Raw genomic sequence first — 55,203 nt, 5'->3', positions numbered from 1 at the left:
GCCGGGCGGTCCCCTCGGCGGTGATCAGCGCGGGTGGGGGGTGGCCGGCGCAGGTGATGCGGCAGTCGCCGGTGACCGGGTCGAGGTCGCTGTAGAGGAAAGTGGCGAGCATGGGGTCGGCGAGGTCGTCGAGGGCTGCCTGCAGTTGGTGGAAGAGCTCGTCGTGGTCGAGGTCGAGGCGGGCCAGGGCCCGCACGCTCGCGGAGAGGCGGCCCATGACGGCGGCGGCCTGGATCCCGTGGCCCATGACGTCGCCAATGGCGAGGGCTGCGGATCCGCCGGTCAGGGGGATCACGTCGTACCAGTCGCCGCCGACCTCGTTGACGTCGGACGCGGGGAGGTAGCGGTGGGCGACCTCGATCCCCGCGGGTGGGGTGATGTGCTGGGGCAGCATGCTGCGCTGCAGGATGACGGCGGTGTCGTGTTCGCGGTGGTAGTGGCGTGCGTTGTCGATGCAGACCGCGGCCCGGGCGACCAGTTCACCGGCCAGGTCGGTGTCGGCGTCGGTGAACGGCTCGGGTGTGGTGCAGCGGTAGAAGGTGGCAAGGCCCAGCACCGTTCCGCGGGCGAGCAGCGGCACCATCATGAACGAGTGCACGCCCTGCTTCAGCAGGCGGGCGGGGGCCTTGGAGTGGCGGGCCGCAGGGGATATGGCCTGCTCGTCGAGGCGTGGAATGACGAAGGCGCGGCGGTCGGCGAGGGCCTGGGTGTAGGGGGCGGCGAGCGGAAAGGTCAGGGTGCGGCCCAGCGGGGCGAGGGTGTCGGCCACGGCGATGCCGGCAGGGGCTTTGGCCAGACGGCGCAGCCGGGCGCCGGCGACCAGGCCGGCCCCGACCTCGTCCCCGGTGGCGAGGGCTTCGATGACGTCGACGGTGACAAGGTCGGCGAGGTCGGGGACGGTGACGTCGGCGAACTCCTGGGCGGTGCGCTCGAGATCCAGGCTGGTGCCGATGCGGGTGGTGGCCGCATTCACGAGGGCGAGGCGGCGCCGGGCGGCGTCGGCGTCCAGCTGGACCTGCTGCTGGGCGGTGATGTCGATCAGGGAGACGGCCAGCCCGACCGGGCGGCCGTCCGCGTCTTCCAGGCGGGTGTAGGAGCACGACCACACCCGGTCCTGATCCGGCGTGGCCGGAGTGCGGCCGGTGCGGCGGATGTCCAGGACGGGCCGGCCGTCTGCCAGGACGTTCCGCATGACGGTTTCCATGGCGGCGGCGTTCACCCCGGGCAGCACTTCGGCCAAGCGTCGGCCGACGTGGGCGGCCTCCGGCAGACGTTCATCGCCTCCAGGGCTGGGTTGACCCGCAGGAACCGCAGCCTGGCGTCGAACAGGGCGATGCCGACCGGGGAGCGGGCGAACAGCCCGTCCCACACCACCCAGGAGCCGCGGATGCGCTGGGCGGCGCGGGCCTCGGCGGCGAAGACCAGCACCGTGGTCCCGCCGCGCGGCCGGGCCCGCACGGGGGCCGCCCAGACCTCCACCTCCACCGGGTGCCCGCTGCGGTGCCAGGCTGTCACAGTGCCCATGACGCCACGGGCGCCCGCTGCCCGGCCGGACAGGACCGATGATCGATCGGTCGGGCGGGAGGCGGTGCATGGACCCCACCCCCTTCGATGACGTCACCGGTTCCGCTGCCCGGGACGCGGGTGTCCGGAGAGCAGGCGCCGCATCCACTCCGCGGCCACCAGACCGGCCGTCGAGCCCAGCACCGCGGGCACGAAAATAGCGCACGCCGACTTCGCCCAGCGGGCCGACGACGACATTCCCCTGCCCGTCCGGGCGCGCATCGCGCGTCCCGAAGAACCGCCGGCACCCGACGAACTCGACCTTCGGCAACGCCTGATCGCACAACGAACCGAGTTGTCCGCGACCGAGGACCGACCACGCCCTTGACCGGTGGGTACGAGGCCAAGCACTACCAGGGACAACCAAAACCGCAGGTCATCGCCACACACCCGAGTCTGACAAACCCGGAGCGGTTCATAGACGGACGGGGTATGTGCAACACACCCGAGCATTCTCGACAAATACGAGACATCCCCAGGCCAGACCACCCACCACTCCACCCGACTCCACCCGAACAACCACAGAATGTTCTCAACCAACCCGCAACACCCCAGCCCACACCACCCCCAACACGCCAACCCAGCACCCCCAGGCGTCACGAATCCACAGCGCGGGGCGGTGCGCAAGGCCTCGGCTCCTTCCATCTGCTCCTTTGGCTCGACGCCTTTGCCCACCCTGCCACCGCGCCAGTGATGCGCCCGGTTGCCTCTTTGTCGCTCAGGTCGGTGAAAGCGAAGCGGGTTTCGAACGGATACGCACGTAAGGCAGCGACGGGACTTCAGGACTCGCCGACGGCTGTCGTTGCGATGGCCATCCGCCGATTCTGCGCCCGTGCAGTGCCAACGACTGGTCATCATGCCCAGCCCGTTACCCTCCGGCTGGAACCTCGTCGGCCGCGAGTTTGCGGGCCGGGACAGCCGGTGCTCTTGGCCGAAAATGAGCCTTGACGTATTCGGCAAGTAGATGACTTAATTAATTAACTTTTGTTCACGAAAGGTATTCTTATGCGAAGATTTCCCGCTTTTTTGGCAGTTGCCGTTATCGGGTTCATCGGGTCGGCCGTCCCAGCCTCGGCCCAGACGACAGCTATCGAGACCACGAAAACGGTCGTTCTCGGTGGGGAGAAGTTCGTCGTCCCCAAGAGCGCTGATCAAATGGGTGGCGCGAGAGTCGAGATGCCCACGGAGTCAATGTCTGAACTGCGTCGGAAGGAAGCATCGATTCCTTCGATGCGAAGCGGTGGGCTCGGTCACATATGGTACAGGGCACTGAGTAGAAGCAGTTCCACCTGGGGCCCCTGGATTTATTCCAACAGCGCAGAGGGCGGCTTCGCGGGAACAACTGGACAAGCTGACCCGATTGTCGCGGTTCAGGTGCTTTGGGGAAGTCTTCCGGGACCGGAATTCTCGGGCATGAACCTGGGGATCCGGGGGCATTGGCGAGATTTCGGGTACGGATCGATATTCCCGCTGAGTTACGACGAAAACAATGCAGATAAAGCTGTGATCATGTACACTCCACTTTTGCAGCCTTTGGAGGAGCTGGCATTCTTCGACACCGGAGAGCTTGCAGAGCGCAGTAGCCAAGGGGCCGCCCATATAAGTGATGTCGGTTGGCAAGGTGGAGACCAGCGGTATTTCGATGAGGGATGGCCCGCCGGCTGGCCGTGGGAGCATGTCTACTGGATCGGTACTACCGGACAAGCGCGCTGGATCGAAGCGTTCTGGTTCGATCTCTACTAGACACTTCGCCTCGGATCGCGGTATTCGATAGTGATTCGAACTTCACCAAGGCAACGGGCGCGGCCTCGAAGGGCGCCCGAGACGCGGTGATGTACCGCCCAGTCGAGTAGGCTGCGGCGTTGCCGAGTTCCTTCCGGGAATCGTCGCCGCGGCGCCCGGCGGTCCGCTTCGGCGGGCACGCCCACAGCTACGAGGAACTGCACGAGACCGCGCTCCGCTGGGCCGGGCTGCTCACCGCCCGGACGAAGGCGCCGCCGGGCGTGATCGGCGTACTGGCGGAGAAGGGCACGACGGCGTACGCGGGCATTTTGGCCGGCCTGTACAGCGGGGCCTGCGTGGTGCCGATGGACCCGCCCTTCCCGCCGCCGCGCACCCGCTGGATGCCGGAGGGCGCCCGGGTGGAGGCGGTCGTGGTGGACGGACCGGGCCGGGCCGCGCCGGCGGCGACCGGACTCGACGTCCCGGCGCTCGACCCGACGGAGACGAAAGGGTCGGTGGATACGCCGACCGAGCCGTCCACCACGCCTCGCGAGACCGGACGACATGTTCGGCGCATGGGCGGCCGGCTCCGCCGTCCAGGTGGTGTCCGGCCCGGCCTTCGGCGCCCTGCCGGACTTCGCGGCCCGGCCCGGCCTGACGGTCTGGTTCTCCACACCGAGCGCGATCGCCCTGGTCCGCCGGATGGGCGGGCTGCGGCCGGGCGCGCTGCCGGGCCTGCGAATGAGCTATTTCGCGGGCGAGGCGCTGCTGTGCACGGACGCCGAGCAATGGCAGCGGGCCACCGGCGGTGTGGTGGAGAACCTGTACGGGCCGACCGAGTTGACCATCACGGTCAGCGGCCACCGGTACTCGCCGCATACCCGGGAGTCGGCCGTCAACGGGCTGGTGCCGATCGGCCGGGTGCACGACGGCCACGACAGCGTACTGCTCGGCCCGGACGGCCGACCGGCGTGAGACGAGGGGGAGTTATGCGTCACCGGGGGCGCAGATGTCGCCGGGCTACCTGGACGCGGAGCAGGATCGTGGGCGGTTCGTCGCGATGGACGGCCGCACCTGGTACCGCGCCGGCGACCGGGTCCGGCGGCTGCCCGACGGGGAGTTGGCCTATCTGGGCCGCTCGGACTCCCAGGTCCAGGTCCAGGTGCACGGGCTGCGGGTGGAACTCGCCGAGGTGGACGAGGCGATGCGCGAGCTGCCCGGGGTGACGGACGCGGTCACCGTGCCGGTGCGTATCGAGGGCACGACCGAACTGGCCGTCTTGCACACCGGCGAGCAGACCGCGCCGGTGGTGCCGGCGCGGCTGCTGCGCAAGAGGTTGCCCGAAGGCATGGTGCCGCGACGCATACGGCACCTGGCGGAGTTCCCACTCAACGTCAACCGGAACGTGGACCGGGGGCTGCCGGCCAAGCCGGCCGCCGAGGATTGAGCGGGCGCCGGGACAAGGCGGGAGACGGCCGCGTCGCGCGGCCGTCGTGCCCCGTTGCCGGCGCGGACGTCCCGGTCAGGCCGTACGCCCGCCCGTGCGTTCGGCGACCCGGGCGCCGATGCCGTCCAGTACGCAGCGCAGCCCGAACTCCGGGCCGGAGCCCTCCGTAGGCCCGAACGCGCCGGAGCCGAGCGCCTTGAGGCGCCGTCGCCGAGGTGCGGCAGCGCGCAGTCGAGGAACCGGGCGGTGATTGCGTCGACGGCCGCGGTGGTGCCGGAGATGACGAGGCTGTCTGCGGTGTTGACGGCGGCGATGGCGACTGTGCCGTGGTCTTCGCTCAGGTGGGGTAGTACTTCGTGTTCGGTGGCGCGGAGGGTGGTCATGGTGCCGCCGGGTGGGAGGCTTTGCATGAGTCGGGCGCGTGCTGTGACGAGGGTGCAGGCGTCGTCGAGGGTGAGGATGCCCGATGCGTGGGCGGCGGTGATCTCGCCGAGGGAGTGTCCGGCGAGGTAGTCGGGTCGTACGTCGAGGCTTTCGAGGAGTCGATACAGGGCGGTCTCGAAGACGAAGAGGGCGAGTTGGGCGTTTCCGGTCAGGTTGCGGGCGTCGGCGTCCTCTCCCCACATCACCTCGCGGACGGGCGTGTCGAAGCGTTCCAGGACCGCGTCCAGTGCTTCGGCGAACACGAGGACCGCGTCGTACAGTTCCCTCCCCATCCCCATCCCCAGCCGTTGCGCGCCCTGCCCGGTGAACAGGAACGCCAGTTTTCCGTCTGTGGTTTCTCCGGTGATGGTGGTGGGGTGTTGTTGCCCCTCGGCCAACGCGCGCAGGCCATCGCGTAGTTCGTTGCGGTCGGTGCCGATGACGACCTGGATCTTAACGTTGCTCAGATTGATGTTACGCTCGACGGACATCTGAACGCTGATTAGATTGGAGCGGGGTCATGTGCGCCATCGAACAGTCGTCGAGTGCGGCGAGCACCGAGCCGACCGCGCAGGGTGCGCCCGACGTGAGCGACGCGCCGGCGCCGATCGTGACCGGCGAGCCGGTCGAGGTCTCCGACGGCGTCTTCGTGATTCCCGACCGGCGCGTGGAACTCGTCCCGAACGTCGGCATCGTCGTGGGCGAGAAGGCCGTGCTGGTCGTCGATACCGGTATCGGCCCCCGCAACGGCGCATACGTTCTGGAGCAGGCCCGGCGCCTGGCCGGTCGGCGGCGCCTGTATCTGACCCTTACGCACTTCCACCCCGAGCACGGCTTCGGTGCGCAGGCATTCAAGGGCGCCGCGACGATCGTCTACAACCGGGGACAGCGCGACGAGTTGCACCGCAAGGGCTCCGCCTACCTCGACATGTTCAAGGGGCTGGGTCCGCACATCGCGGCCGAACTCGAGGGCGTCGACCTCGTCGACCCCGACGTCACCTACGACGGCCGGGCCGAGATCGACCTCGGTGGCCGCACGGCGGTGCTGCGCACCGTCGGCCCGGCGCACACCGCCTCCGACCAGACCGTGCTCATCGACGACCGCGTGCTGTTCGGCGGGGACCTGTTCGAGACCCGCATCTTCCCGATCACGCCGTACTTCCCGCCGTACGACGCCGACGTCGACGGCGGGCGTTGGATCACCGTGCTCGACCGGCTCGCCGCCCTCGATCCCGAGATCGTCGTGCCCGGCCACGGCGAGGTGACCGATGTGTCGGTGATCCGCGATGTCCGCGACTACTTCACCTACATCCAGGACGAGGCAGGTCGCCTGCGAGCGGCCGGCGCCTCGGCCGACGAGGCGGCGGAGGCGATCGACAAGGACGCCCGCATCCGCTGGAACACCTGGGAGCGGCCCGAGTGGATCGGCTTCGCCGCCCGGACTTTCTACGAGGCCGCGACAACAGGCTGAACCACACACGGCACCTCCGCACCGACCTCCGATCCCCGGCCCATGTCGGCGTTCCGCCCGACCGCGTCCCGGCCGGCGAGGGCCGGGGCGCGGCTCGCGCCCACGCCGAGCCCGCAGTGTGAACAGAAGGGAAAACGCATCATGAGCACACGGACCGAACCGGGTGCAGCCAGTCCCGGGACACCGGAATCCGACCGTCGGCGAGAGCGCGGTGTCTCGGCCTACGCCCGGATCTTCGACGTGCCCGAGCAGGAGGTGCCCGCGGCTTTCTCCGCGCGCGTCGGGCTGCCCTTCGCCGAGGAGGCGCTGCAGGCCGCCGGCGGAGCCGCGTGGTCGCACCCCGCTCTCGACGGCCGGGACCGCAGCATCGCCATCATCACCGCACTGGCCGCCCAGGGCGTTGCCGGAGACCGCCTGGGCACCCACCTACGACTGGCCCGCCGGCACGGGCTCGACGAAGACGCCCTCACCGCCCTCATGACGCTCCTGGCCGGCTATATCGGGTATCCCCGGGCCTCCCTCGCCATGGAGACCGTCCACGGGTCGCTCGCCTCGACCGATCGAAACGACACCGCTCCCCTGTAGGCCGACCCGATCCCAGCGACACGTCCTCCCCCCATTTCCGACACCCACACACGGTCGAACTTTCCTGGACAAAATATTACGGCCGTGGACCGGCGCGAGCGTCCCGGGGACGCGTGTGTCACGGCGGGGCGCCGCCACCTGTCGGCAACACTGGGCCCCGACGGTCGCGCCCGGCCGGTGGTGCTGATCCTTCGAAGGGCCCGCTAGCGTCGCGGGCGTGACGGTCGGACGACACTTCTACCCCGACGAGGCGCGAGATACGTGCGCCGGGGCAACGGCACGTTGAGGGTCGCGGCGCCGATCAGGTGTTCGGGGCAGGGCCGGGATCCGCGTCGATCGCGCTTCGGGCGCACGATCCGGTTGGCGAGTTGCTCGTCATCGACCTGATGCCGTTCCCGGGCAAGCCGCGTCAGCTGCTGGAACAGCAGGCCCTCGGCGTCAGTGATCTTGCCGTCCGCGTTGATGACGAGCCACGCGACCCACAGGCGCGCGAACGTCCGGGATCGGCGCGAGTGAGCCTGGCGGCGGGCCGGCGCGTTGCCCACGTGCCCCAGCATCCGGTTGAGTGCGACACCGCCCCGGTCGACCTCGGTGTCGGGGATCGGTACGGGCATCGCCACCTCTCCGCCGGCCAGGGGAAGTTCGACCACGCGGGTCGCGGTGTTCAGTACCTCGCGGGGCGGGCGCAGCGACAGACGCCCCCAAAATGCGTCGGCCACCTCGGTGATCACCAGGGCCGCCCCGAGGACCTGGAGTTCGACGGGGTGCTGGACCGAAGCAGGTGTCGTGGCCGATGGCGGCGGCGCTGAGGATCGTAAGTGCACGGCCCGGCGTCGTCGGCAGCTTCCATACCGGATCGCTCGACGCGCGCATGGGTGGCACGCACGCGGAGAATGAAGCAAGGATCCATTGCCGGGAGCACCACGCCCTCTGCCTGCGGAGCGGCGGGTGGCCCTTTCGCGAAGGTGGTGGCGATGCCGACGTGGCGATTGCGGGACTTCCGCGACGATGATCTGGACCGCGCCATACAAATTTGGGACCACAACCAGCAGGCGGACGAGGCACCTGCCGTTTTCCCCATGTCGGAGGTCGTGACCGCAGCCCGAGCCGGGGGGCCGGCCGTGGTGGCGGTGGTCGGCGACGAACTGGTCGGCGTCGCCGTGGCGCAGGCCTACGGCGAGCGGGGCTGGATCACGGTGGTGGCCCTGGCCGCGACGTGGCGCAACCGCGGCATCGGGAGCTCCTTGATCGCCGAGCTTGAGCGGCGCCTGCGGTCACAGGGAGTCCGCCGGATCGGCGCGCTCCTCACACCGGGGGCGACGGGAACCGCAGCCTTGGACAACTCCGGCTACCGCTCCCGGACCGGGCTCGTCTTCTACGAGAAGGTCGAGCACCTCGGCGCGAGCGACGCAGGACTCCTCGCGGAACTCGGGGGAAGGATGCTTCCCGGGGGTCTGTGGGACAGCCTGGCGGGAATGGAACGGGAGAAAGGAGCCATCGAGCGGCGGATCGTGCTGCCTCTGGCCCAGCCCGTGCTGGCCCAGCAGTACGGAGTGAGGCCGCCGAAAGCGGTCATCCTCTTCGGGCCGCCGGGCACCGGCAAGACCAGCTTCGCCCAAGCGGTCGCCTCACGGCTGCAGTGGCCCTTCGTGGAACTCTTCCCCTCCCGGCTTGCATCGTCCCAGGAGGGGGGACTGGCGACCTCGCTGCGGGAGGCATTCACCGAGCTGGGCGAGCTGGAGACGGTGGTTCTCTTCATCGACGAGGTCGAGGAGATCGCCTCCGTCCGATCCGGTACGGCTGCCGACCCCAGTCACGGAGTCACCAACGAACTGCTCAAGCTGATCCCCGGCTTCCGCGACCACGACGACCGCCTCCTCATCTGCGCCACGAACTCCGTCCGCTCCCTCGATCCGGCGTTCCTTCGGCCCGGCCGTTTCGACTATGTCATCCCCGTCGGCCCACCGGATCCGGAAGCCCGTTCGGCGATCTGGCGGCGCTACCTCGGGGCCGCCGCCATTCATGTCGACCTGCACCGTTTGGTGGAGGCAAGCGCAATGTTCACGCCGGCCGATATCGAGTTCGCCGCTCGCAAGGGTTCCCAAACCGCCTTCGAGCGCGAAGTCGCCCAGGGGGAAGGCATGCCGATCGGCACGGAGGACTACTTGCATGCCATCGCCCAGACCCGTCCCACACTCACCGACCAGGCATTGAAGGACTTCGCCGAGGACACCGAGGAGTACGTGCGCATGTGACATCGGGGCACACACTGCGGACCTGGAAAAATGCTTCTCCGGGAGCGCTCGAAGTCCCCGGCTGCCGCCCGTAGCCGGCGCCGCCCGGGCCGGCGTCGTGGAGACCCGCGCGGCAGCAAGAGTTGACGCACCATCAGACCGCCGCCCGGATCATCCACCACACCCGCGCCACCCCGGCTCGTACCATCACCCACACCCAGCCCACCGCCCCCAGGCGTCACCGCATCGTCGCCTCCGGCGGCAGGGCCGGCGAGGGTCCTCACGGCCGCGACACGCGGTCGCGGGTGCGGCCCACCGGCCGGCCCGTGCGTCGCGCCGCGGTCCACCACCAATTCCCGGCCGGCTGCCGCGAGGCGAGCTCGGGCAGCCGGCGTACAAGCCCCCACCAGAACCGCGCTGCCTGAGGGAACCGGACGTCAGAGGTGTCGTGGGTCATTTTCCACGCGAGCCGCGGCGGAGGCGGATCGGTGGGGAGTTCGGTCGCGCCCTGCGGCGCATCCTCCAGGGCCCCGGCCGGCACCCTGCCGTCCCGGAGATGGATCTCGAGATCGTGGTGCGCGTGACCGGTCGCGAGGGCGCGAATGGCTCCAGTCGAGCCGGAGCGCGTCCTGCGGGCCTTGTAGCACGACGACAACGGGGATCAGCCCGCTCGAGGCCGGGGCCTACAAGGTGGTGTCGTCGGGGGCGAGATCGGGACGCAGGCGGTGCCAGGAGGGGTGGCGCAGGCGTTCGGTGCGGGTGCGGGTGGCGTACTTGACCTCGCCGACCAGCCGCGGGAGCGCCCACGGCGCGCCCGGGACGGCGGGGATGGGGACAGGGTGGAAGGGGTACGCGTCGGTGGCCGCCACGCGCATGAGTTCGCCCAAGTGGGCGCGGTCGTCGAAGCCGGTGCCGACCTTGTCGAGGTAGCGCAGCTCGCCTCCCGCGTGTTCGCCGACGAGCAGGGCCCCGACGGTGCCGGCCCGGGCACGATCCGCGAGACGACGGTGCGGACCGAGCCCTGTGGGCAATGCGACCACTGCTCGGAACGCGGCGAACCGGGCCACGAGATACGGCGATCGGATCGTCCGTCGGGCAGGCCCTCGGACCGGCCCGCAAGGATTCGTGAATTCGATCGTGACGCACGGATGCCGTCGGTGATCTCGTCTGGCGTGGCCGGGTGCCGCGTGTCGTCCCGGCCCGACGCGCGGCACTCGAATCGACCCCACCCTGGAGACGGCACCAATTCGCTCCGTGGACGGTCACATGCCTGAGCCTCCGGAAATCCGGGTGCTCTGCAGCCGGCGGTCGGCCATCCTGTCCCCATGGGAGACAGAGCCAACGTCGTCGTGGTCCGCGAGAACGGCACGCACGAGCTGTACCGGACCGGCTGGGCGGTGGGGATCGACCTCGACCTGCTGGAAGGGCCGGGGGCCGTACGCGCCATGCTTCCCGAACTCCGCCGGGACGACTGGTGGTTGGACGACACCATGGCCCAGGGCGGGGTACTGCTCGACCTCGGCCGGAAGGTGCTGCTGTTCTTCGCCTGGGAGGGTCCGAGCACCGAGTTCCGGCACCGTGCTGCCACCTTCGAACTGATCCGGGCGGCATGGCAGGGCTGGAGAGTCGAATGGCTGTACGACGGCGCGGCCGAACTGCGCGGGTACGTCGGGCTGGATCCGGAGTACGTCCGCCGCCCCGAATCCGCCCTCTTTGTGGCCCCGTTCCTCGCACCCGAGGACGAGGACCTGGCCTGGCCGGACCCGGGCGATGTGGTGGTCACGGTCGGTGCCGACCACTGCCACGTCGCCTCCGGCGCCTTCGACCACCCCGTGCGCGAGGGCACCTCCCTGTTCGACCGCATGGCGGACGCCCCCGAGCACGCAGTGTGTCACCTGCACGTGAACTCCGGCATCCACCTGGACCCGGAACGCCGCCGCATGGGCTGGTGGTCCCTCGCCTTCTGCCCGCGGGCATACGAGGTACCGAAGCTGTGGCCGGACTGGACGGTGCAGTTCTGGCAGGACGACTGGGAAGCGCACGTCCGGGCCTGCGGCGGCTGCTTCTCTCCGGAACCGTTCGACGCCGGGAAGGAGGCCATGGCCAGGGTGCTCGCCGAGGCCGAGGAGCGACGGACCCGGCGGGCCCGTCACCGCGCCTGGGCGGCTCACCTCCGGACTACACCGGCCACACCCTCTCAAGCCCACCCGCACCACGCACCACCCCCGAACGGCACGCCCCACTAGGAAGTGTCTTCAATCTGCCTTGAGTTGGGGATGATGTCGGGTGTGATTCGACGTCATGAGTTGAGCGACGCGGAGGCGTGCTCGCAATGAAAGTGACACTCGCGGCCCATGATCGCCTTCCCCAATCGCCGGGCGAAAACGCCCCTCCCCTCCACTCCATCGTGGCACCCGGCGGCGGCCGCGCCGGCCCTGGATCCGCCCCCGGGATCGCCCACGTGCTCCTTGCGTGTCGGCCCGCGTCCACGCGTTCATCGAACGCCATCTGAACGACCCCGCGCCGCCCGACGCGCCCGCGAATCCACCGCGGCCGGCCGGTGATCTCCCGCGCGCCTCGGTGAGCAGGGTGGCGGTCGCGGCCGCGACCGCGTGGGCCGATGACGACCGCGACCGGCGCCGGGTGCGCCACCTCAGGACGGCGACGATCCTCGACCACTTGGAGCGGTTCCGCGGCGAGACCTGGCAGCAGCGATGGGAAGCGGCCGGACTGGATGAGTACGGCACCAACCCCGGCGACCTGGGCGGGGGGAACAAGAAACTGCGGACGCTGTTCATCGCGGGCACGCGGCAACTGTTCTGCCTGCGGGTGATCCGGCCGAGCCTGGACGCCTTCCGCGGCCATACGTATCCGAACTACGCCCTCGACTTTGGCGGCCAAGGACCCCCTGCTGGACAAGTTCCACGCCGCGGTCGAAGCGTCCGGCGCTTCTCCCTCGACCCAGCGCACCGCGTTGTTCGATGTCGCGTGGGCCCTGACCGTGTTCGGGATCTCTCTGGCCGACCTGACGCCGGAGGTGCTGCTGCACTACTCGTTAGATGGGGCACTTCCCGCCGTCGGCTCCGCACGTGCTGCGGGCCGCGCTCGTCGGCGGACAGAAGACCGTCGAGGAGCTCGTCGACCGGCAACATCTGCGCGCAACACCGACGTGCGCGACCTGCTGGTGGAATACCTGCGGCGCCGGGCCGCCGACCTGGACCACTCCTCGCTTCGCCAACTGTCGTGCGTCCTGCCCGGCACCTTCTGGAGCAACGTCGACAAGGTCAACCCCCATCAGGCCGATCTGCGGCTGAGCGAGGAGACCTACCAGCAGTGGAAGGAGACCATCTCCGTCCTGCCCGGCGGCCGGCCGCGGCTCGACATGGACGGCGTCCTGCTGAAGGTCCGCACGTTCTACCTCGACTTGCAGAGCTGGGCGGTCGCCGAGCCCGAGCCTCACCTCCGTTCCCGACATTGTCCGAAGCCGGGAAGGGAGGTGCTAGCATCACTGGCGCAGAGACGACCAGGTCACTGCGGGACCAGAATTGGGAGGTGAGTTGATGTCTGTCGCCAAGGCCACTGCCGTGTGCAGTGCCCGCCGGACCATCCTCACGTCCCGGGCCCCGGTCTGACCTGACGTCGATGCCCCCGCAAGAGCTCTGACAGCTCGCGGAAGGCAATCCACTGTGCCGATCGGGGTCCCTTTTCAAGGGTCCCTAAGTTGTCTCAATCCTCTTGGCATCATGCTCAACCGTATTCCCTGGCGGACTACGGCTGGGACGAGGCGTGTGAGCACGCCTTCGCACCCCATCGCGCCGCCGGACTGATCCCCGCCCGCATCGTGCGGGCCGAACGCGGCTCGTGCGAAGCAGTCACCGACGCCGGAATCGTCCGTGCGGAAATTCCCGGCACCCACGATCACGGTGATCCGTTGTCGGCGCCGTGCACGGGAGACTGGGCGGCACTGCGCCCCGTCACCACCGGCCGCGCGCCGGTGCTGCACGCGATGCTGGAACGTCGCACCGCCCTGGTGCGCTCTTCCTCTTCGCGTACCTCGCACGGCCAGGTCCTGGCCGCCAACGTCGACACCGTCGTGGTGACGGTGTCGCTCGCGGCGCCGCTCAAGCACGGTCGAACCGAACGCATGCTCGCCCTGGCATGGGAGAGCGGCGCCCAGCCGGTCGTGGTGCTCACCAAGGCCGACGCATGCGCGGACCTGCCCTTTGCCGAGGAGCAGGTGTCCGGGGTTGCTGCCGGTGTGGACGTACTGGTCACCAGCGCCGTGACCGGACAAGGCCTGGACACCCTGACCGCCGTCCTGAACGGCACCATCGTGTTGCTCGGCCCTTCCGGAGCGGGCAAGTCCACCCTGGGCAACCAGCTCCTGGGCAAGGACCGGCTGGCCACCGGCGCCGTCCGCGAGGTGGACGGCAAGGGCCGACACACCACTTCCTGGCGGGAACTGCTCCCGCTACCCGGCGGCGGGGTCCTGCTGGACACCCCCGGCCTGCGCGCGATCGGTCTCCACGACGCCCAGAGCGGGCTGGAACAGACCTTCGCCGAGATCGAGCACCTCGCACAGGCATGCCGGTTCACGGACTGCGCACACGTGAACGAACCCGGCTGCGCGGTGCTCGCCGCCGTCGAGGCAGGCGAGATTCCCCACCGCCGTCTGGACAGTTACCGCCGACTGCTGCGGGAGAACGCCTACTCCGCTTCCCGCACCGACTCGCGGCTGCGCGCCGAACGCGAGGCCACCAGAAAGGACATCACGCGCCACCTGCGCGCCACCTACCAGTTCCGGGAGCACCGGCAGTGAACGACAACGACACCCCCACCCCCGGCGGCGACCCGGTGACGCAGGCGTTCTTCACCCTGCATCACGACCTGCCACGGCAGGGCCCGGGCTCGGACGCCACCACACGGCACGCGCTGGAGACGGCCGGACCGCTGCCCGAGCACCCGCGGGTCCTCGACGCGGGCTGCGGCCCCGGCCGCTCCACACTGCTGCTGGCCGAAGAAGCCGGCGCGCACGTGACCGCGGTCGACCTGCACCAGCCGTACCTGGACAGCCTTGTCGCCGAAGCGGCCCGCCGGGGCCCGGGCGACCGGATCACGGTCGTCAACTGCTCGATGGACCAACTGCCCGTCCCCGATCACAGCTTCGACGTGATCTGGGCCGAGGAGTCCGTCTACACCGTCGGCTTCGACGTCGCCCTGCGCGCCTGGCGTCGCCTGCTCGCCCCGGGCGGCGTCCTCGTCGCCACCGAAATCGAATGGACCGTGCCCAGCCCCGCTGCCTCAGTGCGCGCCTACCGGGACGCGGTCTACCCGCTGCGCACCCAAGCCGCGAACACCGACGCCGCACAGGCCGCCGGCTACCGTCTCCACGCGAGCGGTCGCTGCCGGAAAGCGACTGGTGGGACGAGTACCACACGCCGCTCACCCAGCGCACGGACCGAGCTGACCCGCAGCACCCCGGCATGCCGCAGGCCCTGGCCGCACACCGGACAGAGATCGACATGCGGCGCGAACACGGCGGCGACTACAACTACGCCGTCTACATCCTCCGCCCCCACGACCACACCCCCGACACCACCGAGGACACAACCATGACCACCTGGACCGCCTGTTCCGAGACCACCGATGACATCTCCGCCATCCGCGACATTCTCCTCGCGGCCTTCCCCACCGCCCTGGAGGCCGACATCGTCGACGCCCTGCGCGCCGACCCGAAGGCGTGGATCGACGGACTGTCCATGGTCACCGCGGCCCCCGACGGCACCGCGACCGGGTACGCGCTGCTCACCCGCTGCCACGTCGACGGCGTGCCCGCTCTCGCCCTGGCACCCTGCGCGGTGCTGCCCTCGGCCCAGCGCACCGGCGCCGGCTCCGCCGCCATCCGCGCCGCACTCGACGCCGCCCGGGCCATGGGCGAAAACCTCGTCCTCGTCCTGGGACACGCCGACTACTACCCGCGGTTCGGCTTCACACCGGCCTCCCGATTCGGTATCCGCGCACCCTTCGAGGTACCGGACGAGGCCATGATGGCCATGGCCCTCGACAACGCCCGCACGGTCCCCGCCGGAACCATCCAGTACCCCGCCGCGTTCGGCGTCTGACCCCTCCTGTGGTGCCCCGGGGCTCAAACACCCGGGGTACCACAGCCCCTTGCGGCCCAGGTCGTGCAAGGCAGGGACGGGCTGGTCAGAGGCGGCGGACGGCAGCGGACCGACTCCACGCACGTACTGGCCGCCGTGCGTCGACTCAACCGGGCCGAACTGGTCGGGGAGAGCCTGCGGGCCGCGTTGGAGGCCTTGGCCGCGGCGGACGAGTGCGGGTGATCGTGGCCTTCCGGGTGCCTTTGCCGCGCGGTGCCCGCCCTCGTACGCCCGCCGGCCGGGGCGGTGCCTTGGGGGCGATCCGGTCATGTGTCGGAGAGTTCCGGTCAGCTTCGGTCGGCGCGGCTCCGCCCGGTCGGTGGCGTGTCAGGATCACGCGTTCCCGCAGGGCCGGGGTGGGCAGTCCCAAGCGGACGTGCGGTACTCCTCGGGGGCGCTGAAGGCGTGGCTGAGCGCGTACGCGCACCTGTTGATCAGTTGGAAGCCGTTTCACTTCCGGGTGGGCATCGGGATCTCGCTCGGGGCGTCGCGGGGCGGAGGTCCCGCGCCGGAGGCGTGTTCTCGCCCCGTCCCGAGGCCCAGCCGCGGCATCGCCTCGCCGGGCGGTGGCGGGGCGGGCGACAACGAACCTCACGCCGGGTCGGATTCTTGAAACCGCCCAACGGCCTCGTCCGCGCGGGCCCGACGGGGAACCGGATCCTCCGACGGACCCTCGTCGTTCGTGGTCGTGGCTATGTCCATCGCATTCCGAGCCCGGTCAGGGCCCCGATCCGTTCTGCCGCCATGTGGCCTGTCGTTGTCGGGCATTGGCAAGCGCGACCCCCAGTCTCACCGCATGCACGACACCGTCACCGTCACGTTCAAACCGGCTCAGTAGACCAACGAAACCGGTAGGCCCAGCGCGACGCAGAAGATGTAGTGAGCCGGGACGCCGGAGACCGGCGAGACATCGACCCGCAGGCTCCAGTTGGTCGCACGGGGAACCGTCGGTGTCGGACCCGTGCCGAAGGGGGTGGAGAGGTTTTGCCCGGGAGAGATCGTGCCGCCGCCGTCAGCGGTCCACGCCGCCCAGGACCGGGTCGGTGCCGGCCAGCGCCGCGACGACGTCGGTGAGCAGGCCGCCTTCGACCATCGCCGCCACCGCCTGCAGGTTGGCGAACGACGGGTCCCGCAGGTGCACGCGGTACGGCCTGGTTCCGCCCGCCGAGACCAGGTGGCAGCCCAGTTCGCCGCGCGGCGACTCCACCGCGGTGTACGACTGGCCCGCCGGTACCGCGAAGCCCTCGGTGACCAGCCGGAAATGATGGATCAGCGACTCCATCGACGTGCCCATGATGGTGGCGATGTGCTCCGGCGAAGTGCCGAGCCCGTCGGGTCCCAGCGAGAGTTGCGCGGGCCAGGCGATCTTCTTGTCCGCGACCATCACCGGGCCCGGCCGCAGCCGGTCGAGACACTGTTCGACGATCCGCAGCGACTGCCGCATCTCCGCGACCCGCACCAGGTACCGGTCGTAGGCGTCGCAGCCGTCGCGGGTCGGCACGTCGAACTCGTAGTCCTCGTAGCCGCAGTACGGCTGCGTCTTGCGCAGATCGTGCGGCAGCCCGGCGGCCCGCAGGATCGGCCCGGTGACGCCGAGCGCCATGCAGGCGGTGAGGTCCAGGTACGCCACGCCGACCGTCCGGGACCGGAAGACCGCGTTGTCGTCGAGGAGTTGCTCGTAGTCGTGCAACCGTTCGGGGAGCACCCGCAGGAGATCACGGACCTGTGCCTCGGTTTCGGGGGGCAGGTCCTGCGCGAGACCGCCGGGCCGGACGTACCCGTGGTTCATCCGCATCCCGGTGATCGCCTCGAACACGTCGAGGATCAGCTCCCGGTCGCGGAAGCCGTACGTCATCACGGTCAGCGCACCCAACTCCATGCCACCGGTCGCGATGGCGACCAGATGCGAGGAGATCCGGTTGAGTTCCATGAGCATCACCCGGATGACCCGGGCACGTTCGGGGACCTGGTCGGAGATGCCGAGCAGTCGTTCGACGCCGAGGCAGTAGACGACCTCGTTGAACACCGGCATCAGGTAGTCGGCACGCGTCACGAACATGACCGCCTGGGTCCAGTTGCGGAACTCGCAGTTCTTCTCGATCCCGGTGTGCAGGTACCCGATACCCAGACGCGCCTGCACGACCCGCTCGGCGTCGAGTTCGAGCACGAGCCGCAGAACCCCGTGCGTCGACGGATGTTGCGGCCCCAGATTGACCACGATGCGCTCGTCCGGCCCGGCGCCGATCTCGACGACCGCATCGGCGAGATCCTGCCCGGCGTCGACGTACACCTCGCGCGCGGGCACCGCGTCGTCGGAACCACCTCTGTCGTCACGGTGCGCCATATCCGGCTCCTGGATCCAATGTCGAATGTTCGCCCCCACCGCGCCCCTGTCCGCGCGCTCGAAGCCCGAGCCGACCTCGATCACCGCTACCCCCTCCGCACCGGGCCAATCGCAGCGGCAACACCCCTCGGGCCGGTACGCGTGGAAGCTCCCCGACGACCCCCCGCGTGCGCGGCGCCCGCTGCGCCGTGGAGGCGGGACCTGCGACGATCGGGCCGGCCCGCTGCTGGTATCAGGTGGTACCTTCTGTGTCATGGCGAAGACCCAGGTGAATGTGCGGATGACCGACGAGACCGCCGAGATGGCCCGACAGGCCGCCGAGACGCGGCACATGCCGCTGAACGACTACATCGAGCAACTCGTGCGCCGCGACAACGACGGCGTACGCGAGCGCTTCCTCGAAGGCGCCCGCGAGGTCATCACCGGATACGGCGACCTCATCGAAGACCTCGCGACGGCGAACCGGTGACGAATCCGAGCGTCGACCTCGCCTGGATCCTGGAGGTCGCCCGCGAGGCGGGCGAGCGCGACCCGGCCCCCGAGGACTACGGCCTACCCATCGCCGCAGTCGCCCGCCACGCGGCCGTCCTCGCGGGACGGGACGTCTACAGCGGCCCATTCGTCCGTGCCGCCGCCCTGTGCCAGACCCTGGGGCGCATCACCTGGCTGGAGCGCTCCAACATGACAGTCGCGGTCGCAGTGGCCCACGGCTACCTCACCGCATGCGGGATCGACACCAAACTCGGCCGCAACGAAATCGCCGCATTGGTCACCGAACTGCGCAAGGACACCTGCACCATCCCAGACATCGCAGCCGTCCTCAAAACCTGGACCGCCTGAACCCACTCCCCGGCGACACCCACCCACGGCTGCGTTGTTCCGCCCAACCCGCACCGGTCGCCACACCTGTGTGGCCCACCCCGGGGCGCGACCGGCCGGACACGTCGTGGCCGGCCCGCCCCCGCCGGCTACAGGCTCCGGGCCAGGCGGTCGGTGAGCAACCGGGTGAAGCGGGCCGGGTCCGGCAGGTCGCCGCCCTCGGCGAGCAGCGCGCCGCCATACGACAAGACTCCCGACAGCCACCTCGCCGGTCTCCACCTGCGCGCCTCGATGATCTGGATCAAGGACCTCACCAGGACCACCCGATGATCACGACTCGATGTGCCCCCAGGTGACGCGCTGAGGTGCCGGATGCCAAGGGCGGGCAGGAGTTGAGTCAACGGTCAACCAGCCGTGGACGCGGGGCCTCACCCGTGGATTCCGCGTCGGTGTCGTCGGTGCCGACCGAGCCGCGGGGAAGCATCGAGTCCAGCCACTTCGGCAGCCACCAGTTGGTCCGGCCGAGGAGTGTCATGGTCGCCGGTACCAGCACCATGCGTACGACCGTGGCGTCGATGAAGATCGCGGTGGCCAGGCCGAGCCCGAACATTTTCGTGGAGGGGTCCTCGGCGACGGCGAAGGACAGGAAGACCGCCACCATGATGAGGGCGGCCGAGGTGATGATCCGGGCGGTGCCCGAGACGCCCTCGACGATCGCCGTGCCGTTGTCGCCGGTGCGCAGGTACTCCTCGCGTACGCGGGAGAGGAGGAACACCTCGTAGTCCATCGACAGGCCGAACAGGATGGCGAAGAGGAACATCGGGATGAACGACACGATCGGAACCGTCGCTTCCAGCCCGATGAGTGCGCCTCCCCAGCCCCACTGGAAGACCGCGACCATGATGCCGTAGGCCGCGCCGATGCTCAGCAGATTCAGCAGGACCGCCTTGAGCGGTACGAGTATCGAGCGGAAGACCAGCATCAGCAGCAGGAACGACATCGCCAGCACGGTGGCGACGAACACCGGCAGGCGTTGGCTGGTGCGTTGGCCCACATCGGACAGGCTCGCGGTGGCGCCGCCGACGTGGGCCCTGGCCGGGCCGTGCCCGATCGCCGTGGGCAGCACGTCGGTGCGCAGCCGGGCGATGGTGTCGGCCGTGGCCTTGTCCTGAGGGCTGGTGGTCGGGAACACCACGAGGGTCGCGATGCCGGTGGCCCGATCGATGTGCGTCGGCGCGACGGATGCGATGCCCGGATCCGCCGCGACCGTTGCGACGAGTCGGTCCAGCACTCCCGGATCACCGGTGGGGTCCGCGGCGATGACGAGGGGACCGTTGGCGCCCGGGCCGAACCCCTCGGCGACGAGGTCGTAGGCCCGGCGCTCGGTACGGGTGTGGGGCAGTGAGCCGTCGTCGGGCAGGCCGACGCGCAGGCCGAGCACGGGCAGCGTCGCGGTCAGCAGCAGCCCCGCCGCGCCGACCGCGTACGGCACCGGGTGCCGGCTGACGTGCCCGATCCAGCGACGCCACCCGGCGGCGTGGGCGGCGCCTGCCGCCGGGTCCCGCCGCCGTGCGAGTCGGGCCGGCTTCCTGGTCTGCAGAGCCCGGCCGATCAGGCCGGCCCGGGCCAGGCGTGGGCCGGCGGCGCCGAGGAAGGCCGGCAGCAGCGTCACCGACGCGAGCACCATGGTCAGGACGACGATCGAGACGGCGAGCCCGCCCACCGTCATGAACGGTACGTTCGCGACCGCCATGCCGAGGATCGATACGACGACGGTGCCGCCGGCGAAGACCACGGGCCTCCCCGCCGTGGCCACCGCTCGCCCCGCCGCCTCGCGGGGATCGAGCCCGCGCGCGAGGTACTCCCGGTGCCTGGCGAGCACGAACAGCGCGTAGTCGATGCCCACTCCGAGCCCGACCATGCTGCCCAGGACAGGGGCGAAGGTCGGGACGTCCGTCACCCCCGCCAGTACCGTCATCGCGGCAACCCCGACGGTCAGCCCGAAGACCGCCATGCCGATCGGCAGCGCGGCGGCGACGAGCGAACCGAACGCCAGGAACAGGATCGCGGCCGCGGCGAGGATGCCGATCAGCTCGCTTGCGCCGCCGTCGGGGTCGGAGAAGGCGTAGAAGAGGTTCCCGCCCATCTCGATGCGCAGGGGCAGTTCGGCGCGCAGCCGGTCGCCGAGATCGACGAGGGCGTCGAGGTCTTCGGCCGACAGCCGGCTCTGGTCGGGGTACTGCACCCGGACGACCGCGATCCGCCCGTCGGCCGAGACAAGGCCGCCGCGCACGGTGGTGTCCCCGCCTGCGTCGAGTGCCCCCGCCGGGTCGCTCGTGCCGAGCACGTGCGGCAGCCGCTGCACCTCGGTCTGCAGCCGCGTGAGAGCGGTGCGCGCGCTGCCGTGGTCGAAGAACGTCGCACCGCCGTCGAGGGGGGTGACGACCACTTGGGCGGTCATCCCCTCCTGGCCGGTGCCGGCCCGCTCGATCAGTTGCGCGGCCCGTTGGGAGTCCAGTCCCGGAGCGGTCATCGAATCCGCGGTCCGCCCGCCGATGGCGATCGCGGCGAGGACGGCGAGCGTGGCGGCAATCAGCCATGCCGCGATCACCCGCCAGGGATGGCGGGCGGCGCTTGCGCCCAGGCGCAACAGGGCTTTCGAGAGCATCGGTTCCTCCAACCACCTCGGCGGCCGTCCTTGTACGGCCGCCGATGCCGAGGTTCGTCGCCACGGCGCTCTGCGGCATCGGCTCGCGGGCCGCGGATCCGTCGGCCCAAGGGCGGAGTGACGCCCCGTCCTTTCGGCCGATGCGCGGCACGGCGCGGCCCCTAGGCTGAGAACCGTGCTGCGAGACGACCTGCGAACCCTGTGGACCGAACCCCGGCCGCCCGACGCGCCCGCCCGGCTGTGGCGGGACTGGACGCTGCCCGCCGCGGGCCTGGGCGGTGTGGTGCTGGAGGCCACCCTGCGCGAGAACGTCGTGTGGCGGCCGGTGGCGGTGGTGTTCGCCGTATGGCTGTGCCTGCTGCCCCTGTGGCGCCGGACCCGCCCACTGGCGATGGTCACGCTGGCGTTCGGCTCGGTGATCCTGCTCCAGCTGGCCTCGCTGGTCGCCGCACCGCGCGAGCCCGTCGGCCTGGACACCGGCGCGGTCGTGCTCGTGCTGGTGTATGCGCTGCCCCGGTGGGGATCGGGACGGGAGATCGTGCTGGGCAGCGCGGTGATCCTCACGGCCTTCGCGCTGTGTGCCGTCACGGACGAAACCCCGGCCGCCGAACAAGTCGGGGGCTTTGTCTTCCTGTTGCTGCCCGGCTTGATCGGGGCTGCCGTGCGCTTCCGGGAGACCGGTCGCGAGCGGCAGTTGGAGCAGGTGCGCTCCCGCGAGCGTGAGCAGCTCGCCCGGGAACTGCACGACACGGTGGCCCACCACGTTTCGGCCATCGTGATCAGCGCCCAGGCGGGCCGGGTGCTCGCGGGCACCGACCCGTCCGCCGCCGTCGAGGCGCTGGAGGGAGTCGAGGAGGAAGGGGCGCGCACGCTGGAGGAAATGCGAGCCATGGTCACCGCGCTGCGCAACCGCGGAGCCGGCGCCGAGCTGGCGCCGCCTGCCGGTGTCGCGGATCTGGAGCGCCTGGTGCGCAACCCGGGTGGTCGCCTCAGGGTCGACCTGGGGCTCTGCGGCGAACTGGACACGCTGCCCCCGGCCGTGGACGCGGCCGTCTACCGCATTGTGCAGGAGTCGGTGACCAACGCCATGCGCCATGCGGTCAACGCGACCGAGGTCGTCGTCCGGGTCACCGCGGAACGGCACACGGTACGGGTGAGCGTGCGCGACAACGGCCACCGCACCGGCCGAGGCCGTGCCGGATACGGACTTGCCGGACTGCGCGAGCGCGCTGCCCTGCTCGGCGGCAAACTACAAGCCGGCCCCGGCGCCGAACAGGGATGGCATGTCGAAGCCGAGCTGCCGAGAGGGAGGACCGAGAGCGGTGCCCATCCGCGTCCTCGTCGCTGACGACCAGACCATCATCCGCACCGGGCTGCGGATCATGCTGAACGCCCAGCCCGGCATCGAGGTGGTCGGCGAGGCCGCCGACGGACAGGAAGCGGTACGTCTGGCCCGCGAACTGCGCCCCGACGTCTGCCTGTTCGACATCCGCATGCCCGTGATCGACGGGCTCGAGGCCACCCGGTCGGTCGCCGGCCCGGGCGTCGCCGACCCGCTGGCCGTGGTCGTCATCACCACTTTCGACCTCGACGAGTACGTCTACGGCGCGCTGCGTGCCGGCGCCCGCGGATTCCTCCTCAAGGACACGGGACCAGACCTTCTGGCCCAGGCCGTACGGTCGGCGTCCGGCGGTGAGGCGCTCATTGCGCCCAGCGTCACCGTCCGCCTGCTCCAGGCATTCGCGGACCTGCCCGCCGGCCGGCCCGTGGCCCAGCCGGTCTCCCCCGTCACCGCCCGCGAGGAGCAGGTGCTCCTCGCCGTCGCTCGCGGGCTGACCAACACCGAGATCGCCGATGCACTGCACATCAGCCTCAGCACGGTGAAGACCCATCTGGCCAGCCTGATGGCCAAACTCGGCGCCCGCAACCGGGTCGAGATCGCGATGTGGGCCTACGAAACGCGCCGTATCCTCCCCGGAACCTGAGCCGGGTGCCGGGCCATGTCCCATGAGTCCCCGCCCGGACATCAGTGCACCGGTCGGCTCACGTCGGCTCCACGTGCCTCACCCGCCCCAGAGCGTGATGTACCAGGAGGCCGGAACTGGGACGGTGAGACATCCGATACGACAAGACTCCCGACAGCTACCTCGCCGGGTCTCCACCTGCACGCCTCGATGATCTGGATCAAAGACCTCACCAGGACCACCCGATGATCACGACTCGATGCGCGCCCTAATCCTCGACCGACGCGGCGGCCCTCCTTTCGGGGAGGGCCGTTTTCATGCTCGTGGTGGCGGCGCGTCAGGCGACCCCTCTCTCCTCGGACGGCCCCGTCGAGGCGATCCGATAGAGGCCCTTCTGCAGTTCCACCAGGGTGCCGTTCTTCACGAGACGCTTGATCGTCACCCGCGTCGTCTCCAGATTCGGCCGCGTCGTCTCGCGCCCCAGGCTTTCGGTGACCTCACGAACGCGCATGGACCGACCGGATGTGGCCGGCACGCGAACGATGGCGTCACCCAGCTTCCCGTGCCCGGCCCGCGTCCCACCCAGGGCCGTCGTGGCCCCGATCCGCCGCTCGGGCGATTCGACCGTCCGATCCGGGGGTCCGTCGACCGGCACCTCCCCGACCACGAGCTCGGCGGACGCGACCCCGGAAGCCGAGTGGTCCTCGACGAGCTTCGTGTTCACCTCGTCCAAGACCTCCGCAAGGACCACGCGACGAGCCTCGGCCAACTCCAACTCCAACTCGGCTTCGGCAGAGGCAAGTTCACGCGCAAGGGCGCCGCACCGCCGGCGCAGGTCCGCCGCCTTGCGCGTGTAGGTCTCCACCACCGACGGCAGATCAAGCGAGGTCGCGGACTCCTCGTCCTGCCCGAATCGCGCCGACATCCCTCCCGCTGCCGAGCCCATACGGGCCTGAACGAGCAACGGCCAGCCTAAAGGTTGTCTCGTAACTCGGATGGCGTACGCGCGTTGGTCAGTGCATGCAGGTCGTCTCGTCTGCGGATCGTGAGCTGGTTCCGGTGTTCACCGGGTTGACGGTGCCGCAGTTCCGGAGGTTGGTTCGGGCTGTTCGGGTTCGGGGTGGTCACGCGTTGGACCCCTCGCGGCCGGGCCGGCCGTGGGTTCTCGCTTTGGAGGACCGGGTGTTGATGGTCGCGTTGTATCTGCGGACGAACCTGACCATGCGCCAACTCGGCCCGCTGTTCGGTGTCTCGCACGCGGCGGCCCACCGCATCGTCGACCGTCACAGTCCCTTTCTCGCGCTCGACCCGCCACGGGCGAGGCCGCGGTCGGGCGCCCGTTGCCCGGCAACCGCAACGACTGCCGGGCGTTCGCCGAGTCGGGGGTGAACACGGCGTGCGGTGACGCCACGGTCCTGGCGGACGGTGCCTACCGAGGGATTGCGCCTTGATCCCGCATCGCCGTGCGGTCGGGCAGGTCGAGCTCGTGGCCTGGAAGGAGGAGCACAACCGCGATCATCGTCGGGTCCGGGTTCGCGTCGAGCACGTCTTCTCCCGCATGAAGAACTGGAAGGTCCTGCGCGACTGCCGCCGCAAGGGAGACGGCGTTTTCTGGGCCGTCAGCGCGATCGCTCACATGCACAATCTCGCCCTGACCAGCTGAGTGGACGTCAAGAACCGCCTTCAGCGGCTCACTTCGTGAGTTACGAGACAACCTTTAGGAACCGGAGTGACATTTTGTGTTTTCTGCACGTGAACCGCATCCATCCGCGGGCGCCGCAGCGCCGGCAGTCCACAAACGGCCGGGACCGGGCAAGGCCGCGCGGACCCCCTTTGAGTGCAGCCTCGCGAGAAGAACCCGAGTTCGCGCGGCACGCCTGCGGAGGCGAGTCCAGAGCCGCCCGCGCCGCAATCGTTTCAGTCGGCCGCGGAGGAGGGGTTGAACAGTCGTTGTTCGACGTGCAGGAGTGCCGCGCGTACGGCGCCGAGGGCGGCGGCTTCCTCGCCGAGTGCCGAGGCTTCGACGCGGGGCGGGTTTATGGACAGGGTTCGGGCGCCTCGTCCAGGATGCGGCGACGTTCCTCGAGGGGGCCGGTACCGCCCGTACCACTGAGGGGCCCCAAGGACACGGTCCTGATCACACCGGGCGCGACGGTTCGGATTGCGCTCCAATTCGACAAACCCGCCGACCCCGATACGCCGTACATGTACCACTGCCATCTGCTTTACCACGAAGACTCGGGAATGATGGATCAGTTCGTCGTCGTCGATCCCGGACAGCGGGCCGGTACCCCACCCCGGTACGAACCGGCCGGGCCCGGCGCCGACGGCCACGCCCACGCCCACTCGTAGGGCCGTCCGCCTCGGCGAAGGGCAATCGGGACCGCGCAGTCGATGAGGCCGCCGGCCATCGTCGTGATGTCCCGGACGTGCCGGAAACAGGGTGGTCGGCCGGCGGTTCACCGTGACACCGGCACCCGGGCCGGCTCGACGGCTCGACGTGGGACACGGCCGTTCGCCGTGCGCGCGAACCCGGCCGGGGGCGACACGCAAGTCGCAACACCCGTAGGCCGTCTGTCGGGTTGCTTGACGACGGTCCCGTTCCGGGGCGGGCGGGGTGGGGCGCGCGTCGGCGGCGTTGGCGCGCACGTTGCAGGACAGCCTGCTCCCGCCGCGCCTGCCGGGCCCCTCCCGGAAGGCCTCTCGCGGCCGGGGATCGCCCCGAAGGTCGCCGAGACGGTCCTACTGGTCGTGTCCGAGCCGGTGACCAACGCCCTGCGCCACGGCGGCGGGACCTACACGCTTCGTTCGAGTGATCGTCCCGACGCCATCGAGGTGGCGGTCGACGACCCCAGCCCTGAGCGTCGCGATGCGTGGCACACCACCGATCGACGCGGAAGATCCTCGGCCGGATCGCCCGCTGAAGCATTCCTCGTTCTCGTGAGGGAACTCGAACGACGGATCGCCTCGTGCTCCCGGACTCGGGCGACGAGGAACACCTGGGCGTTCCGGACTGCGTTGGCGGCGGTGATCCACGAGGCCGCGGGCCGGGGGACTGCCGGGCACCTCCGCAGCCGACACGGATCGGCAGCTGGGCCGCCCGGGCCGGATCGGGGTCGGCCCGGGGCGTGCGCAGCGTGGTTCATGCGGACCCTTGTCACCCCTGACACTTCGGTCGCCGCCGAAGTGACCGGACCCTAGCGTGGCCTCCATGGACTCCGCACCCCGCAGCACCCCGCCCGCACGGACAGCAGTCGCCCACATGGAGATCGAGCCGAGCATCCTGTACTTCGGTACGCCGGTGGCACTCGTGTCGACGGAGAATGCGGACGGCTCGTTCAACCTCGCCCCGATGTCGTCCGCATGGGCACTCGGACGGACCGTCGTGCTCGGACTGGGCCGCGAAGGCCAGACCGCACTCAACCTCGCCGACCGGCCCGACGTGGTGATCAACCTGCCGGCCCCCGCCCAGTGGCCGGCAGTGGAGCGACTGGCACCACTGACCGGACGGAACCCGGTGCCCTCGACCAAGGCCCAGGGCGTCCGCTTCGAGCCGGACAAGTTCGGCGCGGCCCGTCTGACCGCCGAACCGTCCCACCTGGTCCGTCCGCCTCGCGTTGCCGAATGCCCGATCCAGCTGGAGGCCCGCGCCGAGCGGGTGCAACCGGACGCCTCCGGAGAATTCGTCATCGTCGAGGCCGCCGTACACAAGGTGCACGCCGACTCCCGCATCGTCGTTCCCGGCACCGACCACATCGACCCCGCCGCCTGGAGCCCCCTCGTCTACAACTTTCGCCACTACTTCGGACTCGGCCCGGAACTCGGCCACACCTACCGCAGTCAGACACCCCGCGGTCCGAAGGGCCCTGCCTCAGAACCGATGCGAGTGCGTTTGTAACGCGCGGGTGTGGTGCCCACATGGCGTGAGAAGTGTCGGTTCAGGTGGGCTTGGTCGTGGAATCCCACGGTTGTGGCGACTTCGGCGGGCCGGTGGCCGTCGAGGAGGAGTCGACGTGCCTGATCGATGCGCTTGCCGGTGAGGTAGCTGTGTGGCGGCAGGCCGTAGGTCTGCTTGAAGCAGCGGATCAGGTGCGTGGGGTGGGCGTGCAGGATGGCGGCGGCATCGTGCAGGGATATGCCGGCGGGTATTCGTGAGTCCAGTAGTTCGCGCAGTTCGGCGGCGAGCCGGTTTGCCTCACGTCCCGGTGTGCCGGGCTTGAGCGCGTCGAGGTGGAAATGGAGCCGTTCACGGATGAACGAGAGGCGGGACTCGGCTTCGAACCCGTCTTCGGCGTGGATGAGAGCGACGTGCAGTTGGTGGATCCGATGGCGCAGCAGCCCGTCGTGGATGACCGGGGCGCCCACCGCACGGCCGGCCAAACGCTGCGGGAGTACGGAGTCGTCGAGATAGAGGACGCGCTTGCGGAAGCCTGACGCCGTGACGGTGCGCCCGTCGTGGGAGACACCCGGAGGCAGCAGGAGGACGCTTGCGGTACCGGTCGCCCCATGGCGGCTTCGGTCGAGTGCGAAGTCGACCGAGCCGTCGTCGAGGATCATCAGGTCCCACGTGTCGTGGGTGTGGGCCGGGTACGCGTGGTCCGTGAAGTGTGCGTGGAAGACCTCGGCGATCCCCGGGACCGACGGTCTCCAGGCGGTGATGGACGTGCGGGGTCGGTCTCCGGTCATGTCAGGAACGTACAAGACCGGCGGGGTCCGGTGGCGGCAGGCTCGTGACGCCGGTCGGAGGGCTCGAAGACTCGCTCCCGGTTGACCGGCCTTGAGGAAGGATGCCGGATGTCCGCGTCTGTTGTTCCTGTCAACCTCGCCGACAAGCTGTCGCAGTTCAGCGAGCTGTGGTCGCAGAAGAAAGTGGCTGTGCTCAACGACTACGAGGTCAAACTGGCGAAACTGAAGGGGGAATTCGTCTGGCACACCCACGAGGACACCGATGAACTGTTCCTGGTCATCAGCGGACGGCTGACGATCCGGCTCAGGGATGCCGATGTTGTGCTGGAACCCGGTGAGTTGTTCGTGGTTCCCCGCGGTGTCGAGCACTGCCCCGTGGCAGATGAGGAGACCGCGATCCTCTTGTTCGAACCGGCAGGAACGATGAATACCGGTGACGCGGGAGGGCCGATGACCAAGGCGGCCGAAACCCTCGGCTGACGCTGTGACCGGTCAGGCTGCGGATGCGCCGGGGCGTCCGCCCCAGCGGATGCCGCTGTGGATGCGGGCGCGTTCGCGGCGTTCGGCGGCCAAGACGTCAGGGTGGCGGGCGTTGGGCCGGCGCAGGCAGCCGTGCAGGGCCCGGGTCTGCACGGTGTGGTTGCGATGGTTGGAGTTGCGATGGTGAGCTGCCGCAGCTGCCCGAAGTGGGCCTCGATCGGGCCCAAGAGGCCAGGTGACAGGGCCACCATGTTGTGCCCGTAGGCCGGGTGGAGCGCACGGCTCCCGCGACCGATCCGCCCGGATCCTTGACGGGACGGGTCCACACGGATGCCGGTGATAGAGGGCCAGACGAGCTTGGGGCCGGCGAGGGAGCCGGCCAGCGACGCGCCGGCTGGGACGAAGTCGACCCGGTCGGAGGCGTAGGTGATGCCGCCGTCCGCGGCGCGCACGAACGTCTCCCGCTCGTCGCCGGCCGTGACGAGGGTGGGGCCGCACAGGTCGGGGAGGGCCGGGATGGGGTGGCCGACGGAGATCATTCCCACCTGCCAGCGGTGCCGGGCCGCGTCGAGCGGGGCGGGGACCTGTATGGGCATGCGCACGGACGAGACGAGGGACCCGTCCGAAGTCTCCTCCACCGGCAGGGACAGCGGCATGTCCCAGGCGTTGAGCAGGGCCATCTGATCGCGACCGGTCAGCGGGAGCTCGCCGGGGGACAGGACCGTGATCGGCATGGTGTCCTCGCCCCGGATCCGGAAGCCCCGGGTGCCCCAACGGTCGGTGAGGTGGGCGCGGATCTCTTCTTCCGAGAGGGAGACGCTGACCACGGTGATGGGCTCCGCGTGCCGGGGGAGGGGCAGGTGATGCCAGGCCAGTGCAGGCCCTGGCAGCCATTGCGTGGCTCCGCGGGCCTGGCGGGCGAGTTGGGCCAGCGCGAAGTCCTCGGGCCGGTCGCCGAGCACGACGAGCGGACGGACTGCGCCCGGAGGACGGCGCGATCGTCGAGGCCAAGAACGTACGCAACACGAAATCGACCTGCCGTACCGAGGTCAGACTCGCCGACTCACAGATCAACGAACCCATGATCTGGGACAAGAACATCTTCGAACAGGACGACTCCGAGATACGCCGATACAACGACGCCGTCACCGAAGCAAAGGGCCGGATACGCAACGTCGAGCTGCACACCAACCACGCGCCGAGCGTGGCCTACTGGCAGATCCTCATGGCCACCCACCACACACCCGGACGCGTCGTCCTCACCCCCTGACCACATCGCACCACCCGGAGGATCGATGACCGACCCCGCCACCTACGCCACCCACTGGTTCTTCGCCCCACCCGACGGTCACCCCTGGGGACTGACCGCTGAGGACATCACCGGCAACCTCGCCCGAAACCCCGACGCCGTGTGCACAACCGAGCGGACGATCGCCGGACGCGACAGGCTCGAGTTCGCCTTCCCCATCGGAGACTGGATGTTCAGCGGCGCCTACGCACCCGACCGCGAATCCCTCACCCTCGAGATGTGCACCGCCCCCGCCGCCGCCGAGGTCCTCACCACCTGGTTCCTCGGCCTGCTTCCCACCGGTGCCGAAGTCGTGTTCAACACCCAGGACGGCGTTGAGAACGGCTACGGCGGCACCAGCTACCCCGTGCTCCACGGCGGAGGGACCATGGCCCTCGCCCGCGCGCTCGGTGACCACCTGCGACGGGTCTGGAGCACCGACTCCACGACCGACGCCTCCTGACGACGACGGGGCGTTGATCACCACTGGCCGTGCCGGCCGTTCCTTGCGAAGCTTCGGGGCGCAACGTCCACGCTGTTTGGCGGGCACCGGAGAGTTCGGTTGAGCAGTTGGTGGATGAGACTCTCGCCGCAGTGCAGTCGTGTGTGACGGCGATTCGATTCGACACCGCCCCGAGCACGCCGGCGGCCCCCAGGTCCGCCCCGACGTCCGAACACCGCGGCGGCGCGCCGCAGGGCCTCGGTCGCCCCCTCGGTGTCCGGTGAGACGACGGTGAACGCCGCGGAGCCCTGCTCGTCGTCCGCCCTCGTGGCAGCAGTCACCTCGGACCGACTCGCCCGCAGCGCCGCGGCACACCTTCGCGACGCCGGCCGTGACTGACCCACTCACACACGTCGCACACGATCTTCTCGCGCGCACCCACACACCAGCGCCGGTCGGCAGCGCGGCAGCGCACGGAACCGCCGCCGGGCCGGGGCCCGACGGCGGTTCGTGTCACGACGTGTCGCGGTTATGCCTGGTGCGTCCCGCGGCGCTTGCGGGCCAGGAGGAGCCCCCCGGCGCCGACCACCACGAGGGCGGCGGCCGCCCCGCCGATCACCATGGTGTTGTCGTTGTCGTCTGCGCCGGTCTCGGCCAGTTCGGGGCGCTTCGTCGGCGTGCTCACGTCGGGCTTGGCCGTCGTGGGCTTGCCGGTCGGCTTCACCTCGGTGGGCTTGGTGCTCGGCCCGGTCGGGTCGACACGGTTCGAGTACACCGTGCGGTCGACGTTGTTCTCCGGAGCGTTGTCGGGCAGCGGGCCGGTGATCCGGCTTTCGAGGATCTGCTCGTTGCCGGAAATCGTGCCCTTGAAGCCGGTCAACCAACTCGGCATACCGCCCTCGACGCCGGTCCTGGCGCAGGTGACCACCAACCCCGCGCCGTCCAGGCGGCAACCCTCGGGCGCCTTGGAGAACTTGAACCCCTTGACCGCGGTCACGGTGATCGTGGCATCGGCCTTCTTGTTGTGGCTGTCCCAGAATTCGATGGCGAAATCCTTGCCCAGTTCGCCGCCCGGGTTGAGGTACGAGAACGACGCGGGGTTGTGGATCTGGAGGTCGGACTCGTTGACCGGCTTTCCGTAGGTCAACTCGGCAGTCGCCTTGGCATCGCCCTTGACGGCCTTGGCAGTGAATGTGACCTTCTCGCCTTCCTTGCCCTCCTCGGTACCCACCGGGAAGACAACCTTGCCGTCCGCACCGGGAGTACAGGTCAGCCGGGAGGATACGACCTCGTCCCACTTGCAGACGTCGTGAGGCACCGACCAGCCGAAAGACCTGCTGCCGGTTCCCTTGAAACTCACGTCGAACGGCATCGTCGCCGTGATGGTGAGCTTGAGGTTCGCACCCCCCGGCACGACCGTGGCCGTGGACGGCGTGATCGTGATCCCACCCGCTGCGGAAGCCGTACCGGGCAGGCCCATCGAACCGGCCAGGACTGCTCCGCTCGCGATCCCCAACGCGGCAATCTTCTTCACGTGAAAACGTGACATGCAGTATTTCCCCACCCTGCGAGAAAACGGAAAACCCGCTCGTTCGAAGGAACGGCGGGTCATCCAATGGCAAGGAAGGTTTACACCGGCTCCAACCGCACCGTCAACCCCGATTGGCGTACGACAACCCCGAGTTGGGCGAGTGGTGCCGCCGGCGGGGATGGCGGAGGAGCCGGAGGAATCCGAGCCGAACAGCCAACGGAAGGGCCGTGAACGACCGCGGGCCGCGACGGGCACCGTCACGGGATGAAGGCGAGGGACGCACGCCTGGCGTGGCCTCGGCACGTGAGGTGGTTATGTAATGCGGGCCAGGCGTTGCCGCGCCACACGGCCTGTGGCGTCCGGGAGCACGGCCCGCGGCCGCGGTTCCGCCGATCGAGCCCGTCACCGTTCACCACCGCGTCCCGGTCTCCAGTGCTGCTTCCGCGCGGGGGTGGCGGTCGTGGGCCTGCGTGCACGCGGCGGTCACCAGGACCGCGCTTGTCGCGACGACAACGGCCACGACGCGTGCGTCACGGCATCGGCACCGATACGGCCGATGCGTCGCGCGCGGTTCAGGACGTGACTCCCTCGACGGATGAACTCGGCTTGTCTGCCGGGGAGATCATGCGGGGTACCGGCACAGGAAGCGACAGGGAATCCGCTCCCCTGTTCATCCGGCGTCGTGAGATTCCCGCTCGCCACCGCTGTCGGTGTCGATGCCTTCGTCGAAAAGCACGCCGCAAAGTCCTCGGGCTGGACCCAGGACATCGCGGCGCCGGTGCTCCGCCAACGGGCCGCTGTTCGCCATGGTCCGTCGCCGATCGGTGGTCGAGAGAAGCTTCGCCCGGCTGGGACGCCCTCGGCGGTTGTGCAAGGACTACGGTTACCGCCTTGGCAGCTCCGAGAGCGCGGCCCACCTCGCCACCATCATGCTTCTGCTCCGCCGAGCCGCAGCAAGGTCCTGAACGACCCTTCTCAGAGCGAGTCGCCGGGTTGCGGGCTTTCGGGCCCGACCGCGGGTTCACCAGAGTTTGCCCCCGTCCGCGATTAGTCTTCCGTCCCGTCCGTAGGCCAGGAGCAGGGCGTGGTTGGTGTAGGTGGCGGCTATGGCGAATCCTCGGGCGCCTGGGAGGCGACGGTCCTCGATCGGTATGGGCGCGGTCAGGCCAGGGCGTACTCGTTGGGACAGGAGGGGGCCGCTGCCGGGACCTTGGGGCAGGAGGGGGACGTCGTTGGTGCCCGCGACAGGGACGAAGACCAGGCGCGCCACCTCCGGTCCGACCTGACCCTGGAACGTCACCGGCCGGTGGCCCCGACCGCCCCCGCCACGAAAGTTGAGTTGTCGACCGTCGCAGATCCGGTATCACGAAAACCAGCGCGTAGCCGGAGATGTGAAGCGCCGCTCGGGCGTATGGGGCGGCTGATGCGGTGGTGTCAGTCCGAGATCGCGTGCCGGGTGGGGGCGCGGGGGCGGCGGCGGTAGGGGGCAGTGAGGAGTGCGGTGAGGAGTCGTACGAAGGCGAGGGCGCCGTCCGCGTCGCCGGCCTGGCGGGGGAGCTGGAACAGCGGGCCGACTGCGTCGATGCGGACTTGGTCGCGGGTGAGCACGAAGTCCAGAGCCAGCATGGCGGCTCGGCCGTTACCGTCGGGGAACGGGTGGAAGAAGACCACATCCAGGTACGCGCGAACTGCACGTGCGGACAGGGCGATTCCGGGTTGTGTCGCCTCGACGAGGCACGTGTCGAAGGCAGTGCGGGTGTCAGTGTTCAGGGCATAACGCTCCCGGCCACCCTTTGCGAAAGCCGGGCCGTCGCGGAACGGCACGGTGGGCAGGGCCAGTACGTCGCGCTGCCACGCCTCCATGAGTGCGAAGGAGAGGGGAGCGCCGCGTGCGGCGTCGGTGCGCGAGCGGTTCAGGGCCGTACCGAGGCGGGAGGCGCGTTCAGGGTCGCGGTCGCGGACTACGGTGGCTATGAAGTCGGTGACACCGTCGCGGATTTCTGCGCCTCGGGGAGGTGGTTCCGTCGACTCCGGCCAGGGGGTTTCCTGCCGGACGCAGCGCCACAGGGCCAGGTCGTCATGCACCGGACAGCTCGGTGGCGATGGTACGGGCGACTTCGGCGGCTGTGCTCTCGGAGGCCGTGACCCAGCTGGAGAATCGGCCGTTGGTGGCTGTCCAGAGCAGGTCCTCGGCGCGCTCGGGAAGTACGCCTGAGGCGGTGAGGAACCAGGACAGGATCTGTTCGCAGTAGCAGTACCAGAACTCGTCCTCGGCGATGCGTTCGACGGCCATGGCTATCAGGCGAACGACCGCCTGCTCCCATCGCTGCGCCTGAGTTTCGGCGTCGTTGAGAAGAAGGCTGAACTCGTCGAAGAACGCGCCTAGTTCTTCCAGCCACTCACGCCAACCGAGCAACGAATCGGCCGCCATGCGTCGGGCCGATTCGGGGTCGTCGGCCCAGTATTCGTGGAGAAACTTCTGCTGAGCGGTGCCATCGGGTGGGGGCATCGTCAACGAAGCCCAACCGCAGGCCCAGATGCCGTACCGGTCGACGAACGCGTGGGAGATGTCGTGCTGCCAGGCCGACTCCCGGCCGGCACGAGGATCCGGAACCATGCTCGGAACCACAGTGGGGTCGAAGGGGTGCGTAGCGGGGTCGACGTCCTCCCAGGTGAGGCCCAAGGGGTCGATGCTGAATTTCATTGGGCCATCCTCTCTTGTCGCGTCAGCTTGGTGGCGGTGGCCCGCGCTGACGGGACGATCGGGTGTGTATTCGTGTTGCCTGCGTTCGGGCCTCGGGCGTGTCTTAAGAATCATGGCTTGAGCCAAAGGAAGATCGCGGCGACGTGGAGTGCGGCCTGGTAGTTGGTGGCGAGCTTGTCGGTGCGCATGGCGACGCCGCGCCACTGTTTGAGCCTGTTGATGCAGCGTTCGACGGCGTTCCGCAGGCGGTAGGCGTCGCGGTCGAGGCGTCGCGGTCGGCCTCCGTGCCGGCCGCGCCTGTTGCGGTTGGCCTGCTGGTCGGCGGGTTCGGGGATGACTGCGCGGATGCCGCGTCGTCGCAGGTGGGCGCGGATCGCGCGGGAGGAATAGGCTCGGTCGGCGAGCACGACGTCAGGCCGGACACGCGGTCGACCGACCGCGCGCGGGACCCGGATCGCGGCCATGACGCTCGTGAACTGCGGAGCGTCGCCGTGTTGTCCGGCGGTGACGACGAACGCGAGCGGTCGGCAGCGGCCGTCGGCGGCCAGGTGGACCTTGGTGGTCAGCCCGCCGCGTGACCGGCCGAGGGCATGGTCGACCGGCTCACCTGCGAGCGCCCCCTTTTCGGGGCGCCCGCGGCGTGCTGGTGCGCGCGGACGATCGTGGAGTCGACTCCGACGAGTCAGTCCAGGTCGCCGTCGGCGTCCGCCCGGGCCTGCAGCGTCGTCAGGATCCGGTGCCAGGTCCCGTCGCGGGCCCAGCGGGTGAACCGGTGGAACACCGTCTGCCACGGCGTTCTGTGGAATCAGGATTGTCAAGAATCTCCTGCTTTCCCCTGTCGAACTTCGATGATGGGCAACAACGTTGCGGTCGCGGGAACGCCGATCCCCGAACGCGCAGGGTCCGGTGGGCCGGGTCGAGGTCGTCGGTCCGCAACGAGCACAACTCCTCGCGCCTCAGGGCCGCGTCGTAGGCGAGGGCGAGCATGAGCCGGTTGCGTACGGGCTCCTTGCGCGCGACGTCCAGCAGGTCGAGCCACTGCCGCTCGCTCGGGATCCACGGCAGCTTCTTCAACCGGGGCACCAGCCCTCGCTGGTTCCCGCCGAAGGCGCGACTCGGCGTGTAGCGTCCGCGGCCGACGGGATTGGACTCCTGCAGCCCTTCCTCCATGAGGTAGTCGTAGAACAGCCGCACCGGCACCAGACGCTGCTGCAACGTCGCGTTCGCCATGCCGTGCAGCAGGAACTGCCGCACTCCCGTGAGGATGTTTCGGATCCGAGCCGGTTCGCGTGCGGCCTTCGCCCCGGGCCCGGGGTACACCAGCCCGCCGCCCGAAGGGCGGTCAATGCCCGTGACCTGATTCGAGCCGAACTTCAGCCAGACGACGAACAGCCCGAACTCCTCGGCCGCCACCCGCCAGTCGCGGCCCGTTCGCGTGCACCAGCGCAGGTACAGCGCGACGTGCCCGGCGTACGTACGGGTCGTCAGCTCGGCCTGGTCCTTGCCGAACCGGACGTGACGCAGAAACGCGTCCGCCTCTGGTACGACGACCAGGTCCTCGTCCAGCACGGTCCAGTAGCGGACACCGGACGGGAGTTGAACAGGAAAGGCCCGCAAGGGTCTCCTCCGATCTCGTGTGCAACATGCCGCAACGATCACGACAGCCCCAGAGATGCGAGGAAGAACCCCAGCTCACCCGATGCAGTGCATCGTCACACCACACTCGGCGAAGCCCGGGAGAACGATGTACTCCAACACGGCCGGCCGCGGGTCCTGGGCGACTCTGGCGCGGACGACGTCGACGTAGGACTGGCTGCCGAAGCCGCGCACGACCAGCACCGGTACGCCGAGATCGGCCAACCAGGAACTGAACATCCGCCGCAGGGAGTCCTTTCCCGCCGCGACGTACACGGCGACCTCCCGGCCGCGGCTGCGGTCCAGCCGGAACCAGTCGGGCGCCTGCTCCAGGAACGCCGCGTTGTCGGTCCAGGCCGGCGGGACGTGGACCTCGCGCAGGGTGTCGACCAGGTCGGGGAAGCGCCCCTCGCGCCGGGCCCGGGCCAGACGGGAGGACAACCGGCGGTACATCGACGGCGTGTTCGGCACCAGGTGCTCGGAGATCGCCCGGTACCAGAGCTGTTCTCCACCGTTTCGCTGTCTCATGAGACAGCGACCCCTCGTCAATCGAGTGGTGAGGGAGGAGAGTGACAAGCGCGTGACGGCGGCGGGGCAGGGCAGGAGTCTCGTGCGGCCAGGGAAAATCCCGTGCCTGGGGCCCTGTCCAGGGCTCAGACTGCGGGGATGGATGGAGATGCCTTGCCCCCGGTGGCCGTCACACCTTCGGAGCAGTCGAGTGCTGAGCTCGGGTATCCCCCCGACGCCCGGCTGCTGATCGTCAACTGTGATGACTTCGGGATGTATCCAGCGATCAACGCCGCAGTGGTCGAAGCGATCGAGCAGGGGATCGCCGGTTCTTGCAGCCTGATGACCTTGTGTCCGGCAGCGCCGGATGCCATGCGACGTCTGCGCCGACGGCCCGGGATGGCGTTTGGGATCCACCTCACCCTGGTCTGCGAGATGCCTCAACTGCGGTGGGGGCCGATGACCGCCAAAGAGCAGATCCCCTCACTGCTGGACAAGGAAGGCCGTCTGTTCGCGCCGACGCCCGCCGGACGTGCCGCTCTGCTCGGCCAGGCCCGGTTTGACGAGATCGAGCTGGAGTTCCGAGCACAAATCGATGCCGTCGCTGACGCGGGGCTCACTCCCACCCACCTGGACTTCCACTGCCTGGCCGACGGGGGACGCGACGACATCCTCGACCTGACACTGGGGCTGGCCGCCGAGTACGGTCTCGCGGTGCGGGTCTGGCTGGAGCCCGGACGAAACGCCGTGCGGCAGCAGGGACTCGTGGTCATCGACAACGACTTCCTGGACAGCTTCTCCCTCGACATCGAAGGGAAAGAGGCCCGGTATCTTCAGTTGCTGCGCGATCTGCCCAGCGGGCTGAACGAATGGGCTGTCCATCCCAGCCTCGCCGACCAGGACTCCCAGGCCCTTGACGACGGTTGGCTCGTTCGCCGCACTGACTACGAGTTCCTGACGTCGCCCCAAGCTCATGAGGCTCTCCGCCAGGAGGGCATCGTGGTGATCGACTACAAGCAGATCCAGCGAGCCTGGACGCAGACCATCAGCCCCCGATGAACCGCGTCGCCCCCGCTCCAGCGAGCCCGTGAGCGGGAGGCGGGCTACTGCCGGCGGAAGGTGTCGATGGCAACGACACTTCCGGCCCTGGATGCGAGGTGCTCGCGGAGAGCTTCGTTGTCGTGGTGGAGTGCGGCGATGACGGTGGCTGCGGCGTCGAGGCGGTGCCGGAGGTGGGTCTGCTCGCGCTTTCTGGTCCGCAAGCCCGGTGCCTTCCCTGGCTCCACAGCCCTCGAACAGGCCCGCTCGGCAGGCAGGTTCACCCCGGTCCACGACGCCTGGTGGGACCAGGCCCGCAAGATCCATGGCGAGCGGGACGGCACCCGGGCCCTGATCGAGGTGCTCCTGCTGGGGCGTCACTTGCCCCATGAGCATGTCGTCGCCGGCCTGGCTGCGGCCCTGCGGGCCGGGGCGATGACCGCTGACGCGGTCGCCCTGGAAGCCCGCAAGGCCGCCCAGGCGGAGACCGAGCCCGCCCCCGCAGCGGACCGGCTGGTTCCCGGCGAGCCGTCGGCGACGGTGACGTCCCTGCACGAGTGGCGGCTCGCGCACCTTCCTGCGGACACCAGGCCGCTGCCCTCGGTGGCCCCCTATGACCAATTACTCCGACGCCGTCGCACCAGCGGCGGCGACCACCGTGAGGGAGAAGCACAATGACCCTGCTCCGCCAGCGAGGCTTGACCGAACAGGCCGCCGACGCCGCCATCGACAGCGCCTGTCGACTTCTGCGGCTGCCGTCGATCCGCAACGAGTTCTCCGACATCGCCGACCGGGCGATGAAGGACCAGATGACCTACCGGGGCTTCCTCGCTGAGCTGCTGATGACCGAGTGCGACGACCGGTCCCGCCGCCGCTCGGAGAGGCGGATCAAGGCAGCCGGATTCCCACGGGAGAAGTCCCTGCGGGCCTTCGACTTCGACGCGAACCCCAACATCGACGCGGCCACCATCCACACCCTCGCCAGCTGCGAGTGGATCAAGAAGAGCCAGCCGCTCTGCCTGATCGGGGACTCCGGCACCGGCAAGTCCCACATGCTTATCGCACTGGGCACCGAAGCGGCCATGAAGGGCTACCGCGTCCGCTACACCCTCGCTACGAAACTGGTGAACGAGCTGGTCGAAGCGGCCGACGAGAAGCAGCTCAACAAGACCATCGCCCGCTACGGCCGCGTCGACCTCCTCTGCATCGACGAGCTCGGCTACATGGAACTGGACCGCCGCGGCGCCGAACTCCTCTTCCAGGTCCTGACGGAACGCGAGGAGAAGAACAGCGTCGCCATCGCCTCCAACGAGTCCTTCGGCGGCTGGACCAAGACCTTCACCGATCCACGCCTCTGCGCGGCCATCGTCGACCGCCTCACCTTCAACGGCACGATTATCGAAACCGGCACCGACTCCTATCGCCTCGCCACCACCCGCGCCCGCTCCGAAGATCAGGCAAAGGCCAACTGACAGCCTCCGCCCACTTGCTCTGCGGTCCGCCATCCCTGCGGCGGTTGTGTCCGGGGCTGCGCGGCGTGCTATCGGCTCAGCTGCGAGCGCAGAGCGGTGATGAACCAACTGAAGACCGGCGCGAGAGTAGGCGGTACCGGCCAGCCATTGATGGTCGACAGAAGCTGCCAGTAGCGCTCCGCCCTGGAGTCCGCACCGGTCTCCAATCGGGTGACGAGCCATTGCCGCAGGTCGGCATCGTCGGTGCGTCCGAACGTCTCGCCATAGAGACCAGCGAGGGAATCGACGATGAGTGCCGCCTGGTCGGACTCCGGCTGGATTCCTGCCGCGAGAGCTTCGCCGACCTGCTCACGCACCGCAGTGGTCAGATCATGATGCAGGCCGGTCGTGTCGCCCTGCGCCCGCTCCGCCGCCTGGTGTTCGGCCATCCTTCGGATGGCGGCCCGGAAGTCCGTGTCCTGACAGAGTTCTCCGAGTTCGACCCATGCCTCGACCTGTTCGGGCGCCGGATCGTCGGTGAGTTGGGGCATGGCCGACCGCATCATGGCTACGAACTCCGGGTTGGCGTCAAGCCCGCCGAAGGTGTCATCGATGAAGTCGGTCACCAGCCGCTGCCGTTCGCTGTCGGAAAGCTTGGCGAGTTTGTGCATGAGATCCAGCTCCTCAGGTGTAGGACCACGCTTGGCTACCGCTCTCAGTACGGATCGACGCAGACGGAGCGTACGAATTTGCACGTCCAGGGCATCGGCGTGCGCTGAGGCCACTTCGGGGACGGAGACTTCCCGGTCGAGGACCTTCCTGATGACGGAAAGGTCCAGCCCGAGGTCGCGCAGGGTACGCACGAGATCGATACGTGTGACGGCGTCGATGTCGTAGAGCCGGTAGCCAGCCGGGCTTCGGTCAGTCGGCGGCACGATTCCCGCGTCGGAGTAGAACCGAATGGTCTTCACCGTCAGCCCGGTCCGCCGGGCAAGATCACCAATCGAGTAGAGCGCGTCGCCGTTCATGTGCTCCACCCTGCTGTCTCCCCCTACTGGAGACACAAGCGGTTAAGCCCTCCGGTTGAACGAACCGTGCCTTCAGAGTCCCGACAGGGATCGCACCAGATCTCCCGAAGTGCCGTCATTTCCCGTGAACACTCGCGGGCTCCCTGGACCCTGATCGCCGTTGAAACTCGTCGACAAACGCTGTCTTTACAAGTCAACGAAGCCACGAGCGACTCCAATCCCCGCCCGCCCTCGCGGACCGTGATCGCCCGCAGCCCGGCCGGCATCCGCGCGATCGTGAAGGTCCGCCGATCACCGGCCAGGACCCCGCTCATCCTGCCGGTCTCCTCGTCGATCCGGTCCACCACGAACAACTCGCGCCGGCGGCGACTCAGACGTGCCGCCGAGCGCTCGACGATCTCCGCCCGCTTCAGCAACAGATAGGTGTCCACCAGGTCCAGCGCGGCCGCCGGGACGTAGGCGTCGCGCGCCCGCCCGTACTTCGCGCAGGCCTGCAACCGGAACTGCACCGGATCCGGGCCCCGACGGGCGCCCACCCGGGCAACAGCACCGAGGACCACTCCCGCTTGCGCATCCCCGTCAACAACGCGAGTTCGGCCGCCGCCTGGCCCCGGTGCGGGCACCAGCCCCGAAAGCCCGCATCGACATCCCCGTCCGGATCCTGGCCACCCAATCCCACGTCCCGGAAGTACAGGTACTGATCGATCGTCAGATGGCGGACCTGCATCTCCCGCACCATCCCGCTGCCGTACCGCTTCGCCAACCGCAACGGCCGACGCGCCACCCGCCCCTGCTCGACCAGCCAGTCGTAGAGACCGTTGACGGTGGCCGCCTCGCGATCCCACGTCGACTCGCCGATCGGCACCTGTTGCAGCACCAGGCGCTGATGCCGGTAGGCCACCAGGTCCGCCTCGGTCGCGGACACCACGTCGGTGCCGCGCGCCGCCAGGAAGTCCATCAGCCGCGACACCACGTAGGCGTACGACCGCATCGTCTCCGGATCGCGGTTCCTGTGCGCCAGATGCCGAAACCACGAACAGACCGGCTCCACCGGACGCATGTCCCCGCCCAGGAACACCGGCGTCCCGTCCGGAATCACCCGGCGGTCCAGCAACTCCACCGCCCCCGCCGACCCTGCGGGCAATGCCGCCGCGTACCGCTCGACCAACGGTCGCTTCACGAAGTACAGGTCCAACTTCCCTCTCCCCTTGGGACATCACATAGGGGAGAGAAGAGCAGGCCAGATCGAACTCGATCAGCAGAACGAGATCAAATCACTCGTTGTGGTGAGACATTCCCAAACTATGCAGAGAAGAGCTGTCTCAGGTCACGCCGGCGTCGTACTCGGCGACGATTTCCCGGGCCCGGTCGACCACGACCGGCCAGTGGACGCGCTCCATGCGGTACATGTACCCATCGCCCCGGCGCCGGCCCGGACACGGGGTGGGGTGACCCGAACGTCGCAACGCCCGCATCCGCTGTTTCCTGTCCTCGTTCACCGGGCGTCGGCGTCCCGAGGTGGGCGCGGTCCGGGCCTTCCTTCCCCGAGGACCCGGAACCGCGCCCGGGGTGTACCTGCCCGCAAGCCGACGGTTTCACGGGTCACCCATCCGGGTGACCCCTCGTCCCGGGCCCGCCCGGGCCCACCCGTGATCGGAAGGCGATTCATGACGAGCACCGTCCCCGACCTCGGCGACCCGAGCGACGCGAACGCCCGAGCCCTCGCGCTCTTCGGCCGTCACGAGGACGGCACCATCGCCTGGCCGTACGGGATCGCCGACCCGCCCCGACGCAACTACCGCACCCGCGACGACCCCGACCCCGACGCCGCGTTCGAGACGGCCCTGCGCGGACGCCGCGACGCCCAACGGAGCCTCGTCGCATGGGCCCAGCGCCACGGGCTGCGCCCGGACGGCCTGGGCTGTTGCCCGCAGTGGCTGCGCCGGCGGGGCAGCGCCGGATGCCCGTACGGCGAGTGCGACCGGTGGCGCTGGACGGACCACGTCACCACCTGGTCCCTGCGTGGGCAGCCGGTCGCGTTGACGGCGGCGCCGTACGGGGTGGACGAGGACGAGCGCGCCGAACTCGAGGAATGGGTCGCGGAGTACCCGGACCTGGCGGTGGCGTACGGCACCGGCTGGTACGGCGCCGACACCACCCAGGTCCTGTTGTGGCGTCGGGATCGGATCCCGCCCTCGCACCGGCGTAGTGCCCCCGGCGGTCAGATCGGATCGGGTGCGCACAGTCGACAGTTCCGGCGTCGTCGCGGACGGCGCCGGAGTTCGTCCGCGTTGAACAGGCGCGGCATGCTCGGGAGACCGATCGCGCCGGACGTGTTGCCGAGCCCGCCGGCCCGGGCGGCTTGCACCGCCCAGCCACGCCAGGGCCGTGCACGCCGGCCCGGGCGGCCTGCACCGCCCAGCCACGCCAGGGCCGTGCGTACGGTTTCCTCCGAGGGCAGCGAGCGACAGTCCCAACGGTGCAGGACGCTTCCGGTGGAGCCGTGCGCGTAGGTGCGACCGCTGTCGAGTTCCCGCTGCCACCGGGCGAGGTCCTCCTCGGCCCCCGCCGGGTCCGCTCCCTGCCCGCGCACGTGCGGCACAGCACAGATTCCTCGTGGCAGGCGCAGTCGTCGCAGTGTGAACACCGCAGACACCCCTGGGGCTCGTCGACGGCGATCGCGTGGACGGTGAGCGTGTCGTGCGTGTCGTTGCCGTGGCGTCGCGCACGCTCGGAGGCGCGTTGCGCGCCGAGCACTTCCGCGCGCAACACACACCGAAGTTGCATGGCGCCCAGGCATTGGCACAGGTCGTCGGCGATGTGGACTTCTGTCTGTTGTTCTCGTCGAACGCCTCGTGGTTCGGCGGCCCCGGCCTGGTCGCTTATGCCGCCGCCAACGCCGCGCTGGAAGCGTTCGCGGAAAACCGGTGGCTCGTCGGCGACGAACGCTGGCTTGCCGCCACCTGGGACGGCTGGCGACTCGACGGGGAACCGGAGCACGAGGTCAGGACCGAACTCGACCGGTTCGCCTTGGCACCTGCGGAATCCCTGCACATGGTCGAGAAGATCGTGACCGCGGCTCGGTCTGCGGTGACTGTAGTGTCCAAGATGGACGTTCGCGCGCGCCACGAGCGTTGGGTCGCATCGGCCACGGTCGTCGAGACAGCGGAAGCCGGGCCGGTGACAGGGGCCGACCCCGTGTTCGCGGACGACCTCGAGGCCGAGGTTGCGGCACTGTGGCGGGATGTGCTCGGCGTGGCGGCGATCGGTCGGGATGTCACGTTCCCCCGACTCGGCGGCCACTCGCTGATGGGCCTGCGGCTGCTCAGCCGTATCAAGGACCGCTTCGGGGCCGACCTGCAGTACGCGTCACTGTTCCGGCTCGACACCGTGGCCAAGATGGCGCAATGGATCAAGCAGAACGCGCCCGGCCGCACCGTCGAGGCCGCACCGGCCGGGCGCAGCCAGACCTTGTCGCAACTCCTGAAGAAGGTGACCGATGTTCCAGCTGGCCGGTGAGCGCCTGACACTGCGGGACTTCGTCCCCGCGGACGAGGCCGCGCTGCACGAATTCTGCTCCGATCCGGTCGTCACCGAGTTCACCGACTGGGGCCCGAACACGGTCGAGGACACCCGCTCCTTCGTCGCGGACGTGCTGGCACGGCAGGACATCACGCCCCGCGAGACCTGCCCTCGCGGCGGTCCTCGCTGACGGCACGTTGATCGGCTCCGTCGCGGTGTGGGTCGACAGTGCCGCACACCGCCGCGGCGAATTCGGATACGTGTTCCACCCGAGGCACTGGGGCCGGGGATACGCCACCGAAGCGGCGGAAATGTTGCTCGACATCGGCTTCCGCACACTGGGACTACACCGGGTCACGGCCACCTGCCACCCGGACAACGTCGGGTCGTGGCGCGTGCTGGAGAAGGCGGGTATGACTCGTGAAGCGCGGATGCGGGACCACAAGCTCGCCCGCGGGACATGGCGGGACTCCCTGCTGTACTCGGCCATCGACCCCACCGCGTGAGAGCATCCGCCACCGCGATCCCCCTGCCTGAGCAGGGTCGAGGACTGGCGCGGTGGGGTGCCGGGCCGGCGATCGAACTCGCGGCGCGATCGCATGCGGCGATCCGCTCCCGGCAGTAACGCAGCAGGAGTTCCGTGGTGACCTCCGGGCCGTCGCTGCGGCCGATGGTGAGGATAGGCAACTTCTTATGCCAGCTACCGCTGCGGACGAATTTTCCCGAGCCATGGTGATGAGGGCGGGCCCAATCGAGCGAGCCCGTGGACTTGAATTCATGAAAAGAGTCACAATAGTCGACAACAATTCAAGTGCTCGCGTAATGGCTCTTACGACATCGAATCGCCTCGGCTACAATGATAAATTGATATTCGGTACCGCCGATAAATATGGCGTCCTGATATATACGGGAGATCGAGACTTCCTGAGTGCTGCCGCTCACCATGGAGTGCGGATCTTTGCAAGGAGTCACGACCCCGTTTCATTCACGGGTCAGTAATGGGAAGTAATTATTGAATCGTCACTGCGGGTCGGAGTATCGGATGCAAGAAGAATGTGAATCGAATTAGATGTGCGTTAAGGTATTTGTGCTAATGGATCACGGAAGGATCCCATCCCCATGAGCATTCCCGAGTATCTACAGGAGGCCTATGTCATGCTCACTTCTGCCTATCCTAATGGAGTCCCTGATGCCGAGTATCCGGCCCTTGTTGGTGCGTTGAAGGAAGGTATGTCGCTGAGAAATATCGGAGATGTATTGGCTGAACTGATTGGGCAGGATCCAATCGAAGGGTACTTGGATGCACTGGGCTCTGATTTGCCAAGTGCCGATCCAGATGTAGCTCGTGTTCGTGAAAAGCTAGCGGCTTTCGGGTGGGATCCAGAGATATTGTGAATGGACACGGGGTTTCATGCGGCCAGTGAAAGTGTATCGGCCTCGGTTGCGCGTTCCTCGAACGCGGCCGGGCTGAGGTAGCCGAGGGTGCTGTGGCGTCGGCGGTGGTTGTAGAACGCGATCCAACGGAACACGTCGAGCCTGGGGGTTGTCGCCGGTCACGACGAGGATCTCCGCGGCGGTGTCCACGCCGATGCCGAAGGGTTCGAGCAGCTGCGGGGCGACCCGCCGGACCAGGCCGGCGATCATCTTCGTCAGGTCCTTGGCCTCGGCGTCCAGGTACTGCCACCGCTTCGCGAGCGTCCGCAAGGTGTACCAGAGAGCGTCCTCGGGTCCTTCCGGACGCCGAGGACGCAGGGCCGCCGGCTGCCGCGCCAGCGTGATCTGGGTCTTGCCGGCAGTTTCCCGGCGCAGGGTGTGATCTTTCGGTGTGGTGTCGGTGGTTGTGGTGTCAGTGGTGGCTGGTCGGGTCCCGTGGCTGGTGTGTGGGTGTGGCGGGGGCGTCGGGGTGCGGGCTGTCGGGTTCGGTTGCTGACACGGGTGTGATCGCCGGTCTCGGTGTCGCTGTCACGGCCTGATACACCCCCACTTGGTCGGGTGGCTCGTAAACGATGGTTCCGGTGTGTCGGGGTGGTTGCTCCCGGTGGGATCACTCGTGTCGTGTGGTGTATCGCCCGCGACCCCCGTGGTGGGGGAGAGGCCGAGGGATGACCGGTGGTTCGGTGGTCGAGGACGTGTTGCCGCGACACGCGGTGCCACGGGCGGCTTTGGTGGCCCGCCTGGTGGAGTTGGACACGCGGGACGCGTTGACGGCGGCGCGCGTGCGGGCGGGCGCCCAGGTCGCGGGGGTGCATCAACGGACGGTGTGGCGGTGGCTGGGCCACGCCCGCACGCACGGCGCGGTGGATCGGCTTCCGCGCCGGCGTTTCGAGATCGACGCCCCCGGCTGGGCCGTGCTCGCGCAGGCGGGTGGGAACGTCGCCGTGTTGCACCGGCACCCGACCGACACCACCGCCGACCCGGACGCGGTCCCCTCGCCGAGCACGCTGCACCGGGTGGTGCGCAGGGACCGCGAGGCCGGGCGGGAACTTCCCTCCCGCCGCGTCCTGGCGCCTGTCCGCGAGGTCGAACGCGCCCGTGACGCCCTGGCCGACCTCGCCCTCGACCGTCCCGGAACCGACCCGCCCGCCCACACGACCCCGGCCTCGCTCGCCGACACGCCGCACGCGGCACGCAGCCCCTCCCGCCCGGGGCCCGCCGACACACCGATCGCGACCGACACGCGTCCCGCCTCTCCCACGCCGGCGCTCCCTCCCACCGCGGTCGTGGTGCCCACGACCGCGGTCGCGGCGGCGGCCGCCACGACCGAACCACCCTCGCCACCGCCGGCATCGCCTGCGTCAACACCGGCCGCGGCAAGACCGTCGCGATCCACACCGCCCTGGCCCAAACCCCTCACGCGAACGCGACATGGGTCCGCGCCCCGCTGTATCCCACCGTCGCCGAGTTCCGCCGCGCCCTGTTCGAGGCCCTCGCCGTTCCCGGCCGTTTCCCCCACCGCTCGTCGTCCATCGACGCCGCCCTGATCACCGCCCTCGCCGCCGCTCCCGTACGACGGCTGGTGGTCGTGGACAAGACACAGCGACTGCCCCGACCGTGCCTGGAGTTCCTTCACCTGGAAGTCACTGCGACCGAACGGGCTGCCGCGACGTCGCCGGTTGGGCTTCACGTTCGGAATGTAGGCCGCAGTCAGGTCGGCGATGCCGGTCGAGGTGGACTGGCCGTCCGCGTCGAGCGAGTCGACCAGGGCGGCGGTGTCGGCTGCTCCGCCCCGGCTGTTTTGAAAGGTCTTGTCGGCTGATCATGTGTTGACCGTTGGGTTTGCAGGATCTGGGATTTGGATCTTGACTGCCTGGCCTGGGTTTTGCTGTCTTGATCGGCTTTGTCTGGCGTGTGGTCTGTGGTTTTGCGGGATCCGGGACGGGTGTTGAGTTCCGTCGGGAAAACCCGTGGACGGGGGATGGGGTCGCCTCAAGGATGCTGATCTTGATGTGACGCGGCGATCACCTGCGGTCGGTCCTTCTCGCGTCGGCTGCTGGTGTGTTTGTGCTCGGGCTGCCGCTGGTGTCCACGTACTTGTCTGTGTGCACCGCCAAGTACAGGGAAATGTGCACCAGCAGCTCCCGTTCGGTGGTCCGGCTCAGTCCCGTATCGTCTGCTCTCGCAAGGATTGGAGAGCGGTGAGGAGGGATCTGTTGGAGGAGAGCGACGCACGCAGATGTGCCGAGGAGTTCGGCCGAACCCTGACCGACCGTTGGGATCGGTGGGCCTTCAAACTTGGCCTGCTGGCGACCCCGGCCATCAGGGGCGTCTATGGATTCTACTGGTATCCCACGGCGAAGGACGATCAGGGGCGTCAGATCAGAATCGGGGGAAACTGGCCCATCATCGTCGACCCGGACACCGGCGCATGTCGACTCGTTGACGGCACGAAGGAGATGGCCGTGCTCACAGGCCTTTCAGGAGCCGGCGTGGTCCGCTTCCGCGACGCCTCCGCTCGTCGGCGGCGCCGCAAGGGCAGCTAGCCATGCGAGGGAGCCGGCCGGGAGGAAGTCAGGCTGCGTCGGTGTCGCGTGCGATGGCAGCGAGTCGGTTCTTGAGCCGGTAGCTGGGGCCGTTGATGGAGATCACGTCGCAGTGGCGCAGGAGGCGGTCGAGGATGGCGGTGGCCGCGTCCGCCATTCCCGGTCCGTCGTCCAGGGCCCGGAATTCGATTCCGGCGTGTTGCCCGGTGCGCGCGATCCGCAGCATGATCGCCCGGGCGACGGCGTGCTTGACCAGGTTGGAGGCGGCCTCGGGCATGGCCGGGGCGACGTCGCCGGCCCGGTGCTCGCCCGATCCCGTCCCGATCCGGGCGGCCAGGCGGGAGGCGGCCGTCCGGGCGCCGGTGAGGTTGTCGTGGAACCACGCCACGTCCTCGCTCTCCAACGGTACGACGCTCACGGCGTGCGCCCGGCGGCGCACGCCGGGACGGCGGTCCGCTGCGTGTCGGTAGGGCTGTGGTCCACGACGACTCCCGGGGTGAAAGGGCCTGCCGGTGGATCCCACCGATCCTGCCGGCGGCAGTCTGCCCCCGAACAGGCGCGGTGATCGCCTTCGAACACGTCCGACCGAACCGCGGGGGCCGCCTCGTGGGAAGGGAGGGCGGGGCCGTCGGGAGGCCACGGTGCCGGGCAGGTTTTGTGTGCCCGGAGTCCCCAAAAATCTGTGGTGTCCGGAGTAGACATCGGGTTCTGGTGTGGTTATGGTTTCTCTCGTAGCCCAGAGAGACAGCAGGCCCTGGCAGAGACGAACTGCCGGGCGCAGTACGTGTAGTGGCAGTTCGCAGGACGGTGTGCTGGTGGAGTCCCGAAGCCAGGGTTGTCGCAGGACGGCGACGGGACTGACGGCCGCACCGGGTGAGCAGTACCGCGAGTGCGGTTCGCAGTATCCGCAGTGAAGTCGAGTGAGCAGCACCTCGGTGAAGGCGTCGGCTGTGGGCGCGCGCATCGGGAGGTTCGGCGGTGGGGTTCCAAGCCAGAGCAGTCGCAGGACGGGCGATCGGGGCTGGCCGTCGAAGGGTGGTGCCGGCACGGGCCACCGAGCGGTTCGCGGTATCCGCAGTGGAGTAGGTGAGCAGCACCTCGGTGAAGGCGTCGGCTGTGGGCGCGCGCATCGGGAGGTTCGGCGGTGGGGTTCCAAGCCAGAGCAGTCGCAGGACGGGCGATCGGGGCTGGCCGTCGAAGGGTGGTGCCGGCACGGGCCACCGAGCGGTAGGTGTCACCGGAAGTACGCACAACCGATAGAGCAACACCGCATTACGCAACCGAGGAAACAACGAAGGAGTGGAAGCGCCATCGGGATCGCCCGGGCGGAAGTCTCGAGCCCGGGTACCGCAGGACATCGTTAGCGAGGTGGTCTCCGGTCAAGCAACCGCGATCCCCGCGCTCCCGACGGTAGTTCGGTCGGGTCCGCGGAAACAGTAGGCCGGCGCAGTATCGGGGCCGGCAGGTGGTGTAGCAGTTCCTTCGGGGCCCTGGATGCCGAACGGCACCAGGGCCCCTCCACGTTCCACAGAGAGGCACGATGACAGCAGACGACTCGTACGGCCGTCTCGACGACGACGACTTCCCGGCCTACACGATGGGCCGGGCCGCCGAGATCCTCGGTACCACCCAGGGCTTCCTCCGCGCCGTCGGCGAAGCCCGCCTGATCACCCCACTGCGCTCCGAGGGCGGCCACCGCCGCTACTCCCGCTACCAACTGCGGATCGCCGCCCGCGCCCGCGAACTCGTCGACCACGGCACCTCCATCGAAGCCGCCTGCCGCATCGTCATCCTCGAAGTCCAACTCGAGGAGGCTCGCCGTATCAACGCCGAATACCGCGGCGCCGCCGCATCGGCGGACCGAACGGCCGCGGCCTGAGTACCGCCGCGCCGGCCAGGGCGGAGAAGGATCGCGTACATCTCGCCGTCCCGAATTTCACACCCCGTTGGTGCGCGCAGAGTTCTTCCGACGGGAACACCGCGCGCTGAGCCGGACGTGACTTCGGCTCTACACCCGACCCGACATCCGAACTCACGTCCACCGCATGCCGAGCGCGTCCAACGCCGCGACCCGCTCGGCCGGCAGCTTCGGCCGCCGGGACCTGGTGGTGGTCACCCACACCCCCGGGCGTACGTCCTCGCGCCACCCGTCGAACGCCGTCACGGTCTCGACGTGCCCGCGGGGGACTTCGAGGTGCCCGACCCGCTCCCGATACGCCTTCGCCGCGCTCAACGCGATCTCGAACGCCTGCTCCCGACTCCGCCTGCTCCCGACTCCGCCTGCTTCCGACTCCGCCTGCTTCCGACTCCGCCTGCTTCCGACTCCGCCTCCGCCTGCTTCCGCCTCCGCCTGCTTCCGACTCCGCCTGCTCCCGACTCCGCCTGCTCCCGACTCCGCCTGGGCCTGGACCCGTCGGGCGCCTCGGCCCCCGGCGGCGCCACGGCGGTGGCGGCCGCAGCCCCGGGCGGGGTCAGCCCCAACTCGACCAGGCGCTCGCGCTGCTCCCGGCCGACGTGTGTGGGGTGCCTGCCCCCAGTCGACCGGATGGTTCTCCGACCACACGCGGGCCAACTCCTGCTCGTCACGCCAATCCTCGAACTGCTCGGCCCAAGGCGTTACCGCGGCCATCGCCTGGGCCTCAGGACCCGCCAGGCGGCTGCGAACCTCGCGAGGGATGTCCTCGTAGTAGCCGATGTACTCCCCGCGCACCAGGTGAAGGCTGTCCTTGTCGTCCCCGGCCTGGTGACCTTGCGCAGGAGACTGCGCACCGACTTCTCGTCCATGAAATCGACCTGGTGTTCCCAGGTCGCTTCGAGCAGGACCAACGCCAAGGCTTGGGCGTGATCGGGCGAAGCTTGAAGATGCAGCCGGACGCGGATGAACTCGCGCATGGGGCCACTGTCGCCGCGTTGGTCCGCACCGGCTCCCGCCGGCATGATCACGATCTACAGCTGGAGTACTACTGAGGTTTCCGTTGTGATGTCGCTTGGTTGGATTTCATTTCCTGGGTCGGATGACAAGTCCGGTTTCGGCGAGACATCCGTCGATGAGGTGGGGGCGTCGTTGGATGTGGCGGAGGCCCCGTCTGATCGTGCGGACCAGGTGGTCGGAGTCGGTGAAGGCGACGTTGCCGGTGAAGCCGCGGCGGACCAGGGACCAGATCCCCTCCACCGGGTTCAGGTCCGGCGCGTAGCTCGGCAACTGTCGGATCGTCAACCAGTCGTGGTCGGCGGCGTACTTCCGCATCCCGGATGCGAGATGGGTGTTGAGGTTGTCCCGGATCAAAACGATCGGACCACCCAACTGCAGATGCGCGCGCACCGCCAGGTCGCGGTAGTCCGTCCAGGCGAAACTCCTGCGTTCCCCCTTGCGGCGGGTGCGCAGACGGGGTCGGTAGATCAGTCTGGGGCGTTCGCCCGGTTTGTAGCAGGCCAGGGCGGCGATCGAGACCCGTCCGCGGGAGCCGCCCCGCACCCGCACCACCGGTGTGGTCCCGCGTCGTCCCCAGGTACGCGCTCGCGGCGGCGTCATCGACATCCCGGCCTCGTCCTCGAAGACGATCCACGCGTCGAGCGCCGCCGCGGTGCTTCCACCGACGGCCACGTCTCCCGAACCCAACCCCGCACCGCGTCCTCGTCGCGCTCGACCGCCCGCCGGGCGGCCTGTTGGCACGACCACCCGGCCCGCCGCAACAGGTCCCACACCCCGTGGATCGAGTACGTCACGTCGAAACGACGCCGGATCACCGCCCGCACCCGCATCAACGTCCAGCGCTGATCCTCCCAGCCATGGGCCCTCGGGCCCAGGTCCAACTCCCGCTCCAGTGCCGCTACTTGCGACGGGTCCAGCTTGGGGACCGACGCGGGCCCGGCGGACCGCAGGCCCTCGACACCCGCCTCGCGCCAGGCACGACGCCACCGCTCCACCGACCGACGCGCCACCCGTAACTCCGACGCGATCACCGCGTTGGACTCACCCCGCCCGAACCGATCCGCGGCATCCAAACGCAACCGCTCCCGCGCTGCCCGTTCCCTGGAAGTCAACCCACCACCCTGCGCATACCGCATATCCACGGCATAGCGCAGGGATCTTCAACCGTCCACGACATCACGACGAAAACCTCAGTAAGCCATGCAGGTTGGTTCCTGTCGGTGTCAGAAGTCGCCGGATGTCATATTCGGACAGCCCATTGAGCTTCCACAACAGCCCATCACGCGCGTTCTGAAGAACATTCCGCAAGTCCTTCTTGAAGTCCATCCGCAGGTCCTTCTTGAAGTCCATAGGGTCATCCTGACGTCCAAAGAAACTCCCTTCACCCAATTTCCTACACCGAGGTTTCCGTAAACCAGCCATCGAACGCCCCTTACCGGCCAAACCCGTAAAGAACACCCCCCGCCTGGTGATCCCCGGAGAAAACTGCCAAAGGAGCGGCCACTCCCGGCCACCCGACACGTGTGCGTCCCTCACAGAGGGGAGGCCGTCATGGCCTTCATGCGTCTCAAGAACACCGGATTCACCGCCGTCCTCCCCACCCTGGACAACCCCAGGAACCTGCTGTTCTACCGCAGGGGTGCCACGGTGGCGCAGGTCAGCCAGACGGCCCTGGTCAGTGACGGGCCGCTGAGCAGCGCGTACGGCACCAAACTCGCCGGAATCCCCGAGCCCTTCGCCGGCTCCTGCGACGGTGCGCTGCACATCATCCCGGGCGACTCGAACTACGACCTGGTCCTCTTCAACGGTGACAACTGCCTGCGGTGGCGGGCCGGCGTGGGCCAGGTCTACAACGGTGCGGTGTCCGGGCTCGCGGGGTTCGGGACGAGGCTTCCGGCGGGTTACACGAGTGACGTCGACTGTCTGATCTCGCAGCCGTGGAACGACAGTTGGCAGTCGATCCTGTTCAAGGGAAACCGCTGCGCGGTGCTCAACTGGTCGTACGGCGTCAGTTACGAAGGCCCGGTCAACGGTCTGTCCGAGGCCGGGTGGAAGAAGCTGCCGGACGAGTTCCTGGGCGACTTCGACCACGCCGTCATGCTGGACATGGACGGGTCGACGCCCCGTACGCTCTTCATCAAGGGCGACCGCGGCATGATCTTCCACTGGGCCAACGGCCCGGAGAAGACCGGAAAACTCGTCGAGTCGAACGCGGGACTCGGCGCGCTTCCGGCGGCGTACAAAACGCTGTTCAAACCGGCCACCGGCCGTTACACCGGAGCCTCCGGAACGACCAGCGTCGAGCTGCGTGTCGACGTCGACGGTCCGTTCACGCAGCGGATGGTCAGCGGTGACCTGTTCACCGTCGCGGGCGGCACGACGACGTACGCGAACTCGTTCATCGTCGACACGCCGACGATCACCGCGACGAACGAGAGTGTCACCGTCACCGGAACGGCACGCAACGCGAACAACGCCACGACGCAGCCCGCAACGGTCGTCCTCAGCCGGACCCAGCCCGGCACCGCCACGCTGACCCTCGGCGCGGCCGGGGCGCAGGTGCAGTTCGCGTGCAACCTGGCCTCGCCGTACCTGCGCACGGTCGACATGGAGACCGACACGATGACGGGCACCCGGGCGTTCGGCAGCTACAACACCGCGAACGCCCCGCGGCCGTACGGAATGCGGGCGCGGGTCATGACGGTCGCCGACGCGTACGCCGACATGGGCATCGAGCTGCGCAACATCAACCAGTCCAACGAGGTCCCGGTCGCTTCGGCCGGAGCGGACCTGCGCTGGTCGTCGGCGGAGCTGCACGCGGCGATGGTCGCCAACTTCAGCGAGCAGCGCGACGTGCCGCAGTGGAAGCTGTGGACGTTCGTCGCGACGCGTTACGTGGACGACGGCATCCTCGGCATCATGTTCGACCAGCAGGGCAGCCAGCGGCAGGGAATGGCCGTGCTGTGGAAGGAACTGGAAAACTACGGTCTGCTCGGCGGCCGGGGCGAGTTCCACACGCACGTGCACGAGCTGGGGCACGCGTTCAACCTGCTGCACTCGTGGCAGAAGAACATCGCCCAGCCGCCGCAGCCGCTCGGCCCGAGCAACGGCTACGGCGACCTGTCGTGGATGAACTACGACTGGAAGTACCAGTCCCCGCAGGGCAACGGGCAGGAGCCGTTCTGGGCCGCGTTCCCGCTGCGGTTCACCGACTCCGAACTGAAGCACCTGCGGCACGGTTTCTACCGGAACGTCGTCCCGGGCGGATCCGACTTCATCATCAACTCGATGATGACGGCGCTGGAGGACTTCAGCCCACCACTCACCGACGAGTCGGGTCTGCGGCTGATCCTGACGGGCAAATCGGAATTCGTGTACGGGGAACCCGTGGTCGCCGAGTTCAAGCTGGCGCTCGACGGAACCCGCGCCTCGGTCGAGGTGGCGCCCTCGCTCGACCCGCAGGGCGAGAACCTGGCGATCGCGATCACCGACCCGTCGGGGGCGACCAGGCCGTGGCGGCCGATGATCCGCAAGTGCGAGGGCCACGACCGCCGGGTGACGCTGGACGCGGCGAACCCCGCGCTGTACGCCAGCTCCTACCTCGGCTACGGCGCCGACGGCCTGACCTTCGAACAGCCCGGAACGTACCGGATCCGCGCCGTCTACAGCTCCCCCGACGGCGCCCGGGTGGTGTCGCCGGAGCAGGTGATCCGGGTGCGCCCGCCGTTCGAGCGCGCCGACGCGGCCGTCGGCGAGCTGCTGATGGGCGATCAGCAGGGCACGCTGCTCACCGTGCTGGGTTCGGACGCGCCGCAGCTCCAGCAGGGCAACGACGCGCTGGACGAGCTGCTGGCCGTCCACGCCGACCACCCGCTGGCCGTCTACGCCCGCATGGTGAAGGGCACGAACGCCGGACGGCACTTCCTGACCCTGTCCGACGGCGAAGTGTCGGTGCGCCGGGCCGACACGAAGGAGTCCATCAACCAGCTCAACGCGGTCGTCGACGCTTCGACGGGTGTCGGCTCGGCGGCGACCGCCATCGACAACATCTCCCTGAACGAGACGATGCAGCGTCTGGCCAGGGCGCACGCCCGGGAGGGTGACTTCGTCCAGGCGGACGCGGTCCTTGAGCAGCTGGTGGAGACGTTCGAGGACAAGAACGTCCCGCCGGCGGTCCTGGAAACGATCCAGAACCAGGCGGACGCGGCGCGGGAGGCGATCCGGGAAGAGAACAGCTGAGTTCTCCCGGGTGGGCCCTGCACGGGCCCACCCGGCTACTTCAGGTGTGAGTTCTCGGGTTTCTTTGTGGGTGAGTCAGGCTCCGGGTTGTGTTCCCGGGGTTCGGTTGGACGGGTCCGTGTTTTCCCGTTGTGTCGTTTGACCTGCGGGGATCGCGGGGTGTCCGGTTCCGGTCGGGGGCCTGTGGCGTGGTGGCCTGCGGTTCCGTGGTTCGGCTGGAATGCCGGATGTATCGCGGGACTCCTTTTGGATTCCGTGTGTCCCCGCGGAGTCGGGCGTCGCCGCCGGGTCGGGGCGGGTGGCGGTGCGTGATCGCGCTCGGATCGGTGAAGGGCGCCG

Annotated in this window: 53 protein-coding genes and 13 pseudogenes (1 of these 66 only partly in view); 38 read left to right on the top strand and 28 right to left on the bottom strand. The window is 69.0% G+C overall.

Going from position 1 to position 55,203, the window contains the following annotated elements; translation table 11 throughout:
- Positions 1 to 1,219, bottom strand: the 5' portion of a protein-coding gene (locus ABZS54_RS03420) for a SpoIIE family protein phosphatase (protein ID WP_355530482.1). The gene continues 326 nt to the left of window position 1, outside the view; only the first 1,219 of its 1,545 coding nucleotides appear in the window; it begins with the start codon at positions 1,217 to 1,219; the stop codon falls past the left edge of the window.
- Positions 1,216 to 1,524 carry a hypothetical protein gene (locus ABZS54_RS03415; protein ID WP_355530479.1) on the bottom strand — a complete coding sequence of 103 codons (309 nt, stop codon included), beginning with the start codon at positions 1,522 to 1,524 and terminating at the stop codon, positions 1,216 to 1,218. The genes ABZS54_RS03420 and ABZS54_RS03415 overlap by 4 nt, the downstream gene beginning before the upstream one ends.
- Before the next feature lie 1,452 nt (positions 1,525 to 2,976).
- On the opposite strand from ABZS54_RS03415, the gene ABZS54_RS03410 reads away from it, so the two are divergent.
- From ABZS54_RS03410 to ABZS54_RS03395, 4 genes and pseudogenes are all read left to right on the top strand, one after another.
- Positions 2,977 to 3,306: a hypothetical protein gene (locus ABZS54_RS03410; RefSeq protein ID WP_355530476.1), complete on the top strand. Its 330-nt coding sequence runs from the start codon at positions 2,977 to 2,979 to the stop codon at positions 3,304 to 3,306.
- A 119-nt stretch (positions 3,307 to 3,425) separates the two neighbouring features.
- Positions 3,426 to 3,725 (top strand): annotated as a pseudogene (locus tag ABZS54_RS03405) (AMP-binding protein); the annotation flags it as partial.
- A gap of 124 nt (positions 3,726 to 3,849) precedes the next feature.
- Positions 3,850 to 4,260: an AMP-binding protein gene (locus tag ABZS54_RS03400; RefSeq protein WP_355530473.1), complete on the top strand. Its 411-nt coding sequence runs from the start codon at positions 3,850 to 3,852 to the stop codon at positions 4,258 to 4,260.
- Between the two features lie 34 nt (positions 4,261 to 4,294).
- Positions 4,295 to 4,732 carry a hypothetical protein gene (locus ABZS54_RS03395; protein ID WP_355530676.1) on the top strand — a complete coding sequence of 146 codons (438 nt, stop codon included), beginning with the start codon at positions 4,295 to 4,297 and terminating at the stop codon, positions 4,730 to 4,732.
- A gap of 299 nt (positions 4,733 to 5,031) precedes the next feature.
- Here ABZS54_RS03395 and ABZS54_RS03390 read toward each other — a convergent pair.
- Positions 5,032 to 5,448: pseudogene (locus ABZS54_RS03390) on the bottom strand (acyltransferase domain-containing protein); the annotation flags it as partial.
- 227 nt (positions 5,449 to 5,675) lie between these two features.
- Here ABZS54_RS03390 and ABZS54_RS03385 point away from each other — a divergent pair.
- The gene (locus ABZS54_RS03385) at positions 5,676 to 6,626 is read left to right on the top strand and encodes an MBL fold metallo-hydrolase (RefSeq protein ID WP_355530470.1); all 951 of its coding nucleotides are present in this window, start codon (positions 5,676 to 5,678) and stop codon (positions 6,624 to 6,626) included.
- Between the two features lie 141 nt (positions 6,627 to 6,767).
- A complete protein-coding gene (locus ABZS54_RS03380) occupies positions 6,768 to 7,211 on the top strand; it encodes a carboxymuconolactone decarboxylase family protein (RefSeq protein ID WP_355530467.1) in 444 nt (147 codons plus the stop codon).
- 515 nt (positions 7,212 to 7,726) lie between these two features.
- Here ABZS54_RS03380 and ABZS54_RS03375 read toward each other — a convergent pair.
- Positions 7,727 to 7,906, bottom strand: a pseudogene (locus ABZS54_RS03375) (two-component sensor histidine kinase); the annotation flags it as partial.
- Between the two features lie 279 nt (positions 7,907 to 8,185).
- On the opposite strand from ABZS54_RS03375, the gene ABZS54_RS03370 reads away from it, so the two are divergent.
- Complete coding sequence (locus tag ABZS54_RS03370) at positions 8,186 to 9,466, top strand: bifunctional GNAT family N-acetyltransferase/ATP-binding protein (protein WP_355530658.1); 1,281 nt, start codon at positions 8,186 to 8,188, stop codon at positions 9,464 to 9,466.
- A gap of 662 nt (positions 9,467 to 10,128) precedes the next feature.
- Here the strand turns inward: ABZS54_RS03370 and ABZS54_RS03365 are convergent.
- Positions 10,129 to 10,428: pseudogene (locus tag ABZS54_RS03365) on the bottom strand (ATP-dependent DNA ligase); the annotation flags it as partial.
- A 342-nt stretch (positions 10,429 to 10,770) separates the two neighbouring features.
- Here ABZS54_RS03365 and ABZS54_RS03360 point away from each other — a divergent pair.
- The 6 genes and pseudogenes from ABZS54_RS03360 (at position 10,771) to ABZS54_RS03335 (ending at position 16,219) form a co-directional block, all read left to right on the top strand.
- Positions 10,771 to 11,691, top strand: coding sequence for a hypothetical protein (locus ABZS54_RS03360; protein ID WP_355530465.1), 921 nt, complete (start codon positions 10,771 to 10,773; stop codon positions 11,689 to 11,691).
- Between the two features lie 644 nt (positions 11,692 to 12,335).
- The gene (locus ABZS54_RS03355; RefSeq protein ID WP_355530462.1) at positions 12,336 to 13,001 is read left to right on the top strand and encodes a hypothetical protein; all 666 of its coding nucleotides are present in this window, start codon (positions 12,336 to 12,338) and stop codon (positions 12,999 to 13,001) included.
- Between the two features lie 165 nt (positions 13,002 to 13,166).
- Positions 13,167 to 14,264, top strand: a complete 1,098-nt coding sequence (rsgA, locus tag ABZS54_RS03350) for a ribosome small subunit-dependent GTPase A (RefSeq protein ID WP_355530459.1) — start codon at positions 13,167 to 13,169, stop codon at positions 14,262 to 14,264.
- A gap of 35 nt (positions 14,265 to 14,299) precedes the next feature.
- Positions 14,300 to 15,567 (top strand): annotated as a pseudogene (locus tag ABZS54_RS03345) (bifunctional class I SAM-dependent methyltransferase/N-acetyltransferase).
- 63 nt (positions 15,568 to 15,630) lie between these two features.
- Positions 15,631 to 15,789 carry a hypothetical protein gene (locus tag ABZS54_RS03340; RefSeq protein ID WP_355530673.1) on the top strand — a complete coding sequence of 53 codons (159 nt, stop codon included), beginning with the start codon at positions 15,631 to 15,633 and terminating at the stop codon, positions 15,787 to 15,789.
- Positions 15,790 to 15,874: 85 nt separating this feature from the next.
- Positions 15,875 to 16,219 (top strand): DUF6603 domain-containing protein, encoded by a 345-nt coding sequence (locus ABZS54_RS03335; RefSeq protein WP_355530456.1) that lies wholly within the window; start codon positions 15,875 to 15,877, stop codon positions 16,217 to 16,219.
- Between the two features lie 399 nt (positions 16,220 to 16,618).
- Here ABZS54_RS03335 and ABZS54_RS03330 read toward each other — a convergent pair whose 3' ends face one another.
- Complete coding sequence (locus ABZS54_RS03330) at positions 16,619 to 17,950, bottom strand: NADH-quinone oxidoreductase subunit D (RefSeq protein WP_355530453.1); 1,332 nt, start codon at positions 17,948 to 17,950, stop codon at positions 16,619 to 16,621.
- Positions 17,951 to 18,203: 253 nt separating this feature from the next.
- Between ABZS54_RS03330 and ABZS54_RS03325 the strand changes: the two genes are divergently transcribed.
- Together ABZS54_RS03325 and ABZS54_RS03320 are read left to right on the top strand one after the other, a co-directional pair.
- The gene (locus ABZS54_RS03325; protein WP_355530450.1) at positions 18,204 to 18,419 is read left to right on the top strand and encodes a hypothetical protein; all 216 of its coding nucleotides are present in this window, start codon (positions 18,204 to 18,206) and stop codon (positions 18,417 to 18,419) included.
- Positions 18,416 to 18,790 carry a fic family toxin-antitoxin system, toxin component gene (locus ABZS54_RS03320; RefSeq protein WP_355530447.1) on the top strand — a complete coding sequence of 125 codons (375 nt, stop codon included), beginning with the start codon at positions 18,416 to 18,418 and terminating at the stop codon, positions 18,788 to 18,790. Before ABZS54_RS03325 ends, ABZS54_RS03320 begins: the two co-directional genes overlap by 4 nt.
- A 128-nt stretch (positions 18,791 to 18,918) precedes the next feature.
- Here the strand turns inward: ABZS54_RS03320 and ABZS54_RS03315 are convergent, their stop codons facing one another.
- Both ABZS54_RS03315 and ABZS54_RS03310 read right to left on the bottom strand, forming a co-directional pair.
- On the bottom strand, positions 18,919 to 19,083 hold the full coding sequence (locus tag ABZS54_RS03315; RefSeq protein WP_355530670.1) for a hypothetical protein: 165 nt from the start codon (positions 19,081 to 19,083) through the stop codon (positions 18,919 to 18,921).
- A gap of 83 nt (positions 19,084 to 19,166) precedes the next feature.
- Positions 19,167 to 21,437 carry an MMPL family transporter gene (locus tag ABZS54_RS03310; protein ID WP_355530444.1) on the bottom strand — a complete coding sequence of 757 codons (2,271 nt, stop codon included), beginning with the start codon at positions 21,435 to 21,437 and terminating at the stop codon, positions 19,167 to 19,169.
- A gap of 175 nt (positions 21,438 to 21,612) precedes the next feature.
- Here ABZS54_RS03310 and ABZS54_RS03305 point away from each other — a divergent pair, with 175 nt between their 5' ends.
- Entirely contained in the window at positions 21,613 to 22,785 is a 1,173-nt protein-coding gene (locus tag ABZS54_RS03305; protein WP_355530441.1) for a sensor histidine kinase, read from the top strand.
- Positions 22,760 to 23,422: a response regulator transcription factor gene (locus ABZS54_RS03300; RefSeq protein WP_355530438.1), complete on the top strand. Its 663-nt coding sequence runs from the start codon at positions 22,760 to 22,762 to the stop codon at positions 23,420 to 23,422. Before ABZS54_RS03305 ends, ABZS54_RS03300 begins: the two co-directional genes overlap by 26 nt.
- Positions 23,423 to 23,738: 316 nt before the next feature.
- Here the strand turns inward: ABZS54_RS03300 and ABZS54_RS03295 are convergent, their stop codons facing one another.
- Positions 23,739 to 24,326, bottom strand: a complete 588-nt coding sequence (locus ABZS54_RS03295; protein WP_355530436.1) for a hypothetical protein — start codon at positions 24,324 to 24,326, stop codon at positions 23,739 to 23,741.
- A gap of 95 nt (positions 24,327 to 24,421) precedes the next feature.
- Between ABZS54_RS03295 and ABZS54_RS03290 the strand changes: the two are divergent.
- From ABZS54_RS03290 to ABZS54_RS03275, 4 genes and pseudogenes are all read left to right on the top strand, one after another.
- Positions 24,422 to 25,064: pseudogene (locus ABZS54_RS03290) on the top strand (transposase family protein).
- A gap of 404 nt (positions 25,065 to 25,468) precedes the next feature.
- Positions 25,469 to 25,753: a multicopper oxidase domain-containing protein gene (locus ABZS54_RS03285; RefSeq protein WP_355530655.1), complete on the top strand. Its 285-nt coding sequence runs from the start codon at positions 25,469 to 25,471 to the stop codon at positions 25,751 to 25,753.
- 366 nt (positions 25,754 to 26,119) lie between these two features.
- Positions 26,120 to 26,260: pseudogene (locus ABZS54_RS03280) on the top strand (ATP-binding protein); the annotation flags it as partial.
- A 352-nt stretch (positions 26,261 to 26,612) separates the two neighbouring features.
- Entirely contained in the window at positions 26,613 to 27,299 is a 687-nt protein-coding gene (locus ABZS54_RS03275) for a flavin reductase family protein (protein ID WP_355530433.1), read from the top strand.
- Here the strand turns inward: ABZS54_RS03275 and ABZS54_RS03270 are convergent.
- Positions 27,242 to 28,087 (bottom strand): AraC family transcriptional regulator, encoded by an 846-nt coding sequence (locus tag ABZS54_RS03270; RefSeq protein ID WP_355530431.1) that lies wholly within the window; start codon positions 28,085 to 28,087, stop codon positions 27,242 to 27,244. The two genes, ABZS54_RS03275 and ABZS54_RS03270, sit on opposite strands and share 58 nt — an antisense overlap.
- Before the next feature lie 108 nt (positions 28,088 to 28,195).
- Between ABZS54_RS03270 and ABZS54_RS03265 the strand changes: the two genes are divergently transcribed.
- On the top strand, positions 28,196 to 28,567 hold the full coding sequence (locus ABZS54_RS03265) for a cupin domain-containing protein (RefSeq protein WP_355530428.1): 372 nt from the start codon (positions 28,196 to 28,198) through the stop codon (positions 28,565 to 28,567).
- A gap of 12 nt (positions 28,568 to 28,579) precedes the next feature.
- On the opposite strand, the pseudogene ABZS54_RS03260 reads toward ABZS54_RS03265, so the two are convergent.
- Positions 28,580 to 28,788 (bottom strand): annotated as a pseudogene (locus ABZS54_RS03260) (IS630 family transposase); the annotation flags it as partial.
- Between the two features lie 653 nt (positions 28,789 to 29,441).
- Between ABZS54_RS03260 and ABZS54_RS03255 the strand changes: the two are divergent.
- Positions 29,442 to 29,837: a restriction endonuclease fold toxin-2 domain-containing protein gene (locus ABZS54_RS03255; RefSeq protein WP_355530425.1), complete on the top strand. Its 396-nt coding sequence runs from the start codon at positions 29,442 to 29,444 to the stop codon at positions 29,835 to 29,837.
- A gap of 25 nt (positions 29,838 to 29,862) precedes the next feature.
- A complete protein-coding gene (locus ABZS54_RS03250; RefSeq protein WP_355530422.1) occupies positions 29,863 to 30,318 on the top strand; it encodes a hypothetical protein in 456 nt (151 codons plus the stop codon).
- A 508-nt stretch (positions 30,319 to 30,826) separates the two neighbouring features.
- Here ABZS54_RS03250 and ABZS54_RS03245 read toward each other — a convergent pair.
- The 7 genes and pseudogenes from ABZS54_RS03245 to ABZS54_RS03215 form a co-directional block, all read right to left on the bottom strand.
- On the bottom strand, positions 30,827 to 31,909 hold the full coding sequence (locus tag ABZS54_RS03245) for an LAETG motif-containing sortase-dependent surface protein (protein WP_355530419.1): 1,083 nt from the start codon (positions 31,907 to 31,909) through the stop codon (positions 30,827 to 30,829).
- A 940-nt stretch (positions 31,910 to 32,849) separates the two neighbouring features.
- Positions 32,850 to 33,128, bottom strand: a complete 279-nt coding sequence (locus ABZS54_RS03240; protein WP_355530416.1) for a hypothetical protein — start codon at positions 33,126 to 33,128, stop codon at positions 32,850 to 32,852.
- A gap of 134 nt (positions 33,129 to 33,262) precedes the next feature.
- On the bottom strand, positions 33,263 to 33,913 hold the full coding sequence (locus ABZS54_RS03235) for a Fic family protein (RefSeq protein WP_355530414.1): 651 nt from the start codon (positions 33,911 to 33,913) through the stop codon (positions 33,263 to 33,265).
- Complete coding sequence (locus ABZS54_RS03230; protein WP_355530411.1) at positions 33,906 to 34,532, bottom strand: hypothetical protein; 627 nt, start codon at positions 34,530 to 34,532, stop codon at positions 33,906 to 33,908. The genes ABZS54_RS03235 and ABZS54_RS03230 overlap by 8 nt, the downstream gene beginning before the upstream one ends.
- Before the next feature lie 110 nt (positions 34,533 to 34,642).
- A pseudogene (locus tag ABZS54_RS03225) lies at positions 34,643 to 35,325 on the bottom strand (IS5 family transposase); the annotation flags it as partial.
- Positions 35,259 to 35,702: a site-specific integrase gene (locus ABZS54_RS03220; RefSeq protein ID WP_355530652.1), complete on the bottom strand. Its 444-nt coding sequence runs from the start codon at positions 35,700 to 35,702 to the stop codon at positions 35,259 to 35,261. The pseudogene ABZS54_RS03225 and the gene ABZS54_RS03220, both read right to left, overlap by 67 nt.
- A 522-nt stretch (positions 35,703 to 36,224) precedes the next feature.
- Complete coding sequence (locus ABZS54_RS03215; RefSeq protein ID WP_355530408.1) at positions 36,225 to 36,695, bottom strand: hypothetical protein; 471 nt, start codon at positions 36,693 to 36,695, stop codon at positions 36,225 to 36,227.
- A 138-nt stretch (positions 36,696 to 36,833) separates the two neighbouring features.
- Between ABZS54_RS03215 and ABZS54_RS03210 the strand changes: the two genes are divergently transcribed.
- From ABZS54_RS03210 to istB, 3 genes are all read left to right on the top strand, one after another.
- Positions 36,834 to 37,733 carry a polysaccharide deacetylase family protein gene (locus ABZS54_RS03210; RefSeq protein ID WP_355530405.1) on the top strand — a complete coding sequence of 300 codons (900 nt, stop codon included), beginning with the start codon at positions 36,834 to 36,836 and terminating at the stop codon, positions 37,731 to 37,733.
- A 138-nt stretch (positions 37,734 to 37,871) separates the two neighbouring features.
- Positions 37,872 to 38,390, top strand: a complete 519-nt coding sequence (locus ABZS54_RS03205; protein ID WP_355530402.1) for a hypothetical protein — start codon at positions 37,872 to 37,874, stop codon at positions 38,388 to 38,390.
- Positions 38,387 to 39,184: an IS21-like element helper ATPase IstB gene (gene istB, locus ABZS54_RS03200; protein ID WP_355530399.1), complete on the top strand. Its 798-nt coding sequence runs from the start codon at positions 38,387 to 38,389 to the stop codon at positions 39,182 to 39,184. Before ABZS54_RS03205 ends, istB begins: the two co-directional genes overlap by 4 nt.
- A gap of 68 nt (positions 39,185 to 39,252) precedes the next feature.
- Here the strand turns inward: istB and ABZS54_RS03195 are convergent, their stop codons facing one another.
- From ABZS54_RS03195 to ABZS54_RS03180, 4 genes are all read right to left on the bottom strand, one after another.
- On the bottom strand, positions 39,253 to 40,191 hold the full coding sequence (locus ABZS54_RS03195) for a MerR family transcriptional regulator (RefSeq protein ID WP_355530396.1): 939 nt from the start codon (positions 40,189 to 40,191) through the stop codon (positions 39,253 to 39,255).
- A gap of 23 nt (positions 40,192 to 40,214) precedes the next feature.
- A complete protein-coding gene (locus ABZS54_RS03190) occupies positions 40,215 to 40,622 on the bottom strand; it encodes a hypothetical protein (RefSeq protein ID WP_355530393.1) in 408 nt (135 codons plus the stop codon).
- The gene (locus tag ABZS54_RS03185; protein WP_355530390.1) at positions 40,601 to 41,386 is read right to left on the bottom strand and encodes a site-specific integrase; all 786 of its coding nucleotides are present in this window, start codon (positions 41,384 to 41,386) and stop codon (positions 40,601 to 40,603) included. The genes ABZS54_RS03190 and ABZS54_RS03185 overlap by 22 nt, the downstream gene beginning before the upstream one ends.
- Positions 41,387 to 41,513: 127 nt before the next feature.
- The gene (locus tag ABZS54_RS03180; RefSeq protein WP_355530388.1) at positions 41,514 to 41,666 is read right to left on the bottom strand and encodes a hypothetical protein; all 153 of its coding nucleotides are present in this window, start codon (positions 41,664 to 41,666) and stop codon (positions 41,514 to 41,516) included.
- 192 nt (positions 41,667 to 41,858) lie between these two features.
- Between ABZS54_RS03180 and ABZS54_RS03175 the strand changes: the two genes are divergently transcribed.
- The 6 genes and pseudogenes from ABZS54_RS03175 (at position 41,859) to ABZS54_RS03150 (ending at position 45,108) form a co-directional block, all read left to right on the top strand.
- Positions 41,859 to 42,704 (top strand): hypothetical protein, encoded by an 846-nt coding sequence (locus ABZS54_RS03175; protein ID WP_355530385.1) that lies wholly within the window; start codon positions 41,859 to 41,861, stop codon positions 42,702 to 42,704.
- A gap of 169 nt (positions 42,705 to 42,873) precedes the next feature.
- Positions 42,874 to 43,710, top strand: coding sequence for a KR domain-containing protein (locus ABZS54_RS03170; RefSeq protein ID WP_355530382.1), 837 nt, complete (start codon positions 42,874 to 42,876; stop codon positions 43,708 to 43,710).
- Positions 43,691 to 43,846: pseudogene (locus ABZS54_RS03165) on the top strand (GNAT family N-acetyltransferase); the annotation flags it as partial. The gene ABZS54_RS03170 and the pseudogene ABZS54_RS03165, both read left to right, overlap by 20 nt.
- Positions 43,773 to 44,219, top strand: coding sequence for a GNAT family protein (locus tag ABZS54_RS03160; protein WP_355530649.1), 447 nt, complete (start codon positions 43,773 to 43,775; stop codon positions 44,217 to 44,219). The pseudogene ABZS54_RS03165 and the gene ABZS54_RS03160, both read left to right, overlap by 74 nt.
- 52 nt (positions 44,220 to 44,271) lie before the next feature.
- A complete protein-coding gene (locus tag ABZS54_RS03155) occupies positions 44,272 to 44,712 on the top strand; it encodes a DUF1308 domain-containing protein (RefSeq protein WP_355530379.1) in 441 nt (146 codons plus the stop codon).
- 120 nt (positions 44,713 to 44,832) lie between these two features.
- Entirely contained in the window at positions 44,833 to 45,108 is a 276-nt protein-coding gene (locus ABZS54_RS03150) for a DUF3349 domain-containing protein (RefSeq protein WP_355530376.1), read from the top strand.
- Between the two features lie 14 nt (positions 45,109 to 45,122).
- Here the strand turns inward: ABZS54_RS03150 and ABZS54_RS03145 are convergent.
- Positions 45,123 to 45,245, bottom strand: a pseudogene (locus tag ABZS54_RS03145) (IS3 family transposase); the annotation flags it as partial.
- 1,253 nt (positions 45,246 to 46,498) lie between these two features.
- Here ABZS54_RS03145 and ABZS54_RS03140 point away from each other — a divergent pair.
- Positions 46,499 to 46,969 (top strand): ATP-binding protein, encoded by a 471-nt coding sequence (locus tag ABZS54_RS03140; protein WP_355530646.1) that lies wholly within the window; start codon positions 46,499 to 46,501, stop codon positions 46,967 to 46,969.
- Positions 46,970 to 47,363: 394 nt separating this feature from the next.
- Positions 47,364 to 47,693 (top strand): hypothetical protein, encoded by a 330-nt coding sequence (locus tag ABZS54_RS03135; RefSeq protein ID WP_355530373.1) that lies wholly within the window; start codon positions 47,364 to 47,366, stop codon positions 47,691 to 47,693.
- Positions 47,694 to 47,721: 28 nt separating this feature from the next.
- On the opposite strand, the pseudogene ABZS54_RS03130 reads toward ABZS54_RS03135, so the two are convergent.
- A pseudogene (locus ABZS54_RS03130) lies at positions 47,722 to 47,838 on the bottom strand (ATP-binding protein); the annotation flags it as partial.
- 1,395 nt (positions 47,839 to 49,233) lie between these two features.
- Between ABZS54_RS03130 and ABZS54_RS03125 the strand changes: the two are divergent.
- A complete protein-coding gene (locus ABZS54_RS03125; protein ID WP_355530370.1) occupies positions 49,234 to 49,572 on the top strand; it encodes a MerR family transcriptional regulator in 339 nt (112 codons plus the stop codon).
- Positions 49,573 to 49,725: 153 nt separating this feature from the next.
- Here the strand turns inward: ABZS54_RS03125 and ABZS54_RS03120 are convergent, their stop codons facing one another.
- Entirely contained in the window at positions 49,726 to 50,322 is a 597-nt protein-coding gene (locus ABZS54_RS03120; RefSeq protein ID WP_355530644.1) for a helicase associated domain-containing protein, read from the bottom strand.
- Between the two features lie 212 nt (positions 50,323 to 50,534).
- On the opposite strand from ABZS54_RS03120, the gene ABZS54_RS03115 reads away from it, so the two are divergent.
- A complete protein-coding gene (locus tag ABZS54_RS03115; protein WP_355530367.1) occupies positions 50,535 to 50,660 on the top strand; it encodes a hypothetical protein in 126 nt (41 codons plus the stop codon).
- 31 nt (positions 50,661 to 50,691) lie between these two features.
- On the opposite strand, the gene ABZS54_RS03110 is transcribed toward ABZS54_RS03115, so the two are convergent.
- From ABZS54_RS03110 to ABZS54_RS03100, 3 genes and pseudogenes are all read right to left on the bottom strand, one after another.
- Complete coding sequence (locus tag ABZS54_RS03110) at positions 50,692 to 51,225, bottom strand: transposase (RefSeq protein ID WP_355530641.1); 534 nt, start codon at positions 51,223 to 51,225, stop codon at positions 50,692 to 50,694.
- Positions 51,222 to 51,761 carry a winged helix-turn-helix domain-containing protein gene (locus ABZS54_RS03105; protein WP_355530364.1) on the bottom strand — a complete coding sequence of 180 codons (540 nt, stop codon included), beginning with the start codon at positions 51,759 to 51,761 and terminating at the stop codon, positions 51,222 to 51,224. Before ABZS54_RS03105 ends, ABZS54_RS03110 begins: the two co-directional genes overlap by 4 nt.
- A gap of 52 nt (positions 51,762 to 51,813) precedes the next feature.
- Positions 51,814 to 51,951, bottom strand: a pseudogene (locus tag ABZS54_RS03100) (DUF664 domain-containing protein); the annotation flags it as partial.
- A gap of 225 nt (positions 51,952 to 52,176) precedes the next feature.
- Here ABZS54_RS03100 and ABZS54_RS03095 point away from each other — a divergent pair.
- Positions 52,177 to 54,864: a hypothetical protein gene (locus ABZS54_RS03095; protein ID WP_355530361.1), complete on the top strand. Its 2,688-nt coding sequence runs from the start codon at positions 52,177 to 52,179 to the stop codon at positions 54,862 to 54,864.
- The last annotated feature ends 339 nt before the right edge of the window (positions 54,865 to 55,203 follow it).

It is taken from the genome of Embleya sp. NPDC005575, assembly GCF_040605455.1.
Classification (GTDB): domain Bacteria; phylum Actinomycetota; class Actinomycetes; order Streptomycetales; family Streptomycetaceae; genus Embleya.
The sequence above is the reverse complement of the archived record's forward strand: the minus strand, read 5'-3'. Positions and strand labels throughout refer to the sequence as shown.

Coding starts and splice junctions, on each gene's coding strand:
- ABZS54_RS03415 (WP_355530479.1), bottom strand. CDS start 1,524: ATGGGCACTGTGACAGCCTGGCACCGCAGCGGGCACCCGGTGGAGGTG.
- ABZS54_RS03410 (WP_355530476.1), top strand. CDS start 2,977: ATGAACCTGGGGATCCGGGGGCATTGGCGAGATTTCGGGTACGGATCG.
- ABZS54_RS03400 (WP_355530473.1), top strand. CDS start 3,850: ATGTTCGGCGCATGGGCGGCCGGCTCCGCCGTCCAGGTGGTGTCCGGC.
- ABZS54_RS03395 (WP_355530676.1), top strand. CDS start 4,295: ATGTCGCCGGGCTACCTGGACGCGGAGCAGGATCGTGGGCGGTTCGTC.
- ABZS54_RS03385 (WP_355530470.1), top strand. CDS start 5,676: ATGTGCGCCATCGAACAGTCGTCGAGTGCGGCGAGCACCGAGCCGACC.
- ABZS54_RS03380 (WP_355530467.1), top strand. CDS start 6,768: ATGAGCACACGGACCGAACCGGGTGCAGCCAGTCCCGGGACACCGGAA.
- ABZS54_RS03370 (WP_355530658.1), top strand. CDS start 8,186: ATGCCGACGTGGCGATTGCGGGACTTCCGCGACGATGATCTGGACCGC.
- ABZS54_RS03360 (WP_355530465.1), top strand. CDS start 10,771: ATGGGAGACAGAGCCAACGTCGTCGTGGTCCGCGAGAACGGCACGCAC.
- ABZS54_RS03335 (WP_355530456.1), top strand. CDS start 15,875: ATGTGTCGGAGAGTTCCGGTCAGCTTCGGTCGGCGCGGCTCCGCCCGG.
- ABZS54_RS03330 (WP_355530453.1), bottom strand. CDS start 17,950: ATGGCGCACCGTGACGACAGAGGTGGTTCCGACGACGCGGTGCCCGCG.
- ABZS54_RS03325 (WP_355530450.1), top strand. CDS start 18,204: ATGGCGAAGACCCAGGTGAATGTGCGGATGACCGACGAGACCGCCGAG.
- ABZS54_RS03310 (WP_355530444.1), bottom strand. CDS start 21,437: ATGCTCTCGAAAGCCCTGTTGCGCCTGGGCGCAAGCGCCGCCCGCCAT.
- ABZS54_RS03295 (WP_355530436.1), bottom strand. CDS start 24,326: ATGTCGGCGCGATTCGGGCAGGACGAGGAGTCCGCGACCTCGCTTGAT.
- ABZS54_RS03285 (WP_355530655.1), top strand. CDS start 25,469: ATGCGGCGACGTTCCTCGAGGGGGCCGGTACCGCCCGTACCACTGAGG.
- ABZS54_RS03275 (WP_355530433.1), top strand. CDS start 26,613: ATGGACTCCGCACCCCGCAGCACCCCGCCCGCACGGACAGCAGTCGCC.
- ABZS54_RS03270 (WP_355530431.1), bottom strand. CDS start 28,087: ATGACCGGAGACCGACCCCGCACGTCCATCACCGCCTGGAGACCGTCG.
- ABZS54_RS03265 (WP_355530428.1), top strand. CDS start 28,196: ATGTCCGCGTCTGTTGTTCCTGTCAACCTCGCCGACAAGCTGTCGCAG.
- ABZS54_RS03250 (WP_355530422.1), top strand. CDS start 29,863: ATGACCGACCCCGCCACCTACGCCACCCACTGGTTCTTCGCCCCACCC.
- ABZS54_RS03245 (WP_355530419.1), bottom strand. CDS start 31,909: ATGACCCGCCGTTCCTTCGAACGAGCGGGTTTTCCGTTTTCTCGCAGG.
- ABZS54_RS03230 (WP_355530411.1), bottom strand. CDS start 34,532: ATGAAATTCAGCATCGACCCCTTGGGCCTCACCTGGGAGGACGTCGAC.
- ABZS54_RS03220 (WP_355530652.1), bottom strand. CDS start 35,702: ATGGAGGAAGGGCTGCAGGAGTCCAATCCCGTCGGCCGCGGACGCTAC.
- ABZS54_RS03215 (WP_355530408.1), bottom strand. CDS start 36,695: ATGAGACAGCGAAACGGTGGAGAACAGCTCTGGTACCGGGCGATCTCC.
- ABZS54_RS03210 (WP_355530405.1), top strand. CDS start 36,834: ATGGATGGAGATGCCTTGCCCCCGGTGGCCGTCACACCTTCGGAGCAG.
- ABZS54_RS03205 (WP_355530402.1), top strand. CDS start 37,872: ATGACGGTGGCTGCGGCGTCGAGGCGGTGCCGGAGGTGGGTCTGCTCG.
- istB (WP_355530399.1), top strand. CDS start 38,387: ATGACCCTGCTCCGCCAGCGAGGCTTGACCGAACAGGCCGCCGACGCC.
- ABZS54_RS03195 (WP_355530396.1), bottom strand. CDS start 40,191: ATGAACGGCGACGCGCTCTACTCGATTGGTGATCTTGCCCGGCGGACC.
- ABZS54_RS03180 (WP_355530388.1), bottom strand. CDS start 41,666: ATGCGGGCGTTGCGACGTTCGGGTCACCCCACCCCGTGTCCGGGCCGG.
- ABZS54_RS03175 (WP_355530385.1), top strand. CDS start 41,859: ATGACGAGCACCGTCCCCGACCTCGGCGACCCGAGCGACGCGAACGCC.
- ABZS54_RS03150 (WP_355530376.1), top strand. CDS start 44,833: ATGAGCATTCCCGAGTATCTACAGGAGGCCTATGTCATGCTCACTTCT.
- ABZS54_RS03125 (WP_355530370.1), top strand. CDS start 49,234: ATGACAGCAGACGACTCGTACGGCCGTCTCGACGACGACGACTTCCCG.
- ABZS54_RS03120 (WP_355530644.1), bottom strand. CDS start 50,322: ATGGCCGCGGTAACGCCTTGGGCCGAGCAGTTCGAGGATTGGCGTGAC.
- ABZS54_RS03110 (WP_355530641.1), bottom strand. CDS start 51,225: ATGACGCCGCCGCGAGCGCGTACCTGGGGACGACGCGGGACCACACCG.
- ABZS54_RS03105 (WP_355530364.1), bottom strand. CDS start 51,761: ATGCGGTATGCGCAGGGTGGTGGGTTGACTTCCAGGGAACGGGCAGCG.
- ABZS54_RS03095 (WP_355530361.1), top strand. CDS start 52,177: ATGGCCTTCATGCGTCTCAAGAACACCGGATTCACCGCCGTCCTCCCC.